This window comes from Serratia sp. 2C06, assembly GCF_050037615.1.
Classification (GTDB): domain Bacteria; phylum Pseudomonadota; class Gammaproteobacteria; order Enterobacterales; family Enterobacteriaceae; genus Serratia; species Serratia ureilytica.
Genome location: NZ_CP188299.1, coordinates 4,708,597 through 4,763,442, shown reverse-complemented (window position 1 = coordinate 4,763,442; position 54,846 = coordinate 4,708,597). Strand labels below are relative to the sequence as shown.

Genomic DNA, 54,846 nt, shown 5'->3' with positions numbered 1-54,846 from the left:
CCTTGCTGGCAGTGGGGGTTCCTCCGGCGCAGGCGCTGGCGACCAATAAGCTGCAGTCGGTCGGCGGCTCTTTCTCCGCCAGTCTGTACTTCATTCGTCGGCGAGCGGTGAACCTCAACGACCAGAAGCTGACGATTTTTCTGACGCTGATCGGCTCGATCGCCGGTGCGATTCTGGTGCAGCACATGCGCGCCGATTTGCTGCGGCAGATGTTGCCGCTGCTGGTGATCGGCATCGGTCTCTATTTCTTGTTGATGCCGCGACTGGGTGAGGAAGATCGTCAACGCCGCCTCGGCGCCTTGCCGTTCGGGCTGGTAGCCGGCGGTTGCGTCGGGTTTTACGACGGTTTCTTCGGCCCCGGCGCCGGCTCATTCTACGCGCTGGCCTACGTGACGCTGTGCGGTTTCAACCTCGCCAAGTCCACGGCGCACGCCAAAGTGCTGAACTTTACCTCCAACGTCGGCGGGTTGGCGCTGTTCATCATCGGCGGCAAGGTGGTGTGGAGCATCGGTCTGGTGATGCTGGTGGGGCAGGTGTTGGGGGCGCGTTTGGGCGCGCACATGGTGCTGACCCGTGGCCAGAAATTGATTCGGCCGATGATCGTGATCGTCTCGCTGGTGATGAGCCTCAAGCTGCTTTACGACAATCACGGCGCAGAGATTCAGCAGTGGCTGTCCGCCTTCGTGCACGGCTGACGATGAAAATGGGCGCCGTTTATGCGCCCGTATCCCCCCGCCGGTTATCGGGTATAATGGCCTCTTTATTTTTGTGGTTATAGAGTTTTTTATGTCAGACACGCAGACCCGCCATCATTATGAGCAGTTGATCGAGATCTTCAATCGCTGCTTCAGCGATGACTACAACACCCGCCTGGTGAAGGGAGACGACGAACCGATCTACCTGCCGGCCGACGACGAATTGCCGTATCACCGCATCGTGTTCGCCCACGGTTTCTACGCCAGCGGCCTGCACGAAATTTCGCACTGGTGCATCGCCGGTGAAGCGCGCCGTCAATTGGTGGACTTCGGCTATTGGTATTGCCCGGATGGGCGGGACGCGCAGACCCAGAGCGAATTTGAAGCGGTAGAGATCAAACCGCAGGCGCTGGAATGGATGTTCTGCGTGGCGGCCGGTTTCCCGTTCAACGTCAGCTGCGACAACCTGAACGGCGACTGCGAGCCGGATCGCATCGCCTTCCAACGCAAGGTGCGCGCCCGGGTATTGGCGCTGCTGGAGCAGGGAATACCCACAAGGCCTGCGCGCTTTATTCAGGCGTTGCAATCGTTCTACAATACGCCACCGTTGGCGGCCGAGCACTTTCCGTATCCGGAAGATCTCAACTGACGCCACAGCCCGTTATTTAATGAGGAAATTTGATGATCGCAGAATTTGAAGCGCGCATTTTGGCGCTGATTGATGACATGGTAGAGCACGCCAGCGATGATGAACTGTTTGCCGGTGGCTACCTGCGCGGTCATCTGACGCTGGCGGTGGCCGAGGCGGAAGAGCAGGGCGAACACACCGCCGAAGCGCTGAAAGCGCGGGTGGAGGAGAGCCTGCACAAAGCGATCGCCGCCGGGGAACTCTCGCCGCCGGATCAGATCCTGGTGCGCGGCATGTGGGAAAACCTCTATCAGGCTGCAACCCCTGCCGCCTGATCGTCATGCCGGGGCGCGTCGCCGCGCCCCTCAAGGTTGATTAAACCGCACGTCCTTTCAGCAATTTCCGCACCCACATCCGATTCGGATTCAACGCCGCCAGCAGGCGCGCATCACCCGGCAACGGTTCGCCGAACAGCTGCGCCGCCAAAATTTCCGCCGCCAACGGCGCCGAGCACAAGCCGCGCGAGCCTAACCCGCCGATAGCGAACAGACCGGGATAGACCGGCGCATCGGCGACGGTTTCGCCGCGCTGGTTCTGCCGCTGCAAATCCTGATACTGTGCCAGCGTGGCCTGATAGTCCGGCAGCGCGCCGACCATCGGCAGATGATCGCGGGTGGCGCTGCGCACGCCGCAGCGCGCCTGATGAGCGCTGACGTCCACCTGCTGCGGCCAGGACTGCTCCGGTAGACAGCGCAGCAGGCGCTCGCGGTTCTCCTGTTGCTCCTGCTCGCGGTAGTCGGTGGCGATGTCGCCGCGCTGGTAGCTGGCGCCAATGCAGTGGTGGCCGTTGTTGGCATTAACCGGCGTCAGGTAACCGTCGTAACACAATACCTGTTTCAATTGACCGAGGGCCGGCGAGGTCGGGATATGCGACACCTGCCCGCGTACCGAATACAGCGGCAGGGCCTCCGTCGGCGCCAGTTCGGCCAACCGATGGCCGTTGGCCAGGATCACCGTCGCATGGCGCCGGCTGTCGCCGTTGGCGAAATCGATGCGCCAGCCGTTTTCTTCACGCGCCAGCGCCTGCGCATCGTGCCGGTAGTGGCAGACCAAGCCCTGACGCTGCGCCAGCGCGATAGCGCCGCGCGTCAGCTCGGCCGGGCAGAGCCAGCCGCCTAGCGGGTAGGTGATGCCGCCAAAGCCGGTATCGACGCCGCACCGTTCGCTGAGCGTCTCGCGGTCGGCCGCCATCGCCAAGGCCTGCGGCCAGTCGGTTTTCAGCATATTGGCGATCTTGGCGCCGCTCTTTTCGTCATAGGCCAACTGGCTGACGCCGCACCACTGGTGATCAAAGGCGACGCCTTGTTGCAACAGGGCATCGTACTGGCGGCGGGCGAAGGGAAACGCGGCGCTGAAAAAGCTCTCCAGCGCGTCGCCGCTGCCGTTCAGCAAAGGATAAATCGCGCCCTGGCGGTTGCCGGATGCGCCCTCTGCCGCCTGTTCGTCGGCGCAGTACAGCGTGACGGTGGCGCCGCGGCGCAGCAAGGCCAGCGCGGTGAGCGCGCTGGCGACGCCGCCGCCGATCAGGGCGATGTCGGCGGTGTTGTCCGCCGCCGGGCGTCGATACCAGGGCGCCGGATGTGCAGCGGGCTGCGCATCGGCCGGGAGCTCGCCGGCGAGCATCTCACGCTTTTGGCCGAAGCCTTTGCAGCGGTTGACCTGAAAACCGGCCTGTTGCAAGCCGCGGCGCACGAAGCCGGCGGCGGTAAAGGTGGCGAAGCTGCCTCCCGGCCGGGCGAAGCGCGCCATGGCGGCGAACAGTTGATCGGTCCACATGTCGGGGTTTTTTGCCGGCGCGAAACCGTCGAGGAACCAGGCATCCACCTGGTTATTCATGCTGGCGTCAAACTGCGGCAGCAGATCGTTGACGTCGCCGAACCACAGATCGAGCGTAATGCGGCCTTCGGCTAACAGCAGGCGATGGCAACCCGGCAACGGCAGCGGCCACTGGGCGCGCAGCTCGTCGGCATAAGGCGCCAACTCCGGCCAGCGTGCATGCGCCGCCGCCAGGTCAGCCTGCTGGAGGGGGAATTTTTCGAAGCTGATAAAGTGCAGGCGCTGCAGCGTCGCGTCCGGCTCAGCCTGACGGAAGCCGGCGAAGGCCTGCCACAGGGTCAGGAAATTGAGCCCGGTGCCGAATCCGGTTTCCGCCACCACCAACAGCGGGCGCGGGTGAGTGGCGAAACGCTGCGGCAGCCGGTTGCCGTGCAGGAAGACATAGCGGGTTTCTTCCAGCCCATCCTGATTGGAAAAATAGACGTCATCAAACTGTTTCGAAACAGGTGTACCCTGTTCGTTCCAGGTTAGCGTTGCGGTTTGGATGGGGGCGTGGTTCACGGTCAATGGCTCGAAATTCAAGGGATGCCGCGAATTCTAACGGCGCTGGCGCCCCGGCGCAAACTGGACAACAATAAAGCTGAAAAACGCTGATCGGACTTGTTCGGCTTACATCTGTACGCTAAAGTGCGATGCAAAATCCCGTAGGTAAATAGTGGAAGAGGTATTGAATGAAACGTGCAGTGATTACTGGCCTGGGAGTTGTCTCCAGCATTGGTAATAACCAGCAGGAGGTCCTGGCAAGCCTGCAGGAAGGACGTTCTGGGATCACTTTCTCCCAGGAGCTGAAAGATTCCGGCATGCGTAGTCACGTATGGGGGCAAGTTAAGCTCGACACTACCGGCCTGATCGACCGCAAGGCGGTGCGTTTCATGAGCGACGCTTCCATTTATGCCTTCCTGGCGATGCAAGAAGCGATCGCGTCTTCCGGCCTGAAGGAAGAAGAGTATCAAAACAACCCGCGCGTGGGCCTGATCGCCGGTTCCGGCGGCGGTTCTCCGCGCTTCCAGGTGTTCGGCGCCGATGCGATGCGCAGCCCGCGCGGCCTGAAAGCGGTTGGCCCGTACGTGGTGACCAAAGCCATGGCTTCCGGCGTTTCCGCCTGCCTGGCAACGCCGTTCAAAATCCACGGCGTGAACTACTCCATCAGCTCCGCTTGCGCGACCTCCGCGCACTGCATCGGCAACGCGGTTGAGCAAATCCAGCTGGGCAAACAGGACATCGTGTTCGCCGGCGGCGGCGAAGAGCTGTGCTGGGAAATGGCCTGCGAGTTCGACGCGATGGGCGCGCTGTCCACCAAATACAACGACACGCCGGAAAAAGCGTCCCGCACCTATGACGCCGATCGTGACGGTTTCGTCATCGCCGGCGGCGGCGGCATGGTGGTGGTTGAAGAGCTGGAGCACGCGCTGGCGCGCGGCGCGCACATCTATGCGGAAATCGTCGGCTACGGCGCGACTTCCGACGGCGCCGACATGGTTGCCCCTTCGGGTGAAGGCGCAGTGCGCTGCATGAAGATGGCGATGCAGGATCTGGATGCGCCGATCGATTACATCAACGTGCACGGCACCTCTACGCCGGTAGGTGACGTGAAAGAGCTGGGCGCCATTCGCGAAGTGTTCGGTGACAACACCCCGGCTATCTCCTCCACCAAGGCGATGACCGGTCACTCGCTGGGCGCCGCAGGCGTGCAGGAAGCGATCTACAGCCTGCTGATGCTGGAGCACGGCTTTATCGCGCCGAGCATCAACATCGAAACCCTGGATGAGCAGGCGGCCGGCATGAACATCGTGACTCAGCCGACTCAGCGCGAGCTGACCACGGTGATGTCCAACAGCTTCGGCTTCGGCGGCACCAACGCCACCCTGGTGATGCGCAAACTGGCGAAATAATTCCGCCTGAGCTTCATCTCGCCATCAAGCCCGCGTTTTCGCGGGCTTTTTACCGTTCAAAGCCCGCCGGGCGAGCGCTCGGAGTTTTCCCAAATCACATCCCCTGACACATCATTACCTCGCCATTACACGCGTTGGGCATACAATAGCCAGGTAGCGTGATTATCGCTCGGCGTGGCTTTCTAAAGTGATCGAACATTGAGGCAAGAAGTATGAAAAAGTTAATTGCGGTTGGGTTACTGTCGGCCGTGTTGGCCGGATGCGCCACTGATTCTCCCTGCGTTCCGGTCTACGATGACCAGGGGCGTCTGGTGCACACCAACACCTGCATGAAGGGCACCACTCAGGATAACTGGGAAACCGCGGGCGCGATCGCCGGCGGCGCGGCGGCAGTGGCCGGTCTGACCCTCGGCATCATCGCGCTGACCAAGTGATCGGCGCGGAACAGGAATAAGCCCGGCCATTGCGCGCCGATCTCACTGCACTAAAAATGCTTTGAACTGCGGCGTCATCACGGCGCTGAAACCGTCGTCGGTTTTGCTGATCAGGTAGACCGCCAGCCCTTTCTCTTCTGCGAGCTGCAACGCTTTCTCCGGGCCCAGCACCATCAAGCCGGTATCCCAGCCGTCGGCCTCGAGTGCGGTCGGGGCGATCACCGTGGCGGAAACCAGCCGGTGGTTGATCGGCCTGCCGGTGGTCGGATCGATGACATGGGAGTAACGCTGGCCGTTTTGTTCGAAGTAGTTGCGGTAGCTGCCGGCGGTGCTGATGCCGTAACCGTGCAGATCCACCAGCGCCTGCACCGCATTTTCACGGTCGGTCGGCTTTTGGATCGCCACCCGCCAGGGTTTGCCCTGGCCGTTGACGCCGCGTGAAGAGACCGCGCCGCCTACCGACACCAGGTAGTTGGTAATGCCGTGACGGTTCATCAGGCGCACCAGCTCATCGGCACCATAGCCTTCGCCCAGCGTCGAGAGATCGACATACATGCCCGGCAGATCTTTTTGCAGCCACTCCCCGCGATTGTCGCTGATCAGCTTCAGGTGCTGCAGGCCGATGTTCTGCTTCGCCGCGTCGATCTGCGCCTGTTCCGGCACCTTGACCGGATGCTTGTCTGGGCCGAACCCCCACAGGTTCACCAGTGGGCCGACGGTGATGTCCATGGCGCCGCCGGTATCGCGGCCGATGCGTTGGGCCATCAATACGATGTCCGCCATGCCGCGCGGGATAGGCTGCGGCTCGAGGCTGGCGCTGCGGTTAAACCGCGACAGCACCGAATCGGCGCGGTAGGTAGAGATATCGTCGTTGGCCCGTTCGAGCACCGTGTCGATCTGCCGCTGCAGCTCTTGTTTGCCGATCGCGACGTCACCGCTGACCTTAACGCTGTAGAAGGTGCCCATGGTCTTGCCGTCGATATCGATTTGCGGGCGAGAGGCGGGATCGTCACAGGCGGCGAGCAGGGCGCATAAGGCGCTGAGCAACGCCCCTTTAGCGAGCAGGGAAGCCATAACATGTCCTTTGAAAACCGTGAAAGCCGCTACAAATAAAGTAAAGCGCGGCAAATGAAAAGCGGATAAAGGTAAAATAGCATTTTGCTGGCGCTGAAGCCGCGTCTGAGCTAACGTCTGCCCATTCTTTTCGGTGAGGTTCACACTGCCGCTATGAGTTCAACCGCCATTTCTCGGCTTATCCACCCCTTTGTCAAAGATCGCTTCTTGCATGCATTGCTGCTGGCCGGCGTGGTGATGTTCGCTTTTCATCCGCAACCGCTGTCGGCGCTGGGTGGTTTCATCGACGGCCGTACCCTCATCACCCTGTTGGGGCTGATGCTGCTGACCAAAGGGGTGGAGGTCAGCGGCTACTTCGATTTTGTCGGCCGCAAGATTATCAACCGCTTGCACAGCGAACGGCGGCTGGCGCTGTTCCTGGTGTTTTCCGCCGCGCTGCTGTCGTCGTTTCTGACCAACGATGTGGCGCTGTTTATCGTCATTCCGCTCACCATCACGCTAAAAAAGCTGTCGGCGCTGCCGGTTGGCCGCTTGATCATCTTCCAGGCGCTGGCGGTGAACGCCGGTTCGTTGCTGACGCCGATCGGCAACCCGCAAAATATCCTGCTGTGGAGCCGCTCCGGCCTCTCTTTCCTCGGTTTCATCGGCCAGATGGCGCCGTTTGGCGTCGCAATGATGTTGAGCCTGCTGGCGCTGACCTGGTTCAGCTTCCCGGCGCGCGACATCGTGAAAACGCCGAATACCGAGGGGTATCCCTACCAGCGGCCGCTGTTGCTGAGCTGTGTAGGGCTGTATGCGGTTTTCCTGCTGTGTCTCGATTTCGATCTGCCGTTGTACGGGCTGCTGGCGGTGTTCGCCGGTTTCTTGCTGCTGGCGCGCCGAGTGCTGTTGCAGATCGACTGGAGTCTGATTTTCGTGTTCGCCGCCATGTTCATCGATGTCGGCCTGTTTACCCGTTTGCCGCCGCTTCAGCCGGCGTTCGCCGCCATCGCCGGGCTGAGCGAGGGGAGCGTGTATGCGTTGGGCGTCGGGCTGTCGCAGATCGTCAGCAACGTGCCGGCCACCATACTGTTGCTCAACTATGTGCCCTCGAGCGCTCAGTTGGCCTATGCGGTCAACGCCGGCGGCTTCGGGTTGGCGATCGGATCGCTCGCCAACCTGATTGCGCTGCGCATGGCGGGGGAGCGCAAGATCTGGTTGCGCTTCCACTATTATTCGCTGCCGCTGTTGGTATGGGCCGCGTTGCTCGGCTGGGTGATGAGCTAAGCCGGTTGGCCGCTTTGTCGCGCGGCCAGCAGGCAAATGCTGCGGGTCACCTGATAGGATTTCACGAAGGCGCTGACGGGTAAAAACTCGAAGCGCGAGTGGAAGTTATGCGCGCCGGTGAAGTAATTGGGCGTCAGGATGCCACGGCTGGAGAGCGCCGCGCCGTCGGTGCCGCCGCGCATCGGGATCACCTTCGGCGGGATGCCGTGGGCGGCGAGGGCGCCGAAGATCAGATCGATGGCGCGCCGGTCCTCGCCGATGGCGTTGCTGATGTTGCTGTAGATGTCGCTGACGCTGCAGCTGACGTTGGCCCGCGGATAGTTGGCCGCCACCTGGCGCACGGTCTCCTCAAGGCGGGCTTTGCGTGCCTCGAACGCCGCGCGATCGAAGTCGCGAATCGACACCTTCAGCGTCGCCTGATTGGCGTTGGCGGCCAGATCGGTGAACCAGAAATAGCCCTCGCGCCCTTCGGTGTGCTCCGGAGTATCCTGCACATCGAATCGGTTAATGATGTCGTTGGCGATGCGTATCGGGTTGATTAATACGTTTTTCGCCGACATCGGGTGGGCGGTCACCCCCTCGATGCGGATCTCCGCCGCCGCCGCGTTGAAATTCTCGTACACCACTTCACCCAGTTCGCAGCAGTCGATGGTGTAGGCGAAATCGACGGGGAAACGCTGCAGATCCAGCGCCTTGGCGCCGCGCAGGCCGATTTCTTCGTCCGGCACGAACGCCACTACGATATCACCGTGGCGATCGGCCGCGGTCAGGTTGGCCAGCAGCGTCATCACCACGGTGACCGCCGCCTTATTGTCGGCGCCCAGCACGCTGGTGCCGTCGCTGAACAGGATCTCTTCGTTCCGGTAGGGCAGGATCTCCGGATGCTCGGCGGTACGCAGCCAGATGTCCTGCTCGGTGTTCAGGCATAAATCCTCGCCGGTGAAGCGCAGGCGCTGCGGGCGAATCTCGGGCGACAGGCCGACGTCCACGGTGTCGATATGCGTGATGAAGCCGATGCGCGGTGCGCCGGGTTGGGTGCCGGGCTTGCGGGCGGTCACGGTGGCGTGCTCGTCGATTTGAACGTCGGCCAGGCCGAGCCGGCGCAGCTCGTCCGCCAACAGTTGCGCCATCTCATGCTGTCCCGGCGTGCTGGGCAGGGCGGTTGCGGCGGCGTTGCTCTGGCTGGTGACGGCCAGGTAGCGGAAGAAACGTTCGGTAAGCTGTTCGGCAATCGGGCTGGTCATCGGAACTCCTCGCGGTTGGCAATCTACCGGTTTTAAAACGAAATCAGCCGATTGTCCAACGGCGCAATGCGTAAACCGCCAGAATGCGAAGCATCGCGCAGAAACGAAAAATAGCGGTGCAACTAGGAAATAGTCGCAGGTTTCTGCGGCAAAATCGGTGTTAGCTGTGGGCCGGGAAGCGCCCGCATAACACTTATCTGTCCCTCAAGGAGAATTCATGCACACCGGTCACGCTTTGCTCATCACCTTACTGTCCCTGGGCATCTCTCACAGCGCCTGGTCGTCCGCCGATACCGGGCACGCCAACAGCAACGCCAACAGCCGCGAGGTGGCCAGCGCGTTGGGCGGCCTGAATAACAAAACCTACGAGCTGGAACAGGCGCCGAAGATCCGCGTCGCCAGCTTCAATATCGCCGCCGGCAAGGTCAGCGACATGACCGCTATCGCCAAGGCGATTCGCGCGATGAACGTCGACGTGGTGGCGCTGCAGGAGGTGGATAAACTCACCGCCCGCAGCGGGCGGGTCGATCAGGCGGCGGAACTGGCGAAGCTGACCGGCATGCAGGCGGTGTTCGGCCGGGCGATCGATTTCGACGGCGGTGAATACGGCCTGGCGTTTCTCTCGAAGTATCCGCTGCACGACGCCGTGATCTATCCGTTGCCGTCCGGCCAGCGCGAGCAGCGCATCGCCTTCAGCGCCAAGGTCGATGTGCCGGAGTTCCCGACGCCGATCACCCTGTTCAACACCCACCTCGATACCAAGGAAGATCCGACGATGCGTCTGGATCAGGTGCGGGAGCTGAACGATCGCACCATCGAAGTGCGTGGCATCAAACTGCTGTTCGGCGACATGAACGACGTGCCGGGCAGCGTCACCTGGCTGGAGCTAAGCCGCTATTGGAACGACATCATGCCCAATGGGCAAGATGGCCGCAGCTGGCCGGCGGAAAACGCCGAAATCAAGGTGGATTACATCTTTAGCGGCAATGCGCAGCGTTGGCATCTGGACAGCCTGACGGTGCCGAACGCCAGCGGCGATTGGAACGGCGTGCACTGGCCGGCGGTGAGCGATCACCTGCCGCTGGTGGCGGAGATGCGCCTGACCGAGCAATAAGCCGGCCGGCGTCTCTCCGGGGCAGGGCTAAGCCGCGGCGATCCGCGCCAGCCGCTCGACGGCGCTGCGGATCTCGCCCGGCGTCAGGGCCGAAAAACCCAGTAGCCAGCCGTCGCGCTGGGCCTGAACCGTTTGGTATTGCGCCGTTAACCCGGGCGTAAGGACGCCGAGCCGCCGCGCCTGTTGGCTGAGCGCCGCCTCCCGGCCGGGCGGCAGCCAAACGCTGAGCTGCAGGCCGCCGGCGGCGGGAGCGGCCGTGGCGAAGTGGCTCAGCTTTTCGCTCACTTCCGTCAGCAGCACATCGCGCCGGCTGTGGTAGAGCTGGCGCATGTAACGAATATGCGCGGCGAAGTGCCCCTGGCGAATGAACTCGGCGGTCACCGCCTGCATCAATTGCGCGCTGTGGCCGTCATAGACCGTGCGTGCGGTGACGAAGGGGGCGACCAGCGCGGGCGGCACGATCAGGTACGCCAGCCGCAGCGAAGGGAACAACGATTTGGAGAAGGTGCCGAGATAGAGCACCCGGCCATGGCGATCCAGGCCTTGCATCGCCGGAATCGGCAGCCCGTCGTAGTGAAACTCGCTGTCGTAATCGTCCTCAATGATCCAGGCCTGTTGCCGCTCCGCCTGCGCCAGCAACGCTAAGCGGCGTGCCAGGCTGAGGGCCGCGCCGGTCGGGTATTGGTGCGAGGGCGTCAGATAAATCAAACGCGGATCGGGCAAGGAAGGTTCTGCTCGCAGGCCATCGCCGTCTACCGCCACCGGCGTCAGCGTGGCGCCGGCGCTGATAAAGGCGTTTCTCGCCCCGGCGTAACCCGGCTCTTCCATCCAGACGCTGTCGCCGCTGTCCAACAGTAAGGTGGCGATCATTTGCAGCGCCTGCTGCGAACTGGTCAGCACGATAACCTGGCTCGCATCGCAGACTACGCCACGCGTTTGGTTGACGTGGGTGGCAATGGCTTCGCGCAGCGGCAGATAGCCTTGCGGATCGCCGTAGCGCAGCAGGCTTTCCCCCTGCAGGCGCAGGCGTTGAGCGGTCAACTGCTTCCACAGGGCCAGCGGAAACGCGCGCAGGTCCGGCGAGCCGGCTGCGAAGGCCTGAGGATGCTGCGGATCGCGGCAGCCGCCGGTGTGCACGATCTGTTGGCCGCGCAGCGAAAGGCGCGGCATGGCGGTGCGGGTCGCCGGCGGCGGCGATTTGGCGATGCGGATAGCCACAAATGTGCCCTGGCCGACGCGGCGCTGCAAATACCCCTCCGCCTCCAACTGGCCGTAGGCTGCTTCGACGGTCACCCTTGAGAGGTTCAGATCCCCAGCCAGCACTCGGCTGGAGGGCAGCCGTTGCCCAACGCTCAATGCGCCGTGGTGGATGGCCTGCCGCAATGCCGCACACAGACGATCGCGCAGCGTGCCGATGGCCTGGGGCGATTGCTGAAACAGCGTGATCAGCGTGTGCCGCATAATGGGTCTTATCATGAGTAAAAAATGGGTATCAATCATAAGACCAAAATCGGGCACTATTGTCATCTGTCTTGATCAACGGGAGTGAGTGATATGTCGAAAGAATCCTTGGTGCTGGCCTTTCCGCCGGCAGCGCCGGAAGAGAGCCTGGCCTATCTGGCGGCCAAGCTGAGCCGCTATGCGGATGCCTGGGACGTGGCGGAAGATTTGCGCAATGGCGTGGACGGGATGGTGGTGATCGACACCCGTGCGGAGGCGCTGTACGCCGCCGGGCATATCCCCGGCGCGCTCAGCTTGCCGCATCGCCTGATGGATGAAGCCGGCACGGCGCACCTGGATCGCCAAAAGGTGTATGTGACCTACTGCGACGGCATCGGCTGCAACGGTTCCACCAAAGGCGCCTACAAGCTGGCGAAGTTGGGGTTTAGGGTGAAAGAGTTGATTGGCGGGCTGGATTTCTGGCTGCGCGACGGCCATCCGTTGGCCATCGGCGAACTGCCGGGGTCACTGCGCTCCCGGGCGGCCGCAGCGGACTGCGGCTGCGCCTGAGGCGTTAAAACACCAGCGCCAGCACGACGGCCAGCGTCAACAGCAGCAGGATCAGCGCCACGGCGGGCTTGCTCAGCGCTTTTTGCAGCGGCAGAGGCAGGGCGGCGATCAGCGGGTTGAGCAGCGGCTGCGGTTCGACAGGGGGGCTGGCGATCGGCTGCGCCTGGCCGGCTTTCTCCAGACGGCGGGCAAACAGCTGATGAATGGCGTCGCTCATTTGCGGATGCGTCAGCGGCGCGTTGGCGCCGCAGTTGAAGCGCGTCTGGCAATAGTCGTTCATCTGCTGCAGTTCTTGCTCATCCGCCGGCTGTTTGAGCGCCGCCAGCAGGTTGTTCAGCGTTGGCGCGTTCTGCGGGCTGAGCGCCACCTTCACCTGTAAAAACTGGTTCAGCAGCTGGAAGTGGCGCGCCGGCAGCGGATCGTTGGTTTTCACGCCCACCAGATCGAACAGCGTTTGCCAAATTTTAGCCGGCGCTTCACCGGTCGCGGCGCTGAGTTTGGTGACCTGCTGCTGCAGGCTTTGATGCTCTGCGGGCAGCAGCGGGCGATCGCTGGTGGCGGTTTGCTGCGGTTGGGGAATGGTCAGGCCGCCGGTCTGCAACAGATTCAGCACCTGCTGCAGCTGCGGTGGGCTTAGCTGGCTCAACACCGTATGGCCGAACCGTTGACGAATAAAGTCACTGACCGCCTGGCGATTATTGCCCTGCGGCAGCAACTCGGCCAGCTGTTGCAGCAGTTGGCGCCCGGCATGGTTTTGCTGCGCCTGCGTCAGGCGCGTTTGCAGCAGCTGTTCCGCCGGTTGAAAATGGCGCGCCAGCAGTTCGCCGCCTTTGTCGGCGCCGAGATCGTGACGCAGAGACGCCCAGATCTCCGCCGATTTTACCGGGCTGAGCGTCATGATTTTCACGATCAGTTTTTCCAGCGTTGTGCGCTGCGCCGGAGAGAGGGGTTGATCGTCAGTGGCCGCCGTTTTGCCCGGGGAAGGGGGGCGCTCGCCGGCGATTGGGGTGCCCGGCCCACTCAAAGGTTGCATATCACCAGTCCTTCGCTGTGTATCCCCGCAGTGTGCCTGGAGGAGAGAATCGTCATTGTACCCGGCGAAAAGCGCAGGCTTACCCTCTATGATACCTGTAATTCGCCGCCATCAATACCGCCGCTCAGACATTTCTTTACCGACAAAACGTTGCTAATCGCGTCTGCGCCGCTAAGATAACCCCAGATCTGAACATGAGGATGGCATGGTTAAACGGCAGCGGATTGCAAAATGGTTTTTATGCCTGGCTTGCCTGGTGGTGCTGACGTGCATGACCCAGCGCATGGCGGGCCTGCATGCGCTGCAGCAAACGCTGGGGATCCCGGCCGCTACCGCCGTTCAGTCCAGTGATGCCGCCGCCGAAGCGCAGCCGACGCCCTGTGAACTGAGCGCCAAATCATTGCTGGCCGCGCCGCCGGTAATGTTCGAAACCGTGCTGTTCGGGCTGGGTCTGCTGCTGGCGCTGTTGGCGCCGACCATTGCCGCGCGTCTGCGCATTCCTCCTCCTCGCGCCATTTCTCCGCCCACCCTCAGGGTGCACCTTCGATTATGCGTCTTCCGTGAATGAGTTAATCGCCCGTTTTTCGCGGTGAATTAATCATTTATGGAGAATTAACATGTTGAAAATTATCAGGCTGGCCTGCGCTTGCCTGTTTATGCTGTGGCTGCCCGCCTTGCAGGCGGCGGACAGCGGCTGGCTGCAAAATCCGGCCAACGATCATGCCAAGGTGCGGCTGCGCGCCGACACGTCACAGCCGGGAGAGACCCGTCTGCTGCTGTCGGTCGAGCTGCAAAAAGGCTGGAAAACTTACTGGCGTTCCCCGGGCGAAGGCGGCATCGCGCCGGCTATCGTCTGGCAAGGCCACCCACCGCCGGCGACCTGGCACTGGCCGACGCCGCAGCGTTTCGAGGTGGCCGGCATTTCCACCCAGGGCTATCACGATCGGGTCACGCTGCCGATCGTGATGCCAGGCCAGGTGTCCGGCCCGCTGGCGGGCACCCTGACGCTGTCCACCTGCAGCAATGTCTGCATTCTGACCGACTACCCGTTCAGTCTGGATCTGACGGCGCCGAACGATCCGCAGTTTAATCACGACTTCGCGCAGGCGATGGGGCAAGTGCCTATCGCCGCCGGGTTGACGGAGAACGTCAAGGCCGGGTATCGCAGCGGCGAGCTGCAGATTGCCGCCGAACGCGCCGACGGTTGGCAGCGGCCCGCGCTGTTCTTCGATACGCTGGCGGATGCCGATCTCGGCAAGCCGCAGGTTGAAACCGACGGCGATCAGTTGCTGGCGCGAGTCCCGGTGAGCGATGGCTGGGGAGAGGCGGCGCCGGATCTGCGCGGAAAAACGCTGACGCTGGTGATCGACGACGGCGGCATGGCGCAGCAGATTACGCTGCCGATCGGCGAGCCGCTGGCCGCGCCCGCCGGTGCGGCGTTCCCGTTATGGCAGGCGGTATTGATGGCGCTGGCGGGCGGGTTGATCCTCAATCTGATGCCGTGCGTCCTGCCGGTGTTGGGCATCAAGCTCGGTTCCATCCTGCAGGTGGAGCGGCGCGATCGGCGCAGCGTTCGTTTGCAGTTCCTGGCATCGTCGCTGGGCATCGTCGCCTCGTTTATGGCGTTGGCCCTGCTGATGACGCTGCTGCGGCTTGGCAACCACGCGCTCGGCTGGGGCATTCAGTTCCAGAATCCGTGGTTTATCGGCTTTATGGTGCTGGTGACGCTGCTGTTCAGCGCCAACCTGTTCGGCCTGTTCCATCTGCGCCTCTCTTCCGATCTGAACACGTCGCTGGCCACCCATAACGGGCACGGTCTGAGCGGCCATTTCTGGCAGGGCGCGTTCGCCACGCTGCTGGCGACGCCGTGCTCGGCGCCGTTTCTCGGCACGGCGGTGGCCTTCGCGCTGGCGGCGTCGCTGCCGGTGCTGTGGGGCATGTTCATCGCGCTCGGCATCGGCATGAGTCTGCCGTGGTTGCTGATCGCCGCCTGGCCGTCGCTGGCGCTGCGGTTGCCGCGTCCCGGCCGCTGGATGAATACCGTCAAGCTGGCGATGGGGTTGTTGATGCTGGCGTCGTCGCTGTGGTTGCTGAGTCTGCTGAGCAATCATATCGGCGTGCAGGCTACGCTGTGGCTGGGGGGGTTGGCGCTGCTGGCACTGCTGCTGGCGGTGTGGCGCCGGCAGGGGGCACGGTTGGCGGCCAAGCTGGCGGCGGGCACGTTGGTGCTGGCGGGCGCCGTCTTGCTGGCCGGCTCGCTGACCGCCGGTCTGTGGCACCAGCCGTTGCAGGATCGGGTGCAGTGGCAACCGCTGAGCGAACAGGCGATCGCCGAGGCGCTGGCGCAACATAAGCGGGTGTTCGTCGACGTGACCGCCGATTGGTGCGTGACCTGTAAAGCCAACAAATTCAATGTGCTGCTGCGCGATGACGTACAGCGGGCGTTGAGCGCCGATGATGTGGTCGCGCTGCGCGGCGACTGGAGCCGCCCGTCGGCCGACATCAGCGCCTTCCTGCAAAGGCGCGGCAGCGTCGCCGTGCCTTTCAACCAAATCTATGGCCCCGGCAGCCCGGACGGCGTGGTGCTATTCCCGCTGTTGACCCGTGACGCCGTGCTGCAAACGCTTTCCCATGCCAAAGGAACCGAACAATGAAAAAGTTACTGATTTTACTGATGATCATCGCCGCCCCGGTGTGGGCCGCCGAGCCTTTCACCCCGGCGCAAGAAGCGCGTATCAAAGAGATGATCCGCGAAACGCTGGTGTCCAACCCGGACATTCTGGCGCAGGCGGTGGACGCCTGGCAGCAGCAAACCGCAAGCCAGCAAATCAGCCAGGCTATCAAGCAGAATGCCAAAACGCTGTATCAGGATCCGGCCAGCCCGCGCCTCGGCGCCGCCAACGCGAAACTGACGCTGGTGACCTTTACCGACTATAACTGCCCGTACTGCAAGCGGTTTGATCCGATGCTGGAGAAAATCGTCAAGCAATACCCGGATGTGGCACTGGTGGTGAAGCTGTTGCCGTTCAAGGGCGAAAGTTCGGTCAGTTCGGCGCGCGTGGCGCTCACCACCTGGCAGCAGCACCCGGAGCAATTCTGGGCCTTGCATCAGCGGCTGATGGCGAAAAAGGGCTTCCACGACAAGGCCAGCATCGCCGCCGCGCAGGAGAAAACCGGCGTCAAGGCGGTGGCGCCGAGCGAACAGAGCATGACCACGCTGCGCACCAATATGGAATTGGCGGAACAACTGGGCGTACAAGGGACGCCGGCGACGCTGATCGGCGATCGGATGCTGCCGGGGGCGGTGTCCTATGAAGAGCTGGAAACGATGGTGAAGCAGCAGCTGGCGAAGGCCAACCATGGCTAAGCTCAAGCGCTGGGGGCGCGAGTTGCTGCTGCTGGCGCTGATCGCACTGGCGGTGATTACGGTGATGGATTGGCTGAACGCGCCGCAGGCGCCGCCGGCCTTCGATGCCCAGACGCTGACCACGTTGGACGGCGAGCGCGTGTCGTTGGCGCAGCTCAGTCATGAGCGGCCGCTGCTGGTTTACTTCTGGGCCAGCTGGTGCGGCGTCTGCCGCTTCACCACGCCGGACGTCGCCCGTTTGCAGGCGGCGGGCGGCAACGTGCTGACCGTCGCGCTGCGATCGGGCGACGATACCCAGGTGAAACAGTGGCTGGCGCGCAAACGGCTGGCGCTGCCGGTGGTCAACGATCCGGCCGGTACGCTGTCGGCGCAGTGGCAGATTGGCGTGACGCCGACCTTCGTGGTGGTCTCGCAGGGCAAGGTGGTGCAGAGCACCACCGGCTGGACCAGCTACTGGGGGATGAAGCTGCGGCTGTGGTGGGCCGCCGTCTAACCGGCGTTTTTCTCTGCTATCACTTCCTCAATCGCCCGGCTAAGCCGGGCGATACCTTCTTCAATCTGCGGCGGCGAGTTGGCGGCGAAGTTTAGCCGCAGACTGTGCGCGCCCAGCTGTTCCTGGGCATAAAAGCATTCGCCGCGCGCGAAAGTGACGCCGTGCCGCCAGGCCACCGGCATCAGCTCGGTGGTGGTCACCGTCGCGGGCAGCGTCAGCCAGATAAACAAGCCGCCTTGCGGCGTTTCGAAACGGCACCCCGGCGGCAACCGCCGTTGCAACGCGTCGATCATCACTTCCAGATGCAGGCGATAGACGCGCCCGGCGCGCCGCAGCTGCTTGTCGTAACGGCCGACGGTGACAAACGCGTCCAGCGCCCGCTGGATCAGGCTGGAACTGGTGAAGCTGTCAACGTGCTTGCGCCGCGCAAAGCGCTGATAGTGCTCGCTGTCCGCCACCAGATAGCCGATGCGCATGCTGGGCAGCAGCATCTTGGAGAAGGTGCTGACGTAGATCACCGCGCCCGGCTGCGCCAGCGCACGCAGCGACGGCAGCTGTTTGCCCTGGTAACGCAGATCGCCGACGAAATCGTCCTCCAGGATCACCACGCCGGCCCGTTGGGCGATCGCCAGCAGGCGCCGCCGGCGAGCTTCGCTCAGGCAGCGGCCGGTCGGGTTGTGGAAATTGGGGATGGTGTAGATCAATTTGGGGCGGTGGCGTTCCAGCAACTCGGGCAATCGTTCGACCAGCATGCCGTGGCGATCGCCCGGCACGGTGACGATATTGATGCGGTGCTGGCGCAGCAGGCCCAGCGCTTCGGCGTAGGTCGGTTCTTCGACGATCACCGTATCGCCCGGCGCCAGCAGGCTTTGCACCACCAGGCTGATGGCATGCTGCGAGCCGTTGGTGATCAGCACCTGTTCCGCCTGCGTGGGGATGCCCTGCGCGCTGAGAATGCGGCTCAGCGTATCGCGCAGCGGGTAGTAGCCGCAGTATTCGCCGTAGCTGAAGGCCTCTTCCGCATGGCGGCTGAGCACCGACAGCAGCACTTTGCGAAACGCCTCCAGCGGAAACACCTTAGGGCTGCCGACGCCGGCGGCGAAGTTGATCAGCCTCTCCGGCAGCGGGGCGTCGGCATAGCCGTCCAGCCGCGAGGTGAGGGTGGTGAAGCTCTCCAGCGGGAAGGGGGCATCGCTGGTCGGCCGGGCCGGGCGCGTTTGTGCCTGCGGGTGCGCAACATAGGCGCCGCTGCCGCGCTGCTGATGCAAAAAGCCCTTGGCCGCCAGTTCGGCATAGGCGTTATCCACCGTCAAACGGCTGACCGCCAATTCGGCCGCCAGCGTGCGCGTTGAGGGCAGCTTGTCGCCATCCACGAACACGCCGGTGAGGATGGCGCGCCGCAGCGCTTCTTCGATCTGTAAATAGAGCGGAACGTCCTGCTCGCGATCTAACGGAATGTGCATGCGAAATTGGCCCGGTTAGGGAGAGAGCTTTTTACTATACCCCATGTCAACAGGGCTTCAAGCGCAGAAAAGTGGCCTGCATGACAAGGCCGAAAAGTGGCTATAGTGGGAAAATATGGCCGCGTTACACTGTGCGCCTGAGCATTTACGTCGCCATTTTTCCGAGGATCTCATGTCATTACCGTCAGGCGTTTCCGCCCGGCCTTTGCTGCCCGGCGCGCGTCTCTTTCAGGGCAGCCGCCAGGGTTACGTCATCGCCATGATCAGCGCCATGCTGCTGGCCTTTACCGCCATCATCATCCGCGCGCTGACCGATTACTATCACCTGCCGACCTTCGTGCTGGCGTTCTGGCGCGCGGCGCTGGTGGCGCTGGTGCTGTTGCCGCTGCTGTTGGTGGTGAAACCGCAGTGGGCGCGCCTGCGCCGTGAACAGGTCTTGTTCTACGCGCTTTACGGGCTGCTGCTGGCGCTGTTCAACAGCCTGTGGACGCTGTCGGTGGCGCTGAACGGCGCATCGGTGGCGACCATTCTGACCTACTGTTCGGTGGGCTTTACCGTGTTCCTCGGCTGGGTGATGTACAGCGAACGCCTGACGCTGCGCCAACTGCTGGTGATCGCCATCAGCCTGGGCGGTTGTTTCCTGGTCAGCAACGGCGACAGCATGGGCAACCAGCACTTCGATTTGTTGGGGCTGCTGGTGGGGATGCTGTCGGGCATCGGCTATACCCTGTATACCCTCGGCGGGCGGGTGGCCAGCGAACGGGGCTATCCGGTGTGGAACACCATTTTGTACGTTTTCGGTTTTTCGGCGCTGTATCAGCTGGTGTTCAACGCGGCGCTGACGGCGTTCCCGCTGGCGGCGTTCCACGGCATGGCCGGCGATCTGTGGTTCCTGTCGCACGGCGCGCAGGGCATTCAGTGGAGCGGCTGGCTGTTGCTGCTGGCGCTGGCCGCCGGGCCGACGCTGTTGGGCTTCGGGTTGTATAACATCAGCCTGAAAACGCTGCCGCTGGCCGTAGCCAACCTGATCCTGTCGTTGGAGCTGGTTTTCACCGCGGTGATCGCCTATTTCCTGCTGGGGGAAAACATGAATCAGCTGCAGCTGCTGGGCAGCGCGTTGGTCATGGGTGGGGTGCTGCTGTTGAAAAGCAAGACCGCCGAGGCGTGATCGGTTACCATTTCGCCTCGCAAGAGAGGCGGTAATCATGAATAACCCGAGATTGAAACGAGCGCTTATCGCTTGAAGGGCCGTGTTGAGTGAACGACAACACGGCCACAGACATTCCGTTCCGTGGCTTTTATTCCCGTAACAAGAGAATACGCCATGTCCGAAAAACACTGGTCCAACACCGAGCTGCTGCATCAGACGGTGACTAACCCGAATATTATCGTCAAAGGCACCCACAGCTACTACAGCGACTGCTGGGATAACGGTTTCGAACGCTCGGTGGTGCGCTATCTGCACGGCGACGCGGTCAGCCGGCAATGGCAGCCGCTGGGCGAAATAGATCGCCTGCTGATCGGCGACTATGTCTGCATCGCGGCCGAAGCGGTGATCCTGATGGGGGGCAATCACACCCATCGCATCGACTGGTTGAGCCTGTACCCGTTTATGGCAACCATCAAACAGGCGTACCGCCCCAAAGGCGATACCCGGCTGGGTGACGGTTGCTGGATTGGCATGCGGGCGATGTTGATGCCAGGGGTATCGATAGGCGAAGGGGCGATCGTCGCCGCCGGCAGCGTGGTGGCCGGCGACGTTGAACCTTATGCCATCGTCGGCGGCAATCCGGCGAGGTTTATCCGTTGGCGATTCGCGCCGGAAATCATCGCGCGGTTGCTTGCGTTGCGCCTCTATGATTTGTCCGAGGCGGACTTTGCGCAGGTGCAGCCTTTGCTAGCCGATAATGATATTGCGGCCTTAGAGCGGGCGGTATGCAACATTGAGCGTTAGCTAATGAAACACGGGATAATAACGCTGCGCAAGCTCGATTAAGGCCCGAGATAATCGGGCCAAGTGTACCAGAAACACTGCGGCTGTTAATCCTCGTTCCACGACAGCCGTAGTGCCGCATTTATAGAAATGCAATGTATACAATAGCATTACCTGAGAAAGGCCCTGGGTCGACGGTATCATGGGCTGTCAGTTTTGCTTTTAGGCTGATATTTCTTTGTTGGCCGCCAACCAGATAATAATCCACGCCTGTCCATGCAGAGTTGCCATCTAAAAAAAGCGTTGAATAAAATTTCTTGTTGCTTCTTAAATAAATATTCCCCTCGCCCAATGTAGATTGAGAGTAAATTTTTATCGTGCCTGATTGAGTGCATCCGATTGTTCCATAAATCGTTCTCTCCATCCCGGAAATCTCGTCTTGTGAAAGCGTATCAAAATCTATCACTGTAGGAAGATTCACATCACAAGATTGGTTTTGTGGTGGTAATATGCCGCAAACAGAATTAGGCCATAAACTCGCACCGCCGGATATTGCCGGCGTTCGTATATAGAACATCCCAACACAGCTGGCATCTCTGCCATTCACGAGGTAAGGCTGCGAGGTCCATGGAATGCCGAAGGTGTTCTTCCAGGCGATCTCCACTTCTTTTGCTGTTCTATAATTTTCAATCCGAAGACAATTTTTGGAGTCTACACATGAGCCGTGTAGTCCAGGATATCGAGTACTGTATTTTACATCAGGGCCAATAAAACAAGACGTCCACCCATAGCAAGGGTTGAGATCAGAAGGGCTCTCATCCCACGCAACCAGCGATTGAACAACCGTCAGGTTAACAAAAGAGACCGGGAGCATATAGGCGCCAGCTAAAGCTTGCTGAGATAATAAAGAGGCGAAACAAAAAATAAATACTCTAAACATTATAATCCCTCATTTTACATTGATCTTCCTTATTGATTGTTCATCTATAATGTTGCCCATATTGTGACAGGTTTACAGAGGATGTCGTCATCACATTACCATGTGCCTGATTGAACGGCAATAATATGGTCTCTGGCGTTGTTCGATGAGCTTTGGCTAGGTTTATAATATTTTATTTTTTATGATTAAATAAAAAATCATAATTCAGATTTATATAATGGCTCAGTGTGCTTGCGTCACGTTCTCCATAAATACCGATATAAAAAGTTCGTGTAGGGGGCAGATTCAGGGGTAAAATTTGATGGCCTTCGCCAGGTTAAAAACGGTGTCGAGGAGGTAACAGACATCTTTAATGGAGCAATCGCGTACAACAAAGGCTATTGCGAGTTTAGACATGAAAAATCCAGAGTCAAAAGTCTGGCTCTGGATTTTTTCTCTGCTCGACTTATGCAAGCATCCTCAAACGATCGGCATTAGGGAACATATCCCCGCCCGTTTCGTGTTACTCGGCTTTGGCCTCGGTCGCCAGATGGCGGCGTTTGCGCATCAGGCGCAGCAGCGGCGGCAGCGCCAGCACCGCGACCGCCAACACCAGCAGCGTTTGCGCGATGCTGCTGCTCCACAGGATGCCGAATTCACCGTTGCTGATCGACAGCGCGCGACGCAGATTCTGCTCCAGCATCTCACCCAGCACGAAGCCCAGAATCAGCGGCGACATCGGAAAGTGCATTTTCCGCAGAATATAGCCGAACACCCCCAACCCGACCATCAGCAGCAGGTCGAAGGTGGTGCTGTGCACCGCATAAACCCCCACCGCGGAAACCGCGGCGATCGCCGGCACCAGGAACCACAGCGGGATGGTCAGCATGCGGGTGAACAGGCCGACCAGCGGCAGGTTCATGATCAGCAAAATGACGTTGGCGATCAGCAGCGCGGCGATCAGCCCCCAGACGATATCCGGCTGTTCGGTGAACATCGCCGGGCCGGGGGTGATGTTGTACAGCGTCAGCGCGCCCATCATCACCGCCGTGGTGCCGGAACCCGGCACTCCCAGCGTCAGCATCGGAATGAACGAACCGCAGGCCGAGGCGTTGTTGGCCGCTTCCGGCGCCGCTACGCCGCGGATGTCGCCCTTGCCGAAGGTGTCGCTGTTGCCGCTGATTTTCTTTTCGGTCATGTAGGTCAGCGCGCTGGCGATGGTGGCGCCGGCGCCCGGCAGGATGCCGACGAAGAAGCCGATCACCGACGAGCGCAGGGTCGGGCCTGCGCACTGCGCCGCCTCTTTGCGGTTGAACAGCAACCGGCCGGTTTTACGCACCAGCTTTTGCCCGGCGCTGGTGCTTTCCAGCATCAGCAGGATCTCGCTGACCGAGAACAGGCCGATCACCACCACGATAAACTGCACGCCGTCGGAGAGGTGTACGCTGTCAAAGGTAAAGCGGTAAACGCCGGTGTTGGCGTCGACGCCCACCGTCGCCAGCCCCAGGCCGATCAGCGCCGCCAGCAGGGATTTCAGTGGGTTTTGGCTCATCATGCTGCCGAGGCAGGCGATGGCGAACACCATCAGGGCAAAATACTCCGCCGGGCCGAAGGCCAGCGACCAGCGGGCCAGCAGCGGCGCGAACAGAATAATGCCGCCGATGGCGATCATCGAGCCGACGAACGAGCTGACCGCCGAGATGGACAGCGCCACGCCGGCGCGCCCCTGCTGCGCCATCGGGTAGCCGTCCAGCGCGGTCATGATCGCCGCCGCATCGCCCGGCACGTTGAGCAGAATCGACGAGATGCGCCCGCCGTATTCGCAGCCGATATACACCGTCGCCAGCAGGATCAGCGCCGATTCGGCCGGCAGTTTGAGGGCGAACGCCAGCGGCAGCAGGATCGCCACGCCGTTGATCGGCCCCAACCCCGGCAACAGGCCGACGATGGTGCCGACGAAGCAGCCGATCAGGGCGATAATCAGGTTTTGCGGCACCAGCGCCACTTCAAACCCTTGGGTCAAATACATCCAGGTATCCATCATCGCTCCCGTTAGCTCAGCCAGGCGCCGAGCGGCAGTGTGACATCGAGAAGTTGGTCAAAGGCGTAGTACAACGCGGCGCCCATGATGATGCCGGAGATGGCCGCTGCCGGCAGGCTGGCCTGAAACAGCAGGCCGATGCTGAACGTCAGCAGCGCGGTCGCCAGCGGAAAGCCGAGCCATTCAAACCCCCAGGCATACAGCACCAGGGTGATCACCAGCACCAGCAGCCGCTGCATCACCTTGTGGTGCGGCCATTCCACCGCCTGCGGGCGGCGCAGCAACAGCAGCGCCGCGCACAGCGCCATCAGGCTGAGGATCGCCAGCGGGAACGGGCGCGGCCCCAGCGGTTCATAGCTGTATTCGCTCTGGATGCCCCAGCCGATGAACAGCCCGCCGATACACAGCAGCAGCCAAAAGCCGGCAAAAATACGATCGCTCATGGTTTTCCCCTGCGGTTATTTGGCCAGGCCGAACACTTTCGCCTGCTCACGGTATTGGGCAACCTGATTCTTCACGTAGGCGTCCAGCTCTTTGCCGGTCAGGTTGAATTCGAACAGGCCGCGCAGATCGCGCTGCTGCTTGAATTCGTCGGTCGCCATCATTTTCTGGAAGGTGTCGATCCACCACTGATACTCTTCATCGCTGACTTTCGGCCCGACGTAGAAGCCGCGAATGATCGGCCACACCAGGCTGTATCCTTGCTCTTTGGCGGTGGGAATATCGGCCAACTGGCCCGGCAGACGTTGCTCGGCATACACCGCCAGCACGCGGATCTTGTCGCCCTGCAGGTAAGGCACCATTTCGCTCAGATCGCCGGATACCGCCTGGATGTGGTTGCCCAGCAGCGCGGTGACCGGTTCCCCGCCGCCCTCGAACGCCACGTAGCGCATCTTGCGCGGATCCACGCCGACTTCGCGCGCCAGCAGCGCGGTTTTCATCCAGTCCTGGCTGCCGATCGAGGCGCCGGCGCCGAACACCACGCTGTTGGGATCTTTTTGGAAAGCGTCCATCAAGTCTTTCAAGGTTTTGTAAGGCGAGTCGGCGCGCACCGCGATCATGCCGTAGTCGGTACCGACCGCCGCCAGCCATTTCACGTCGTCCACGTTGTAGCGGCCGAACTTGCCCTGAGCCAGGTTGAGCAGCGAACCGCCGGAGAAGGCCACCACGGTGCCGAACTCCGCCGGGCGTTGCGCGACGATGGCGTTGTAGGCCACCGCGCCGACGCCGCCGGGCATATAGGTGACGCGCATCGGTTTATCAATGGCCTTGGTGTCCTGCAGCGATACCTGAATCAGTTTGCAGGTCAGATCGAAGCCGCCGCCGGGTTTGGCCGGCGCAATGCATTCGGTGCGTTTGGGCGCTTCCACGGCAAAGGCCTGAGAGACCGCCAGCAACAGGGCGGCGGCGGTAAAGGTACGGGTCATTATTTTTTTCATTGTGACTTACCCTCGGTATTGTCTGATGGTGAATCCCGCCGAATGCGGTTGCGGAATTGTTAAAACAACAACCTTTCATTTACCTTTCAGTGGCCGGAAAAGTTTCCAGTCTGTGATTAGGGTCTCTTGTCGCGAGCGAACGGCGGGTGCGCTAACATAGAATGGGCGCAGAGAACAGTGCGCAAAACCGGCCAAAACCCTGCGTAATGTCAGGATTGCCGATAGTCGTTCGCGTTAAAATCATCTGTAATAAAATGAATAGAGATGCAGTGATATGTTTTCGTTAGGGAAATTGTTTGGCGGCAGGGACAGCGCCAAGGTATGTGCGATTAAACGGCTGCCAGAGGTCTACGCCGAGATGGCGGGAGAAGCCGGGCAGTGTCGTTTGAAGCGCTTGCGCCCTGAGATTGGCGTATTTGAGTTGCATTTCGTCAACGCCGACGGTGAAAAGTATGCTTGCCAGATGACCGCCTGCGTGACCGGCATCGATCTGGTGTTTGCCGCCAACAACCGCTCCGTGCTGGTTTCTTCGCCGTTTACCGCCGACAAGCTGTGTCCGGTGTTGGATCTTGCTCTCGCCGATAGCCCCATCACGCTGATCTGAGGCGTCACACGAGCGCGCCCCAGTACGCATAATTGTGTGCCAGCTCCCAAAACTGGCGGCGCGGCGCTCTTTTATCCCCTTATTTTCCATGCCATTCTCTGTTATCGACCTGTTAACAGACGCCGCATCGGTGTCTGGTTGTTCAGGTAAATCAATGGAATGGGAACATGCGACTGTTATTGGTTGAAGATCACCCCGAGCTGTCTCACTGGTTGCAAAAGGCGCTGACCGGCGCCGGATTTGCCGTCGACGTCGCGCCGGACGGCGTGGCCGCCGACCACCTGTTGCTTAATGAACGCTATGCGCTGGCGGTGCTGGATGTGGCGTTGCCGCGTCTGAACGGTCTCGATTTGCTGGCGCGCCTGCGCAAGCGCGGGCAGGATCTGCCGGTGCTGTTGCTGACGGCGCGCACCGACGTGACCGACCGGGTGAAAGGCCTGAATCTGGGGGCGGACGACTACCTGACCAAACCGTTCGAACTGGACGAGCTGGAGGCGCGCATTCGGGCGTTGCTGCGCCGCAGCGTCGGCGCCGCGCAGCCGGCGTTGCAATACGGCGCGTTGACCTATCATGACGAAGGTTATTTCCTGCTGGAGAGCAAACCGCTGGCGCTGACGCCGCGCGAGCTGGCGGTGCTGACCGCGCTGATGCACCGGCGCGGCCGCCCGGTGGCCAAGCAGCAGCTGTTTGAGCAGGTGTTTACGCTGTCTGACGAGGCCAATCCGGAGAGCATTGAGCTATACGTACACCGTTTGCGGAAAAAGCTGCAGGGCAGCGACGTGGCGATCGTCACGCTGCGCGGTCTGGGCTACAGCCTGGAACTGTGCAATGCGGTGGTTTAACGCGCCGCGTTCGCTGTTTTATCAACTGCTGCTGTTTTTTGGCCTGCCGCTGCTGGCGCTGGGCGGCATCTCTATCTACACCCACTACTTCAGCGCCATGAGCGCCGCCACCCTGGCCTACGACCGCACGCTGCTGGCGTCGGCGCGCACAGTGGCGGAGCGGCTGGTGGTGCGCGAAGGCAAGCTGGCGGTCGATGTGCCTTATGTGGTGCTCGACAGCTTCGAGCGCAACATGAACGATCAGCTCTATTACGAGGTGATCTCGCCGCAGGGGAAAAGCATCTCGGGCTATGACGATTTGCCGTCGTTGCCGCCCCACATTCCACGCTCCACCCTCTATCCGGCATTGGTGCATTTCTACGATGCGGAATACCTCGGCCGGCCGATCCGCGTGGCGGCGCTGTTTCAACCGGTCAACGAGTCGGGCGTGAGCGGCATGGCGACCATTCTGGTGGCGGAAACCCTGGAATCGCGTCGTTACCTGGCGCGGCAGATGATGATCGCGGCGCTGTTGAGCCAGGGCACGGTGGTGGTGTTGACCCTGATCCTGGCGTTCGCGCTGCTCAAGCGGGTGTTGAAGCCGATGCGTAAACTCTCCGGCATCATGCTGCGGCGCGATCCGGGCGAACTGACGCCTTTGCCGCGGGTTCTTCCCTGGTCGGAGATGCAGCCGCTGCTGGTGGCCTTTAATCGTTACATCGAACGGCTGCGGCTGATGGTGGCGCGTCAGGAACGCTTCAGCGCCGACGCCTCTCACCAGCTGCGCACCCCGCTGGCGGTGCTGAAGACCCAGGTCGGGGTGGCGCTGGCCAGCGATCGGCCGCAGCAGTGGCGCGAAAGTCTGCAGGCGATGAGCGCGACGCTGGATAACACCGTGGCGCTCACCGACCGTCTGCTGCACCTCTCGCGCCTGAAAGCCAGCGAGCACAGCGCCGATCGCAAGCTGCAGCCGGTCAATTTGGCGCAGGTGCTGCGCGACGCCTGTTTCTCTCGCTTGCCGCAGGCGCGCAGCAAACAGATCGATCTCGGTTTCGAGGGTGAAGCGGCGTGTCAGGTCGCGGGGGAGCCGCTGCTGTTGGCCGAGCTGTGCGCCAATCTGCTGGACAACGCGCTGAAATACACGCCGCGCCAGGGCGTGGTGACCGCCCGCCTTACGCGGGACAAGGCTACGGGGGAAGGGGTGCTGGAGATAGAAGACAGCGGCCCGGGCATCGCCTTGCAGGACAAGGCGTTGGCGCTGCAGCCGTTTCATCGTTTGGACAACGTGGGCGATCAGCCGGGCGCCGGTTTGGGATTGGCGTTGGTGAAGGACATCACCGCGTATCACGGCACCCGCCCGGAGCTGTTGAGCTCCGCCGCGCTGGGCGGCCTGTTGGTGCGGGTGCGTTTCAGGTTGCTGGCTTAGGCCTGTTCTTTGCAGGAATCTGCGCCTGCCGCCGGGGCTTTGGCTTTACGCGTCAGCGGCGTGCGCAGCCGCTGCGACAGGATCACGCCCAGCAGGGTGATGCCGCCGCCGATCAGGTGGTAACCGTGCAATTGTTCATGCAGGAACAGTACCGCGATAGCGGCGGTAAACACCGGCGCCAGGTTCATGAAGATCGAGGTGGTGTTGGCGCCCAGGCGCAGGACGCCCTGGATCCACAGGTACGGCGCGATGATCGAGGCCGGAATGCCGGCGAACAGCACCAGCGGCAGGTTATGGCCGTTCAAGCCGACATCCTTCGCCATCAGGAAATTCGGCAGCAGCAACAGCACGCCGAACAGGATCTGCACGTAGAGCGATTGCCAGTTCGGCAGCGCGATGGCCCAGCGTTTGGTCAACACGCCATACAGCGCGTAAGAGGCGGTGGCGAGCAGCATCATCAATTCCCCTTTGCCGATACCGTGCTGCAACAGCGCGCCGGGCTGACCGCCGCTGACCAGCCAGATCAAACCGCAGAAGGAGAGAATGCTGCCGAGCAGCACGCCGACGGTCGGCGCAATGCGCAGCAGTACGATGCTGATCAGGATGGTCAGCAGTGGGATCAGCGACACGATGATGCCCATAAACAGCGCGCTGACGCTGTGCGCCGCGTAATAGGCCAGGCTTTGATACAGCACCATGCCGAGCAAGCCGAGGATCATCAGCTTCCACCAGTTGGCGCGCACCTGCGCCCAGTTGCGAAGCACGCCCGGCAGCACAAACGGCGTCAGGGCGATCAGCGCCAGCAGCCAGCGGTAGAGCGAGATGGCCGCCGGATCGATGGCGGTGGCGGAGAGTTTGCTGACGACGGCGTTAATCGACCAAATCAGCACGGCCAGCAGGGGGAAAAGCATATTCATGACAATTATTCTCAATAGCGTCCAACATGCTGGCTAGTCTACGCGTGTCCGGTTTATCATATATAACGATATTCAGACAAAAATCGGCGTAAATAAGACAAATCACGAGACGAAACCATGCCAGAAATCCGCCATTTCCCCGAGTCGCTGATCCCGGCGCCAAACCCGGTGCAGTTTCGTTGCGAGGAGTTCAACGTCCGCACCGAATTCCAGCCGCACAGCCATACCTGGGGCCAATTGATGTGGGTCAAAGCCGGGGTGATGGTGCTGCGCATCGGCGGGCAGCGCTTTCTGGCGCCGCCGGAGTACGTGCTGTGGACGCCGGCGGGCATCGAACACTCCTGTTACAACCAGCGGCTGGCGCAGTGCCGCATGGTGGACATCGCGCCGGCGCTGTGCGCCGGCATGCCGGCCGATCCTTGCCTGGTCAATGTGACGCCGATCTTTCGCGCCATCGCCGAGGATTTCTATGCGCGTAAACAGTACATTCCGCAGGCGGAGGCGGATTTGCGCCTCTGCCAGGTGCTGATCGACCAACTGCATCTGTCGCCGCGCCAGCAAACCTATCTGCCGTCGTCGGACGACAAGTTTTTGGCGCCGGTGCTGGAAGCGCTGGAACATTGCCCGGCGGACAACACTTCGCTGGCGACGTGGGCGAAGCGGGTATACACCACCGAGCGCACGCTGTCTCGCCGCTGCCAGCAGGATTTGGGCATGCCGTTCAGCGAATGGCGCCAGCGCCTGCGGTTCCTGCACGCCGTGTCGCTGCTCGAACAGGGCAAAACCGTGCAGGACGTGGCGCTGGAGGTCGGTTACAGCTCCGCGTCGGCCTTTATCGTCATGTTCCAGCAGATCGCCGGCACCACCCCTGAGCGCTTTCGCCGTGCCTGATTCAGTGGCACACTATTTCGCAGACAAATAGCCGTAAACCGTCGGAGAACGCAGTGAAAATTCTGGTTGATGAAAATATGCCGTATGCGGCCGAGCTGTTCAGCCGCCTGGGCGACGTGCGGGCGGTGCCGGGGCGTCCGATCCCGCTTGAGGCGCTGGCGGATGCCGACGCGCTGATGGTGCGTTCGGTCACCAAGGTCAATGAAGCCTTGTTGGCCGGCAGCCGCATCGGCTTTGTCGGCACCGCTACCGCCGGCACCGATCACGTCGATGATGCCTGGCTGCAACGGCAGGGCATCGGGTTTTCCGCCGCGCCGGGCTGCAACGCCATCGCGGTGGTCGAGTATGTGTTCTCCGCATTGATGCTGCTGGCCGAGCGCGATGGCTTCCAATTGCGGGATAAAACCGTCGGCATCGTCGGCGTGGGCAACGTCGGTTCGCGTCTGGACGCGCGCCTCAAAGCGCTGGGCGTGCGCACGCTACTGTGCGATCCACCGCGCGCCGATCGCGGCGACGCCGGGGAATTCTGGCCACTGGAGAAGTTGGTGGCCGAGGCCGACGTGCTGACCTTCCATACGCCGCTGAATAAATCCGGCCCGTATCATTCATTGCATCTGGCGGACGCCGATCTGCTGGCGGCGTTGCCGGACAACCGCATTCTGATCAACGCCTGCCGCGGGCCGGTGGTGGATAACGCTGCGTTGCTGCAGGCGCTGGAAAAAGGCAAAAAGCTGAGCACGGTGCTGGACGTGTGGGAACCGGAGCCGGATCTCGCTTTGCCGCTGTTGGCGCGGGTGGATATCGGCACCGCGCACATCGCCGGGTATACGCTGGAAGGCAAGGCGCGCGGCACCACCCAGGTGTTCGAAGCGTTCAGCCGCCATCTGGGGCAGCCGCAACAGGTGGCGCTGGCCTCGCTGCTGCCGGTGCCGGAGTTCAGCCAGATCCGTCTCAACGGCCCGCTGGATGAAGCGCGGTTAAAACGATTGATGCACTTGGTGTATGATGTGCGCCGCGATGATGCGCCGCTGCGCAAAGTCGCCGGGCAACCGGGCGAGTTCGATCGCCTGCGCAAGCACTACCAGGAACGCCGCGAGTGGTCTTCGCTGGCCGTGCAATGCGATGACAGCGCCAGCGCCGAGCTGCTCGGCAAGTTGGGCTTCAGCATCGCGTAGCGCGTAAGGTTGTCTTAAGCCAACGCCGCTACAGTGAGCGGCAAAGATTATCGGGCGGTGGCTGCACTGCCCGTCTGCTTTTATGAATGAAATACTCTGGAGAAAACCCAATGTCTGACGGCTGGAATATCGCGCTGCTCGGCGCCACTGGCGCGGTAGGTGAAGCGTTGCTGGAATTGTTGCAGGAACGCCAGTTCCCGGTGGGTGAGCTCTATCCTCTGGCAAGCGAACGCAGCGCGGGCGCCAATGTGCGCTTCAACGGCAAGTCTCTTCTGGTGCAAAACGCCGAAGAGTTCGATTGGTCGCAGGCGCAACTGGCCTTCTTCGTCGCCGGCAGCGACGCTTCAGCGCGCTATGCCGAAGAGGCCGGCAACATGGGCTGTCTGGTGATCGACACCAGCGGCCTGTTCGCCATGGAACCGGATGTGCCGCTGGTGGTGCCTGGCGTTAACCCGCAGGTGCTGGCGGATTACCGCAACCGCAACATCGTCGCGGTGGCCGACAGCATGGTCAGCCAACTGCTGACGGCGATCAAACCGCTGACCGAACAGGCGGGGCTGTCGCGCCTGCACGTCACGACGCTGATGTCGGTATCCTCGCGTGGCAAGGCGGCGGTGGACGATCTGGCCGGCCAGAGCGCGCGGCTGTTGAACGGCATCCCGGCCGAAGAAGGCGTTTTCACAAAACAGCTGGCGTTTAATATGCTGCCGCTTGTCGCCGACGAGCAGGGCAGCGTGCGCGAAGAGCGCCTGATCGTCGATCAGGTGCGCAAGGTGCTGCAGGACGAAGGGTTGCCGATTTCGGTGAGCTGTATCCAGTCGCCGGTGTTTTATGGCCACGCCCAGGTCGTGCACCTGGAAGCGCTGCGCCCGCTGTCCGCCGAAGAGGCGCGCAGCGAGCTTGAAGAGGTCGAGGACGTTCAACTGAGTGAAGAGGATGATTACCCGACTCAGGTCACCGAAGCTTCCGGCAGCGATGCGCTCAGCATCGGGTGTCTGCGCAACGATTACGGCATCCCCGAGCTGTTGCAGTTCTGGACGGTGGCGGACAACGTCCGCTTCGGCGGCGCGTTGATGGCGATCGAAACCGCCGAGCGTCTGGTGCAGGAGCAGATGTACTGATGTCTGAGGTGGTCTCGCCCGCTCAGCCGACGCTGAAGGTAGCGCTGGGCATCGAATATGACGGCAGCCGTTACTACGGCTGGCAGCGGCAGCAAGAAGTGGCCAGCGTGCAGGAACGGCTGGAGCAGGCGCTGAGCAAGGTGGCGGATGCGCCGATCAACGTGCTGTGCGCCGGGCGCACCGACGCCGGGGTGCACGCCACCGGGCAGGTGGTGCACTTCGAAACCACCGCGCGCCGCAAGGACGCCGCCTGGACGATGGGCGTCAACACCCATTTGCCGCCGGACATCGCGGTGCGCTGGGTGAGCCCCGTCGCCGATGATTTTCACGCGCGTTTCAGCGCCACCGCGCGCCGTTACCGCTATATTATTTTCAACCATCGCTACCGGCCGGCGGTGTTGCAACAGGGGGTGACGCATTTTTATCACCCGCTGGACGCGGACCGCATGCATCGGGCGGCGCAGGCATTGCTGGGCGAGAACGACTTTACCTCGTTTCGCGCGGTGCAATGCCAGTCGCGCACCCCGTGGCGCTGCGTAAAACACGTTAAGGTTACGCGCTACGGCGAATATATTGTGGTAGATATCAAGGCGAATGCCTTCGTGCATCACATGGTTCGCAACATCGTCGGCAGCCTGATGGAGATCGGCTGCGGCAATCAGGATGAGAACTGGATGGCCGAGCTGCTGGCGCTGAAGGATCGCAATCTGGCGGCGGCGACGGCGCGAGCCGAGGGGCTGTATCTGGTTTCCGTGGACTATCCCGACCACTTTGGCATCCCGCGGCCGCCGATGGGGCCGCTGTTTTTACCCGACGATTAAACGCCGGCACGCCTGAAAGCGTCGCTCCCTTGTGCTTCTGCCGGGTGATTGAAACGCCCGGTATCAATGAGAGAATTTATGGACATCATCAAGTTTATTATTGATTTCATTCTGCATATTGATGTGCACCTGGCCGAACTGGTCGCACAATACGGCATGTGGGTCTACGCTATTCTGTTCCTGATCCTGTTTTGCGAGACCGGTTTGGTGGTGACGCCGTTCCTGCCGGGGGATTCTTTGCTGTTCGTCGCCGGCGCGCTGGCGGCTTTGCCGACCAACGATCTGAACGTGCACACCATGGTGGCGTTGATGGCCGTGGCGGCGATCATCGGCGATGCGGTGAACTACACTATCGGGCGGTTGTTCGGCGAGAAGCTGTTCAGCAACCCGAATTCGAAAATCTTCCGCCGCAGCTACCTGGATAAAACGCATCAGTTTTATGAGAAGCACGGCGGGAAAACGATTATTCTGGCGCGATTCGTGCCGATCGTGCGTACTTTTGCGCCGTTCGTCGCCGGCATGGGGCATATGTCCTATCGCCACTTCGCCGCCTACAACGTGATTGGCGCACTGGTTTGGGTGCTGCTCTTCACTTATGCTGGCTATCTGTTCGGCGATCTGCCGGTGGTGCAGGAGAACCTGAAGCTGTTGATCGTCGGGATCATCATCGTTTCGATTCTGCCGGGCGTGATTGAAATTTGGCGCCACAAGCGCGCCGCCGCCCGCCAGCAAAAACAATAAAAACATCGCTCAACCTGTCGGTTCGACCAGTTTTTTGTCCACAGCGTCGGGCCGATATGGTTTAATGAGCGACATTATGGTCTGTTCCTGCGAACAACCCTGAAGCCGATGCCTCGGTCGCGCGCTTGCCGCGCGGCGAACGGGCATTTTTTCATTGGGGGTGTTTTCAGGGGGATTGTTAAAGCATGAACAGCGGACTGGCGTGTGCCAGGTTCAAACAGAAAGGTCATCGATGAGCTGGATTGAACGAATTCTTAACAAGAGCAATATCACACAAACCCGTAAGGCGAGCATTCCTGAAGGGGTCTGGACCAAATGCGACAGCTGCGGCCAGGTTCTCTACCGCGCCGAGCTGGAGCGTAATCTGGAAGTGTGTCCGAAGTGCGACCACCATATGCGTATGAGCGCGCGCGCGCGTCTGCATACCCTGCTGGATGAAGGCAGCGAAGTGGAGCTGGGCAGCGATCTGGAGCCGAAAGACGTTCTGAAATTCAAGGATTCCAAGCGCTATAAAGATCGTCTGGTCGCCGCACAGAAAGCGACCGGCGAGAAAGATGCGCTGGTGGTGATGAAGGGCACGCTGTACGGCATGCCGATCGTCGCGGCGTCCTTTGAATTCGCCTTCATCGGCGGTTCGATGTCTTCCGTGGTTGGCGCGCGTTTCGTGCGTGCGGTTGAGCAGGCGCTGGAGGACAACTGTCCGCTGGTGTGCTTCTCCGCCAGCGGCGGCGCGCGCATGCAGGAGGCGCTGATGTCGCTGATGCAGATGGCGAAAACCAGCGCGGCGTTGGCCAAAATGCAGGAGCGCGGCTTGCCGTACATCTCCGTGCTGACCGACCCGACCATGGGCGGCGTCTCCGCCAGCCTGGCGATGCTGGGCGACATCAACATCGCCGAGCCGAAAGCGCTGATCGGCTTTGCCGGCCCGCGCGTGATCGAGCAGACCGTGCGCGAGAAACTGCCGCCGGGCTTCCAGCGCAGCGAGTTCCTGATCGAAAAAGGCGCGATCGATATGATCGTTCGCCGCCCGGAAATGCGCCAAACGCTGGCGAGCATTCTGTCCAAGCTGACCAACCAGCCGCAGCCGCATTTCGATGAGGCCGCGCCGGTCATTGAGCCGGAGCAGCAGGCCGACGCCTGAGGCAAAGACGGATCCCGCCCGGGTTCAGCCGCCACTTTGTGGCTAAGTGACGGCTGATGCCCGTTCCCTGCCGGCCGCGGCCTATGACGTTGCGGTTTGCAGGTGGGCGGCAGTGACGAAGCGCATCGCCTTTACCGCGGTGAGGGTGGTGCCCTGATGGATTAATGAACCCAAGTTCAGTGATGGGACTCATGCAAAACCACCAAATTCCCCAAGCCACGTCGCCATTGAGCTCGTGGCTTTACTATCTGGAACGTCTGCACAGCCAGGCGATCGAACTCGGCCTCGAGCGCGTACAGCGCGTCGCGGCGCACCTGGACTTACTGACCCCCGCTCCCACGGTGTTCACCGTTGCCGGCACTAACGGCAAAGGCACGACCTGTCGCACCCTTGAAGCCATTCTGCTGGCCGCTGGCCTGCGCGTCGGCGTTTACAGCTCACCGCATCTGGTGCGCTACACCGAGCGCGTGCGCATTCAGGGGGAAGAGCTGAGCGAAGCGGAGCACAGCCGCTCGTTTGCCACCATTGAAGCCGACCGCGGCGAAACGTCGTTGACCTATTTCGAATTCGGCACCCTGTCGGCGCTGCAGCTGTTCAAACAGGCGCGGCTGGACGTGGTGATCCTGGAGGTCGGCCTGGGCGGGCGCCTCGACGCCACCAACATCGTCGATCCGAGCGTGGCGGTGATCACCAGCATCGCGCTCGATCACACCGACTGGCTGGGCAACGATCGCGAAAGCATCGGCCGTGAAAAGGCCGGCATTTTCCGCAGCGGCAAGCCGGCGGTAGTGGGCGAACCCGACATGCCGGACAGCATTCGCCAGGTCGCCGAAACGCTGGGCGCGCCGCTGTATCGCCGCGGTGAAGCCTGGAGCTTCAGCGAGCAGGGCGATCGCTGGCAGTGGCAGGGCGGCGACACGCTGCTGACCGATCTGCCGACGCCGAACGTGCCGCTGGCCAACGCCGCTACCGCGCTGGCGGCGCTGAACTGTTCCCCGCTGGAAATCGACGAGCGCGCGATCTTCACCGGGCTGCAGCAGGCGACGCTGCCGGGGCGTTTCCAGATCGTGCGGCGGGAGCCGATGCTGATCCTCGATGTGGCGCACAACCCGCACGCCGCCGGCTATCTCGCCGGGCGTCTGGCCAAGCTGCCGCGCGACGGCGGCAAGGTGCGCGCGGTGGTGGGCATGCTGTCGGACAAGGACATCGCCGGTACGCTGGCCTGCCTGAGCGAGCAGGTGGATGAATGGTACTGCGCACCGCTCGACGGCCCGCGCGGCGCCAGCGTCGAACTGCTGGCGCAACATCTGGCGGAACCGCGACGCTTTAATGATGTCGAAACTGCCTGGCGGCAGGCTATGCAGGATGCTGATAAACAGGATATTGTGATCGTCTGTGGATCGTTCCACACCGTTGCGCAGGTGATGGCGGCGTCAGACGAGATGCGGGGAGTGTGAGTGGCGAGTAAATTTCAGAACCGACTGGTCGGAACCGTGATTCTGGTGGCGCTGGGGGTGATCATCCTACCAGGGTTGCTGGACGGCAAAAAGAAGCATTACGAGGATGAATTCGCGGCCATTCCTTTGGTGCCGAAGGCGGGCGACGTCGAAGAGAACGACGTGTTGCCGCCGGTGACGCAGCCGTTGCCGGCGCAGCCGCCGGAAGGGGCGGGGGCGCTGGTCGAGCAGCAGGCGGCTAACGAAGCGGCGGCGCAACAGGCGGTGCGGCAGAATGCTCAGCAACCGACGCAGGTGGCGCCGCCGCCGGTCGAGACGCGTCCTCAGCCGGTGCAGCAGCAGCCTAAGCCGAAACCGGTGGAAACCAAACCGGTAGAGGTGAAACCGAAACCGGCGCCGCAGCCGAAGCCGGTGGAAGTGAAACCGACGCCTAAGCCGGAGCCGAAACCTGAACCGACGCCGAAGCCTGAGCCGGCACCGCAGCCGAAACCGGCGGAAGAAAAAGCGCCGGCCGGGCAAGCCTATGTCGTGCAGCTCGGGGCGTTGAAAAATGCCGCCAAGGCGAACGAGATTGTCGCTTCGCTGCGTCTTTCGGGCTATCGCGCCTTCACTGTGCCGTCAACGCCGGTGCAAGGGCAGATCACCCGCATCTACGTCGGCCCGGATGCTTCCAAGCAGAAGCTGCAGGCGGCATTGCCGTCGCTGAACTCGATCAGCGGGCTGAGCGGGCAGGTGAAGCCGTACGGTCGTTAAACCCCGCAGGGGCGCAGCAGGATGCGCCCCTGAATTAAGGAGTGGTGGAGAGATCTCGAGAGAAACCGCGCCTTTTACAGGCGAAATCACCTATGTAGGCGCGGCGATTGGGAATTTTTTAATCGCCGCTTTTTATTTGTAACGTGGTAGGAAATCCCCTACGCAAACGTTTTCTTTTTCTGTTAGAATTCGCCGCGAATTGGATGCAGGGGCGATTCATCATTGGAATAGTTCATGGTCTGGATTGATTACGTCATTATAGCGGTGATTGGATTTTCGGCTCTGGTGAGCCTGATCCGAGGGTTTGTTCGCGAAGCATTGTCACTTGTGACATGGGGATGTGCGTTTTTTGTTGCCAGCCATTTCTACTCTTACCTTGCGGTCTATTTCACTCGTTTTGAAGATGAACTGGTGCGAAACGGCATCGCGATCGCGATTTTGTTCATCGCGACCCTGATCGTAGGGGCTATTGTTAACTATGTGATTAGCTCACTGGTAGAGAAAACCGGGCTGTCGGGCACCGACAGGGTGCTGGGCATCTGCTTCGGCGCATTGCGCGGCGTGTTGATCGTTGCGGCGATCCTGTTCTTCCTGGATACCTTTACCGGCTTTTCACAAAGTGCCGACTGGAAACAGTCGCAGCTGATTCCCCAGTTCAGTTACGTCATCAGGTGGTTCTTTGACTACCTGCAGAGCACGTCGAGTTTCTTGCCGACCCAATTGCCGGGGCGGTAGCGCTGATGAGGAAAAGACAACATGTGCGGTATTGTCGGTATCGCCGGTTTTATGCCGGTAAACCAGTCGATTTATGATGCGCTGACGGTGCTTCAGCACCGTGGCCAGGATGCCGCAGGCATCGTCACCATTGACGCCCACAACGGGTTCCGTTTGCGCAAAGCCAACGGCCTGGTGAAGGATGTGTTTGAGGCGCGCCATATGCAACGCTTGCAGGGCAACATGGGCATTGGCCATGTGCGTTACCCGACGGCCGGCAGCTCGAGCGCCTCTGAGGCCCAGCCTTTCTACGTCAACTCGCCGTTCGGCATTACGCTGGCCCACAACGGCAACCTGACCAACGCCCATGAGCTGCGCCAAAAGCTGTTCGAAAGCGGCCGCCGCCATGTCAACACCACCTCCGACTCGGAAATCCTGCTGAACGTGCTGGCCAGCGAGCTGGATCGCTTCCCGCATTATCCGCTGGAGGCCGACAACATCTTTACCGCGGTCGCCGCCATGCATCAGCAACTGCGCGGCGCTTACGCCTGCGTGGCGATGATTATCGGCCACGGCCTGCTGGCGTTCCGCGACCCGTACGGCATTCGTCCGCTGGTGATCGGCAAACGCACGCTGGAAGATGGCCGCAGCGAGTATATGGTGGCTTCCGAGAGCGTGGCGCTGGATACCCTGGGCTTTGAATTCCTGCGCGACGTGGCGCCGGGCGAAGCGGTGTACATCACCACCAAAGGCCAGCTGTTCACCCGCCAGTGCGCAGAGAATCCGAAAACCAATCCGTGCCTGTTCGAATACGTTTATTTCGCGCGCCCGGACTCCTTTATGGACAAGATCTCGGTCTACAGCGCCCGCGTACGCATGGGCCAGAAGCTGGGCGAGAAGATTGCCCGCGAATGGGAAGATCTGGACATCGACGTGGTGATCCCGATTCCGGAAACCTCCTGCGACATCGCATTGGAGATCGCGCGCATTCTCGACAAACCCTACCGCCAGGGCTTTGTGAAGAACCGCTACGTCGGCCGCACCTTCATCATGCCGGGCCAGCAGGCGCGTCGTCAGTCGGTGCGCCGCAAGCTGAACGCCAACCGCGCCGAGTTCCGCGACAAGAACGTGCTGCTGGTGGATGATTCCATCGTGCGCGGCACGACCTCAGAGCAGATCGTCGAGATGGCGCGCGAAGCGGGCGCCAAGCGCGTGTACCTGGCTTCCGCCGCGCCGGAAGTGCGTTTCCCTAACGTCTACGGCATTGACATGCCGAGCGCCAACGAACTGATCGCCCACGGGCGCGAAGTGGATGAAATCCGCCAAATCATCGGCGCCGATGGGCTGATCTTCCAGGACCTCGACGATCTGATCGAAGCGGTGCGTGAAGAAAACCCGGACATCACCCAGTTCGAATGCTCGGTATTCAACGGCATCTACGTGACCAAAGACGTCGATCAAAGCTATCTGGAATACCTGGAGTCGCTGCGCAACGACGACGCCAAGGCGCTGCGGGGACAAACCGAAGCGGAAAATCTGGAACTGCATAACGAAGGCTAACCGCCTGTGTTGATCCATCAGGGGGCATCGCCGCGTCTGCGGCGGTGCGCCTTGCTCCTGTGAACTTGCTTATCCCTCGCCATTGCGGCAAAGTCTGCCTGATCTTATTTTTTACTTTTTACGGCAGAGGCCATTCTTCATGAAACGACTCATCATCGGTATTTCCGGCGCCAGCGGCGCGATCTACGGCGTGCGCCTGTTGCAGGTCTTGCGCGACGTCGCAGAGGTGGAAACCCATCTGGTGATGAGCAACGCTGCAAGGCAGACGCTGGCGCTGGAAACGCCGTACAGTCTGCGTGAAGTGCAGGCGCTGGCCGATGTGGTTCACGATGCGCGCGATATCGCCGCCGCCATCTCTTCCGGTTCCTTCAAAACACTGGGCATGGCGATTTTGCCTTGTTCAGTCAAAACGCTGTCCGGCATCGTCAACAGCTACAGCGACGGACTGCTGACCCGCGCCGCCGACGTGGTGCTGAAAGAACGCCGCCGCCTGGTATTGTGCGTGCGTGAAACGCCGTTGCACCTTGGGCACCTGCGGTTGATGACGCAGGCGGTGGAAATGGGCGCGGTGATCATGCCCCCGGTGCCGGCGTTTTATCACCAGCCGAAAAGCGTGGAAGACATCATCGATCAGACCGTCAATCGGGTGATCGATCAGTTTGATATCGAATTGCCGGCCGATCTGTTCACCCGTTGGCAGGGTGCTGATTAACATTTTCATCCCCAAATTGGTACATTTGTGCAACACCGCACTGAATTAGGGCGGCGCATGCACCATAATGATCCCACTTCATCACGTTCACTGTTTCATGGCGCCGTCCTGTCGCGGCTGCCAGTGGCGCGGCCCCGAGCGGCCGATTTAATTTTGCGGTTATCGTCCCAGGAAACAGTATTGTGAAGGCCGGAGCCGTTCCCTCCGCCCGTAGCACCTAATGTGGCACGATTACTGCAAATTGATTTGGTGGGGAAAAGTAATGCCCGTAGTGGCATCAAAAAAATCAATTTGAGGGTAATTTATGAAAAAGCTGGTTAAGGTTCTTCCTTTAGTCTTGGCTTTGGCGGCCGCAAACAGCGCATTCGCCGCTATCCCATCGACATTGAAGATTGGCACCGATCCGACTTATGCGCCGTTTGAATCCAAAAACGCCAAAGGCGAGCTGGTCGGCTTCGATATCGATTTGGCCAAAGAGCTGTGCAAACGCATAAATACCCAATGCACCTTCGTGGAGAGCGACTTTGACGCGCTGATCCCATCCCTCAAGGCGAAAAAGATCGACGCTATCATCTCTTCGCTGTCCATCACCGAAAAACGCCAGCAGGAAATCGCCTTTACCGACAAGCTGTATGCCGCCAACGCCCGCCTGATCGCGCCGAAGGGGTCTAAGCTGTTGCCTACCGTGGATGCGTTGAAAGGCAAGAGCGTGGGCGTGCTGCAGGGCACGACCCAGGAAGCCTACGCCAACGCCATGTGGCAGCCGAAGGGCGTCACCGTAGTGCCTTATCAGAACCAGGATCTGGTCTACGCCGATCTGGCCTCCGGGCGTATCGACGCCGCCTTCCAGGATGAAGTGGCGGGCAGCGATGGCTTCCTGAAACAGCCGCCGGGCAAAGACTATGCGTTCGCCGGCGAATCGGTGAAGGATGACAAATTCTTCGGCGTCGGCACCGGCATGGGGCTGCGCAAAACCGATACCGAGCTGAAAGCGGCGCTGGACAAAGCCTTCGCCGAGATGCGCAAAGACGGCACCTACGATAAATACGCGAAAAAGTACTTCGACTTCGACGTCTACGGCGGCTAATCCGCTAACCGTTCCATGCTGTGACTGCGGGGCCGGTGCGCCGGCTCCGATGGTTCGGATCCTAGACGACAGGGTGAAGTAGATGCTGCAAGGCTATTCCCAACTGATTTTCGAGGGGGCTCTGGTGACGCTGGAGTTGGCCCTCAGTTCCGTATTGTTGGCGGTGGTGATCGGGTTGATCGGCGCCGGCGGCAAACTCTCCCACAACCCCCTTATTTCCGGCCTGTTCGGCGCTTACACCACGCTGATCCGCGGCGTGCCCGATCTGGTGCTGATGCTGCTGATTTTTTATGGCCTGCAAATCGCCTTGAACAACATCACCACGCTGCTCGGTTTCTCGCAGATCGATATCGACCCGCTCGGCGCCGGCATCATTACCCTCGGCTTTATTTACGGCGCGTACTTTACCGAAACCTTCCGCGGTGCCTACTTGGCGGTGCCGAAAGGGCAGATTGAGGCGGCGACGGCCTACGGCTTCAGCGGCGCGCAGATCTTTCGGCGCATTTTGTTCCCGGCGATGATGCGCTTCGCCTTGCCGGGCATCGGCAACAACTGGCAGGTGATCCTGAAGGCAACGGCGCTGGTGTCTATCCTTGGCCTGAACGACGTGGTGAAAGCCACGCAGTTGGCGGGGAAAGGCACCTATCAGCCGTTCTTCTTCGCCATCGTAGCCGGCGTGGTTTACCTGATTTTCACTACCGTTTCCAACGGCGTGCTGTTGTGGCTTGAACGGCGTTACTCACTGGGCGTCAAGAGGGCCGAGCTATGATCGAGATTTTGCAACAGTATTGGCAGTCGCTGCTGTGGAGCGACGGCTACCGTTTCACCGGCGTGGCGGTCACGCTGTGGCTGCTGATCGCCTCCGTGGTGATGGGCGGGCTGCTGGCGATCCCGATGGCGGTGGCGCGCGTCTCTTCCCTTCGCTGGGTGCGTTTCCCGGTGTGGCTCTACACCTACGTGTTTCGCGGCACGCCGCTGTACGTGCAGTTGCTGGTGTTCTACTCCGGCATGTACAGCCTGGAAATCGTGCGCGGCAGCGAGTTTCTCAACGCGTTTTTCCGCAGCGGGCTCAACTGCACCATCCTGGCGCTGACGCTCAACACCTGCGCATATACCACCGAGATCTTCGCCGGGGCGATCCGCTCGGTGCCGCACGGTGAAATCGAGGCCGCCAACGCTTACGGTTTCTCGCGCTTCAAGATGTATCGCTGCATCATTTTGCCTTCGGCGCTGCGCACCGCGCTGCCGGCCTACAGCAACGAAGTGATCCTGATGCTGCACTCCACCGCGCTGGCGTTTACCGCCACCGTGCCGGACCTGCTGAAGATTGCGCGCGACATCAATGCCGCGACCTATCAGCCGTTTTACGCTTTCGGCATTGCGGCGGTGTTGTACCTGATCATCTCCTACGTGTTAATCAGCCTGTTCCGCAAAGCTGAAAAACGCTGGATGGCACACGTTAGTCACTGATAAATGACGGGAAGAAAAACCATGTCTGAGAATAAATTAGCCGTCACGGAACTGCACAAACGCTATGGCGATCACGAGGTGCTGAAGGGCGTCTCGCTGGCGGCCAACGCCGGGGATGTGATCAGCATCATCGGCTCCTCCGGCTCCGGCAAAAGCACCTTTCTGCGCTGCATCAACTTCCTCGAGAAGCCGAGCGAAGGCTCGATCAGCCTGAACAACGAAGATATTCGCATGGTGCGCGACAAGGACGGCCAGCTGAAGGTATTCGACAAGAAGCAGCTGCAGCTGCTGCGCACCCGCCTGACCATGGTGTTCCAGCATTTTAACCTGTGGAGCCATATGACGGTGCTGGAGAACGTGATGGAGGCGCCGGTGCAGGTGCTGGGGCTGAGCAAGGCCGACGCGCACGAGCGCGCGGTGCGCTACCTGGATAAAGTGGGCATCGACGAGCGGGCGCGCGGCAAGTACCCGGTGCACCTGTCGGGCGGCCAGCAGCAGCGCGTCTCCATTGCCCGCGCATTGGCGATGGAGCCGGAAGTGCTGCTGTTTGACGAACCGACGTCGGCGCTGGATCCCGAGTTGGTGGGCGAGGTGCTGCGCATCATGCAGAAGCTGGCGGAGGAGGGAAAAACCATGGTGGTGGTGACGCACGAAATGGAATTTGCGCGCCACGTTTCGAACCACGTGATCTTCCTGCACAAAGGGTTGATCGAAGAGCAGGGCCCGCCGGCCGAGCTGTTCGGCAATCCCAAAAGCCCGCGCCTGCAGCAGTTCCTGTCCGGCGCGTTGAAGTAACCTCAGATCAGCGGGCTTCGGCCCGCTGATTGACAACGTCATCCAATGCCTGTTCCAGCTCCAGATAACGGAAGTGGAAACCGGCCTCTTCCAGGCGCTTCGGCACCGCCCGCTGGCCGCCGAGCACCAGCACCGCCGCTTCCCCCATCAACAGCCGCATGACGAACGCCGGCACCCGCAGAAACGCCGGGCGATCGAGCACGTTGGCCAATTGGGCGGCGAATTGCTCGTTGTGCACCGGGTAGGGAGCGACCATGTTGAACGGGCCGCTCAGGGTGGCGTGATCCAGCAGATAAATAATGCCGTTGACCATGTCTTCGAGGTGGATCCACGGCAGGTATTGGCGACCGTCGCCGATCGGGCCGCCGAGCCCGAAGCGGAACGGCGGCAGCATTTTGGCCAGCGCGCCGCCCTGTGGCGCCAGCACCACGCCGGTGCGCAGCAGGCAGACGCGGGTGGCGTCGCTTTGCGCCTGCAGCGCCAGCGCTTCCCAGCGTTGACACAGCTGGTGGGTGAATTCGTCGTGCGGCGGCTCCTCTTCGGTCACCACCGCCTGCCCCTGATCGCCGTAGTAGCCGACGGCAGAACCGGAAATCAGCACGCCGGGGGGCGTGCTGCCGGCCTTGATCAGCTTCGCCAAGCGTTCGGTCAGATCCCAGCGGCTGCGGCACAGCCGCTCTTTCTGCTGCGCGCTCCAGCGCTTGTCGGCGATAGGTTCGCCGGCCAGGTTGATCACCGCGTCGAATTCATCCAGCGATTGCCGGTCGTCCAGCGTTCGCCAATAGCTCGGCCGGTCGCCCAGCCGGGCTCGGGCTCGCCGTTCGTCTCGGGTCAGCACCGTAATGTGGTGAGAAAGCGCCAGCAGTCTTGCCGTCAGGCTGCTGCCTATCAATCCCGTTGCGCCGGTGATCAGGATCCGCATGGTCGACCTCCCTGAATTAGTCCCGGCGGTAGCTCATGGTCATGGAAACCGAGTCGGCGTAGCGCAGGGCCAGAAGTTTATCTATCTCCACTTCAGCATAGGTCACCCAGGCGTGTTCTTTTACGATATCGAGCACATCCTGCGTTAATTTTTCCAGCAACGCGAAACGGTTATCTTCCACATGGCGGATGATCGCTTTGGTGATGGTGCGGTAGTTGAGCGCATCGGCGATATCTTCGCTGTTGCGCGCCTTGTCCGCCGGGTAGTGGATCACCACGTTGATCAGGACGTCCTGTCGGTTGTTGATTTCCTCTTCCTTGATACCGATGAACGTGCGCAGCCGCAGATTTTTAATGCGAATAACGGCGTCGGGTTGACTGAAAGACATCAGAGATTCTCCATAGGTCTGATTATTAGCGTTCAGAATACACGGAAAGTAGGGAAATGATAACGCAGGGACAATGTGACTCCCCGGCCGACGGGGAGTCGGGGGGCACTTAGGCTTGTTCGGCCAGTTTGTAGGCGCGCTCGGTCGCCGGGCGATTGCTGATGCGCTCGAACCAGTTGCGCACCGCCGGGTAATCCGCCAGATCGATGCGCTGGCGCGGATGCGACACGACCCACGGGTAGGTGGCGATATCGGCGATGCTGTAGTTATCGCCGCCCAGGTACGGGTGTTTTTGCAGTTCAGCTTCCAGCACGCCGTACAGCCGCTTGGTCTCCAGATGGTAACGCTCGATGGCGTAAGGCACCGGCTGCGGCGCGTAGTGGTTAAAGTGGTGATTCTGCCCGAGCATCGGCCCGAATCCGGCCACCTGCCAGAACAGCCACTGCAGGGTAGCGGCGCGTTCGCGCAGGCCCTTGCTCAGCAGCTTGCCGGTCTTCTCCGCCAGATACAGCAGGATTTCCCCGGATTCGAACAGGCTGATCGGCGCGCCGCCGTCCACCGGTTGCTGATCGACGATCGCCGGGATTTTGTTGTTGGGAGAAATGCTCAGAAAGTCCGGCTTGAACTGCTCGCCGGCGCTGATGTTTACGCGATGGATACGGTAGGGTAAGCCGACCTCTTCCAAAAACAAGGTGATCTTGTGACCATTGGGAGTAGGCGCGTAATACAGGTCAATCATGTTGCCTCCTGCGGTAAGGTGATCTGTAATTCATTACACGTTGCTGCGGTCTTCGCCGCGCACAAAGGTATATCAGAGATCCAACAATAGCAGCTAAGGATAGCAGGCTATGTGGGATTCGTCCGATGCTATCTGCGCAGTTGGATCACAATTCTCCACCGGGGCGGGCGGCGGTTTGCCGCACGGCGCCGGCGCGGTAAAATGGCGCTTATTTCCCTCTATAGGACAAGGTTATGAAGCTGATGTTCGCCTCGGATATCCACGGTTCGCTGCCGGCTACCGAACGCGTGCTGGAATTGTTCGCACAACACGGCGCCGACTGGTTGATTCTTCTGGGTGATTTGCTGAATCACGGCCCGCGCAACGCGCTGCCCGCCGGGTATCAGCCCGCTCAGGTTGCCGAACGATTGAATCGCTATAGCGACAAGATCATCGCCGTTCGCGGCAATTGCGACAGCGAGGTCGATCAGATGCTGCTGACGTTTCCCATCGAGGCGCCCTGGCAACAGGTTTTACTGCAAAAAAGACGATTGTTTTTGACCCACGGTCACCTTTATCATCCCTCGGCACTGCCGCCGTTATCCTGCGGTGACGTCTTGGCCTATGGCCATACGCATCTGCCGCAGGCGGAGCGGCAGGGTGAGATCTATTGCTTCAATCCGGGCTCGGTCAGCATCCCGAAAGGGGGCTTTCCCGCCAGCTACGGCATGTTGGAAAGCGGCACTTTGCGCGTGCTGACGCTCGACGACGGCAAGGTCGTCGCGGAGGTGGCGTTAACACGCTAAACGCACTAATTTATACACACACAATAAAAATCTTTGAAAAACACTCATTGATTAACCAGCGCGCGGGATTGCATCGCGCCAAAATAGAAGGTTTTAGAGGATGGCGGAACAGGGTCAGGCTGCAGATACCGAGTGGGTTGATATCGTCGACGAGCAAAACGAGGTGATTGCTCAATCCAGTCGTCAACAGATGCGGGCGGAGCGGCTGCGTCATCGTGCTACCTATATTGTGGTGCATGATGGGATGGGAAAAATTCTGGTGCAGCGTCGCACCGAGATCAAGGACTTCTACCCGGGCTGGCTGGACGCGACGGCGGGCGGCGTAGTGCAAAGCGGTGAAAACGTGCTGGATTCGGCGCGCCGCGAGGCGGAAGAGGAGCTGGGCATCGCCGGCGTGCCTTTCGCCGAGCACGGTCTGTTCTACTTCGAGGAAGAGCAGTGCCGGGTGTGGGGGGCGCTGTTCAGCTGCGTATCGCACGGGCCGTTCGCGCTGCAGGAAGAAGAAGTGGCCGAGGTGTGCTGGCTGACGCCGGAAGAGATCACCGCCCGCTGCGACGAGTTTACCCCGGATTCGCTGAAGGCGCTGTCGCTGTGGCTGACGCGCAACAATGAACAGGATTACGGCAAGCCGCTCGACAATCACTGAGCCGCCTGCGCATGGAAAAGCCGGTCATCGACCGGCTTTTTTTACGGGCGGATTCAGCAGCTGTCGCGGCGGCACAGCGTGGCGGGCAGGGAGCCTGGCGGCTGCGAGGGATGCTCGTTCAGCCGCGCCAACAGCGCCTGGCCGGCCTGAATGCCGATGTCGCGATGCGGAATGGTCATGGTGGTCAGCGGCGGCTGGCACACCCGGCTGAACTCGCTGTTGCCGAAGCCCACCACCGCCAGATTATCCGGCACCTTGATGCGCCGCCGCTGGCATTCATACAGCACGCCGCCCGCCAGTTCGTCCGACGCGCACACCAGCGCGTCCAGCTCCGGCCAGGCCAGCAAAAATTCCGGCAGCTGCTGCGCGCCGGTGCTGAAGCTGGCGGGCTGCGCGGCGTTGATGACCCGATGCGGCGACATATGGTTGCGCAGCAGCGCCTTGTGCCAGCCCTGCAGGTGCTGCTGGAAAATCCACTGCTCCTGATTGGCGCACAGCAGCCCGATATTCTGGTAACCGCTGGCGATCACCGTTTGCGTCAGCTGATACATGGCCGCCACGTAATCGATGCCGATGCTCATGTCGATCGGATCGGCGCGTACGGCGCCGATCTCCACCACCGGAATGTTGGCGGCGATCAACGCGTTGCGGGCATTTTGCGAATGCTCGACGCTGAGCAGCACCGCCGCCGCCAGGTTGTAAGAGAGCAGCGTCTCCAGCAGTTTCTCCTCGCGTTCCAGGTGGTGCTGCGACTCCGCCAGCATGATGTGATAGCCGGCGGGCTGCAGCACTTTCTGCAGGCCGGCGAACATTTCGGCGCAGCCGGATTCGGACAGGCTGGGCACCACCATGGCGATGGTGTAGGACGAGGCCGAGGCCAGCGAGCTGGCGGCCAGGTTGGGCAGATAGCCCAGCTCGTTTACCGCCGCGTCTATCTTCTCGCGCAGTTTGTCCGAAACCTGTTCCGGCGTGCGCAGCGCGCGCGACACCGTCATGGTGCCGACGCCCGCCAGCTGCGCTACGTCAGCCAACGTCACTCTGCCTGTGCTGCGGCGTTTTTTACCGATCGACATGCCTAATCCCGACTGAAATGCGCGCGCGGCGCATAAAGATTGTGATGGTGGGAAGCCGACGGCGCGGCTTCGACGATCCCAGTATGCGGCACATTCTACCCCGTAACCCGGAAGAGCGAGAAAAAATTGTGGTTAACGCCGCGCCGCGGCATGGCGTTTTGATAGCGCTATCACAGTTCTGCATGATAGCGCTTTGGTAGCGCTATCTTTGTGATGCCAATCACTGTGCAGCCGAGAGGGGTTGATTAAAGTTTTACCGTCGTCGGTGAATTAATCACCGGCCGAAACCATCAACGCTTGGGAGGGTAACGTGCTGAAAGAATGGCTGACCGCCGATCATATACAGCTGTGCGAATGGGTGGAGGACTGGCGCCAGGCGGTAACGCTGAGCGCGCAACCGCTGCTGCAACGCGGCGTGATTACGCCGAATTACCTGACGGCCATCTTTCATCAGCAGGAGCAGCTTGGCCCCTACTTCGTCCTGGCGCCGGGCATCGCGATGCCGCACGCGCGGCCGGAGCAGGGCGCCAACGCGCTGGGGCTGTCGCTGTTGAAGATCCACCAGGGCGTGAATTTTCATTCTGCGGATAACGATCCGGTTCAGGTGGTGGTGATGCTTTCCGCACCCGACGGCAACAGTCACATTGAAATGATTTCGCAGTTGGCGGAATTATTTTCCGATAACACGGCGATGGAGGCGTTATTTCACGCCACAGACAAACGGCAAATTGAGGATATTATCGCCCGCTATTAACGTTTAATCACCAGGAACATTATTAATGCCCATAACGTCGGGAATATTCCCGGCGGCGCTACCCTACACGCTAAATTCAACAGGTGGATATCATGAAAATCATGGCGATTTGCGGTTCAGGTCTCGGCAGCAGCTTTATGGTGGAAATGAACATTAAAAAGGTGCTGAAAAAGATGGGGGTGGAGGCCGAGGTCGAACACTCCGATCTGTCGTCCGCCACTCCCGGCGCCGCCGACGTGTTCGTGATGGCGAAAGACATCGCCGACAGCGCCAGCGTACCGGCCGAGCAGTTGGTGGTGATCAGCAACATCATCGACATTAATGAGCTGGAAGCCAAGCTGCGCGCTTACTTCGAAGCCCACTCAATCATCTGAATAAAACGATTGGCGAGGTGGATATGTTTATCCAGGAAACGCTTAAGTTTGTGGTGGATATATTAAAGGTGCCTTCGGTACTGGTCGGGCTTATTGCGCTGATCGGTTTGCTGGCGCAAAAGAAATCGTTTTCCGACGTGGTGAAAGGCACGGTAAAAACCATTCTCGGCTTTATCGTTTTGGGCGGCGGCGCCACGGTATTGGTCGGATCGCTCAATCCGCTGGGCGGCATGTTCGAACACGCGTTTAATATTCAGGGCATCATTCCGAATAACGAAGCCATCGTCTCCATCGCGCTGGAGAAATACGGCGCTTCCACCGCGCTGATCATGGCGTTCGGCATGGTGGCGAATATCGTGGTGGCGCGTTTTACCCGATTGAAATACATCTTCCTCACCGGCCACCACACCTTCTACATGGCCTGCATGATCGGCATCATCCTGACGGTGGCGGGCTTCGAGGGCGTACAGTTGGTGTTCACCGGCGCGCTGACCCTGGGGTTGGTGATGGCGTTCTTCCCGGCGATCGCCCAGCGCTATATGCGCCGCATCACCGGCAACGACGATATCGCCTTCGGCCACTTCGGCACCCTGGGCTATGTGCTGTCCGGTTGGATCGGCTCGAAAGTGGGGAAAAACTCGCGCTCGACCGAAGAGATGAACCTGCCGAAAAACCTCAGTTTTCTGCGCGACAGCTCCATTTCGATCTCGATGACCATGATCGTCATCTACCTGATCCTGGCGATCTGCGCCGGGCGGGCCTATGTGGAAAGCGAGCTCAGCGGCGGCCAGAACTACCTGGTGTATTCGATTATCCAGGCCATCACCTTCGCCGCCGGGGTATTCATTATCCTGCAGGGCGTGCGCTTGATTCTGGCGGAGATCGTGCCGGCGTTCACCGGCTTCTCGGAAAAACTGGTGCCTAACGCGCGGCCGGCGCTGGATTGCCCGGTGGTTTACCCCTATGCCCCCAACGCGGTGCTGATCGGCTTCCTGTTCAGCTTCCTCGGCGGGTTGGCCGGGCTGTTCCTGCTGGGGCAACTGAAGATGGTGCTGATCCTGCCCGGCGTAGTGCCGCATTTCTTCACCGGCGCTACCGCCGGGGTGTTCGGCAACGCCACCGGCGGGCGGCGCGGCGCGATGCTGGGCGCTTTCGCCAACGGTCTGCTGATCACCTTCCTGCCGGTGCTGCTGCTGCCGGTGCTGGGGGCGCTGGGCTTTGCCAACACCACCTTCTCCGACGCCGACTTCGGCGCGATCGGCATCCTGCTGGGCAACATGGCGCGCTTTATGTCGAAAGAGATGATCATGCTGGCGATTGTCGCCGTGTTTGCGCTGCTGGTGGCGCATAACTTCCTGGGAAAACGCAAAGGCGCGCCGGCCGCTGACCGCGTCGAGAAATAATGAGGGCAGAGTGATGAACGACACAACGAGCGAAACGGAAATTGAAGAGCTGCGCGCCCTGGCGCGCGCCATCCGCCTGGAAACATTGAAGGCGTTGACCGGGCTGGGGTTCGGCCACTACGGCGGCTGCATGTCGGTGGTCGAGACGCTGGCGGTATTGTACGGCGGCGTGATGCGCATCGATCCGGCGGATCCGGACTGGCCGGAGCGCGATGACTTCGTGCTGTCGAAGGGGCACGCCGGCCCGGCGCTGTACAGCACGCTGGCGATCAAGGGCTACTTCCCGCTGGCGGAGTTGCAAACCCTCAATCAGAACGGCACGCGCCTGCCGAGCCATCCGGACCGGCTGCGCACGCGCGGCGTGGACGCCACTACCGGCTCGCTGGGGCAGGGCGTGTCGATCGCCGCCGGCATGGCGCTGTCCCATCGGCTGGCGGGACGCCGCAATCGGGTGTTCAGCATCCTCGGCGACGGTGAACTGAACGAAGGGCAGTGCTGGGAGGCGTTCCAGTTTATCGCCCACCACAATCTGAACAACCTGACGCTGTTTATCGATTACAACAAACAGCAGCTGGACGGCGCGCTGGACGAGGTGATCCAACCGTTCGATCTGGCCGCCAAGTTCCGCGCTTTCGGCTTTGAGGTGCAGACCATCAAGGGCGACGACATTGCGGCGCTGCTGGCGGCGGTGAGGCCGGCGCGCGGCGGAGAACAGCGGCCGCTGGCGATCGTGCTCGACAGCATCAAGGGACAGGGGGTGACCTATTTGGAAAACCTGTCGAACTCACACCACCTGCGCCTGACGCCGGACGTGCAGCAGGAGATTGAAAAAGCCATCGCCGAACTGGAGGCCGCCCATGTTTAACGTAGTGACGCAGTTGGAAAACGACGCCGTCGAAATGCGCAAAGTCTATGCCGGCGCGGTGCGGCGGCAGATTGAAGCGGGCGCGCCGATCATCGCGCTGGAGGCGGATCTGATGAGCTCCATGGCGATGGACGGCGTGCATAAGGATCACCCGCAGCACGTGATTAACTGCGGCATCATGGAGGCTAACGTGATCGGCGTCGCCGCCGGGCTGTCGCTGACCGGCCGGGTGCCGTTCGTGCACACCTTTACCGCCTTCGCCAGCCGCCGCTGTTTCGATCAGCTGTTCATGTCGCTGGATTATCAGCGCAACAACGTCAAGGTGATCGCTTCCGACGCCGGGGTGAGCGCCTGCCACAACGGCGGCACCCACATGTCGTTCGAGGATATGGGCATCGTGCGCGGGCTGGCGCACTCGGTGGTGCTGGAAGTGACTGACGCCACCATGTTCGCCGACATTCTGCGCCAGCTGATGGATCTGCGCGGCTTCTACTGGGTGCGCACCATCCGCAAGCAGGCGACGCGCATCTACCAGGACGGCTCGCGCTTTACCATCGGCAAGGGCAACCTGCTGCGCGACGGCGACGATATCACGTTGATCGCCAACGGCATCATGGTGGCGGAGGCGCTGAAGGCGGCGGAGATGCTGGCGCGGCAGGGCGTCAGCGCGGCGGTGATCGATATGTTCACCCTCAAGCCTATTGACCGTGAACTGATCAAAACCTACGCGGCCAAGACCGGACGCATCGTCACCTGTGAAAACCACAGCATTCATAACGGGCTGGGGTCGGCGGTGGCGGAGGTATTGGCGGAGGAATGCCCGACGCCGATGCGGCGCGTGGGGGTGAAGGAGCGTTACGGCCAGGTGGGCACCCAGGCGTTTTTACAGCAGGAGTACGGCCTGACCGCCGAGCACATTCTGGAGGCTGCCGGGCAGTTGCTGCAAAAGTAGTTTTTGAGTCAATAACAACTGCTGTAACGAATGAGGCTCAGTGCTCTGGAGAAAGCATATACCTTCCGACCCGGAATTTGAGTCATGACTCACGTATTATTAACTGATAAGCCCCTTAGGGGGCTTTTTGTTTTCGGTGAATATAGGTGGCCAATGCTTGGGTAAAAAGAGATAATAAAAATAGATCAATAAATACAATGAGTTATATTCATGGAGTGAATAGTGATAACAGCAAGAGGCTCATTCAGAAGGCTGACGCTAGGCGAGATCACGCTATCCCGCTCTCTCTATACCCTCATCATGATGATGTTGCTCAGTGGTTGTATGCTTGAAAAGCAACGTTTTTACACTGCGGATATTACGCTACGGGGAAATGATCTCTGTTTCTCTTTGCCGCAGACCTACCAAACACAGAGTGGCAGGGTCAGTCTGGTCAGTATCGCTATTGAACAACGGTTGGGTAGCCAAACGCATGAACTCTGGCGCAGGGCCATTCTACCGCCAAAACCCGCTGAGACGATCACGCCCGGCCAGTGTATCCCATACTCGTTCAAAGCATTTGAGAGCAATATGCCATACACCGTAGCAATCAGTACCGTGGATCCTCAGGATGCGGATTCCAAACGTTTCTGGCAGCGCAGTTTCTCGCTGAAAATCAGTGACGGCCAGATTTCGCAGGTTATTACCAGCGCGGAGTAATAAAGCCAAAGAGGGATGAATGAAATGACAAGAACGGCAATGTGTGTGAAGCGAAGTGATAGGCATAACGCTTGAGAGAGTGCCGTTGGGTTTCTGCACCATAAATTACATTCGGCCCTCAAGGAGGAGATTATGGCCGTGGTTCCATTACTGCCGCCAGGCGGTTTTACTGTTCTTGCCAGAAACTTGCGCGAGGCGCGCAGGCAGGGGCAACCGCGCAACATGGCGTTGCCTGGTACTTACTATTGGTTCTACCATCAGGTAAAAAATCGGGGCCCCTGGGATTACAAACAGCAAAATCGCGCCTTGGCTAACTTTGGTAATTTCAATTATGGTGCAACCGGTACCGCGGCTGGAATTCCCGCAGATATTTTGTTGATGGGCGCTGGATTTGCTCAGTCACGTGCAGGAACATCGCGGTTAGAATGGAGTCATTGGTATCAACGCCCGCCGTATGGTGATGACCCTCGGGATCAATATTGGATCAAACAAGGAATTGATTATGCAACTCGGCATGGTTACTAAATGGGCTCATCGGCTATTGACGACGGTTTTGTTGGTTATTGTCGTTGGCTTTGCGGGGTATTGGTATGCCACCCGCGATACTTATGACGATAAGCTCTACAGCAAAAAGCAGTTGACCGACGAGATTTGGCTCTATGTCACCGAGTACCAGAATGCGGGGGCCACCGACACGGATGTGTATCGTTACTATTTGAACGGAAGCCTGGATGGCGACCCTATCAACGTGCTGAGTCAAAGCGCGCCAATTTTGACGGCGGATCGGGCTGATGCAACTATCCGCGGCGAGGGCAACCGCGTCACCATCAATTTTTCCGGGAAGGTGTATTCCTTTACGAATTCGGCATTTTTCTATGCCACGAACAGCCAAATCCCCATCATGCCTACCATTGATTTTTCTGCACGGGGCGTCAGCGCCTGGCGATGATGGTGGGTGCTGCGGATTTGGCGGGTATTGTCTAAAACAGCATCATCACCAAGAATATCAGGCATAAAAAAGCCAGTCAGGATTACCTGACTGGCTTTTTTTAACGGTTTATTACGCCTTGGCGGCGGCAGCGTCAGCCTGGGAAGACTGGATCGCCGTCAGCGCGACGGTGTAGACGATATCGTCAACCAGTGCGCCGCGCGACAGGTCGTTCACCGGCTTGCGCATGCCTTGCAGCATCGGCCCGATGGAGACCAGGTCAGCGGAACGCTGTACCGCTTTGTAGGTGGTGTTGCCGGTGTTCAGATCCGGGAAGATGAACACGGTCGCCTGGCCGGCTACCGGTGAGTTCGGCGCCTTGGACTTGGCAACGTCGGCCATGATGGCGGCGTCGTACTGCAGCGGGCCGTCGATGATCAGGTCCGGGCGTTTTTCCTGCGCCAGACGGGTCGCTTCGCGCACTTTCTCGACGTCGCTGCCCGCACCGGAGTTGCCGGTGGAGTAGGAGATCATCGCTACGCGCGGCTCGATGCCGAAGGCCGCGGCGGAATCCGCAGACTGGATGGCGATCTCAGACAGCTGCTCGGCGGTCGGATCCGGGTTGATCGCGCAGTCGCCGTAGACCAGTACCTGGTCAGGCAGCAGCATGAAGAACACGGAGGACACCAGCGAGCTGCCCGGCGCGGTTTTGATCAGCTGCAACGGCGGACGGATGGTGTTGGCGGTGGTGTGAACCGCGCCGGAGACCAGACCGTCGACTTCGCCTTGTTCCAGCATCAGGGTGCCGAGCACCACGTTGTCTTCCAGCTGCTCGCGCGCGACCACTTCGGTCATGCCTTTGCTCTTGCGCAGCTCAACCAGACGCGGCACGTAGTTTTCACGTACGGCGACCGGATCGACGATTTCGATGCCTTTGCCCAGCTCAACGCCTTGCGCTGCCGCGACGCGCTGGATCTCGTCCGGGTTGCCGAGCAACACGCATTCCGCGATGCCGCGTTCGGCGCAGATGGCTGCCGCTTTCACGGTGCGCGGCTCGTCGCCTTCCGGCAGCACGATGCGTTTGCCGGCTTTACGCGCCAGCTCGGTCAGCTCGTAACGGAACGCCGGTGGAGACAGACGGCGTGAACGTTCGGAGGTGGCGGTCAGCGAG

The 54,846-nt window shown here is 60.7% G+C and carries 58 protein-coding genes (2 of these 58 cut by a window edge); 42 read left to right on the top strand and 16 right to left on the bottom strand.

Features of this window, described 5'->3' with window-relative positions:
• The 3 genes from ACP3TA_RS23230 to ACP3TA_RS23220 all read left to right on the top strand — a co-directional run.
• A protein-coding gene (locus ACP3TA_RS23230; protein ID WP_047025284.1) for a sulfite exporter TauE/SafE family protein crosses the window boundary here: on the top strand, positions 1-695 show its 3' portion. 112 nt of this gene lie to the left of the window's left edge; 695 of the gene's 807 nt are visible here — the last part of the coding sequence; the start codon falls outside the window, past its left edge; the stop codon is at positions 693-695.
• A 91-nt stretch (positions 696-786) separates the two neighbouring features.
• Complete coding sequence (locus tag ACP3TA_RS23225; protein WP_033651970.1) at positions 787-1,344, top strand: elongation factor P hydroxylase; 558 nt, start codon at positions 787-789, stop codon at positions 1,342-1,344.
• A 32-nt stretch (positions 1,345-1,376) separates the two neighbouring features.
• On the top strand, positions 1,377-1,658 hold the full coding sequence (locus tag ACP3TA_RS23220; protein WP_016926855.1) for a YfcL family protein: 282 nt from the start codon (positions 1,377-1,379) through the stop codon (positions 1,656-1,658).
• 40 nt (positions 1,659-1,698) lie between these two features.
• Here ACP3TA_RS23220 and mnmC read toward each other — a convergent pair whose 3' ends face one another.
• Positions 1,699-3,720 carry a bifunctional tRNA (5-methylaminomethyl-2-thiouridine)(34)-methyltransferase MnmD/FAD-dependent 5-carboxymethylaminomethyl-2-thiouridine(34) oxidoreductase MnmC gene (gene mnmC, locus ACP3TA_RS23215; RefSeq protein WP_206196223.1) on the bottom strand — a complete coding sequence of 674 codons (2,022 nt, stop codon included), beginning with the start codon at positions 3,718-3,720 and terminating at the stop codon, positions 1,699-1,701.
• A 170-nt stretch (positions 3,721-3,890) separates the two neighbouring features.
• Here mnmC and fabB point away from each other — a divergent pair, with 170 nt between their 5' ends.
• Positions 3,891-5,111: a beta-ketoacyl-ACP synthase I gene (gene fabB / locus ACP3TA_RS23210; protein ID WP_016926857.1), complete on the top strand. Its 1,221-nt coding sequence runs from the start codon at positions 3,891-3,893 to the stop codon at positions 5,109-5,111.
• A gap of 212 nt (positions 5,112-5,323) precedes the next feature.
• A complete protein-coding gene (locus ACP3TA_RS23205; protein ID WP_004936201.1) occupies positions 5,324-5,545 on the top strand; it encodes a hypothetical protein in 222 nt (73 codons plus the stop codon).
• A gap of 42 nt (positions 5,546-5,587) precedes the next feature.
• Here the strand turns inward: ACP3TA_RS23205 and apbE are convergent, their stop codons facing one another.
• Entirely contained in the window at positions 5,588-6,619 is a 1,032-nt protein-coding gene (apbE, locus tag ACP3TA_RS23200) for an FAD:protein FMN transferase ApbE (protein ID WP_047025285.1), read from the bottom strand.
• Between the two features lie 153 nt (positions 6,620-6,772).
• On the opposite strand from apbE, the gene ACP3TA_RS23195 reads away from it, so the two are divergent.
• Positions 6,773-7,885 (top strand): SLC13 family permease, encoded by a 1,113-nt coding sequence (locus ACP3TA_RS23195; protein ID WP_197665939.1) that lies wholly within the window; start codon positions 6,773-6,775, stop codon positions 7,883-7,885.
• Here ACP3TA_RS23195 and pepT read toward each other — a convergent pair.
• Positions 7,882-9,129 carry a peptidase T gene (gene pepT, locus ACP3TA_RS23190; RefSeq protein WP_046687563.1) on the bottom strand — a complete coding sequence of 416 codons (1,248 nt, stop codon included), beginning with the start codon at positions 9,127-9,129 and terminating at the stop codon, positions 7,882-7,884. The two genes, ACP3TA_RS23195 and pepT, sit on opposite strands and share 4 nt — an antisense overlap.
• A 217-nt stretch (positions 9,130-9,346) precedes the next feature.
• Between pepT and ACP3TA_RS23185 the strand changes: the two genes are divergently transcribed.
• Positions 9,347-10,243, top strand: coding sequence for an endonuclease/exonuclease/phosphatase family protein (locus tag ACP3TA_RS23185; protein WP_170852918.1), 897 nt, complete (start codon positions 9,347-9,349; stop codon positions 10,241-10,243).
• 27 nt (positions 10,244-10,270) lie between these two features.
• Here the strand turns inward: ACP3TA_RS23185 and ACP3TA_RS23180 are convergent, their stop codons facing one another.
• Positions 10,271-11,704, bottom strand: a complete 1,434-nt coding sequence (locus ACP3TA_RS23180) for a PLP-dependent aminotransferase family protein (RefSeq protein ID WP_170852917.1) — start codon at positions 11,702-11,704, stop codon at positions 10,271-10,273.
• A gap of 93 nt (positions 11,705-11,797) precedes the next feature.
• Here ACP3TA_RS23180 and ACP3TA_RS23175 point away from each other — a divergent pair, with 93 nt between their 5' ends.
• Entirely contained in the window at positions 11,798-12,253 is a 456-nt protein-coding gene (locus ACP3TA_RS23175; protein WP_033643902.1) for a rhodanese-like domain-containing protein, read from the top strand.
• 4 nt (positions 12,254-12,257) lie between these two features.
• On the opposite strand, the gene flk is transcribed toward ACP3TA_RS23175, so the two are convergent.
• Positions 12,258-13,286: a flagella biosynthesis regulator Flk gene (gene flk / locus ACP3TA_RS23170; protein ID WP_089197272.1), complete on the bottom strand. Its 1,029-nt coding sequence runs from the start codon at positions 13,284-13,286 to the stop codon at positions 12,258-12,260.
• Positions 13,287-13,491: 205 nt separating this feature from the next.
• Between flk and ACP3TA_RS23165 the strand changes: the two genes are divergently transcribed.
• From ACP3TA_RS23165 to ACP3TA_RS23150, 4 genes are read left to right on the top strand one after another with little or no spacing between them, the layout of a single operon-like run.
• Positions 13,492-13,854 (top strand): hypothetical protein, encoded by a 363-nt coding sequence (locus tag ACP3TA_RS23165; protein ID WP_033639760.1) that lies wholly within the window; start codon positions 13,492-13,494, stop codon positions 13,852-13,854.
• Between the two features lie 49 nt (positions 13,855-13,903).
• Positions 13,904-15,940: a protein-disulfide reductase DsbD family protein gene (locus tag ACP3TA_RS23160; RefSeq protein WP_206196222.1), complete on the top strand. Its 2,037-nt coding sequence runs from the start codon at positions 13,904-13,906 to the stop codon at positions 15,938-15,940.
• Positions 15,937-16,653 carry a DsbA family protein gene (locus ACP3TA_RS23155; RefSeq protein ID WP_099782568.1) on the top strand — a complete coding sequence of 239 codons (717 nt, stop codon included), beginning with the start codon at positions 15,937-15,939 and terminating at the stop codon, positions 16,651-16,653. The genes ACP3TA_RS23160 and ACP3TA_RS23155 overlap by 4 nt, the downstream gene beginning before the upstream one ends.
• Positions 16,646-17,146 carry a protein disulfide oxidoreductase gene (locus tag ACP3TA_RS23150; RefSeq protein WP_147880753.1) on the top strand — a complete coding sequence of 167 codons (501 nt, stop codon included), beginning with the start codon at positions 16,646-16,648 and terminating at the stop codon, positions 17,144-17,146. The genes ACP3TA_RS23155 and ACP3TA_RS23150 overlap by 8 nt, the downstream gene beginning before the upstream one ends.
• Here ACP3TA_RS23150 and ACP3TA_RS23145 read toward each other — a convergent pair.
• Entirely contained in the window at positions 17,143-18,609 is a 1,467-nt protein-coding gene (locus ACP3TA_RS23145; protein ID WP_206196221.1) for a PLP-dependent aminotransferase family protein, read from the bottom strand. The two genes, ACP3TA_RS23150 and ACP3TA_RS23145, sit on opposite strands and share 4 nt — an antisense overlap.
• 172 nt (positions 18,610-18,781) lie before the next feature.
• Between ACP3TA_RS23145 and ACP3TA_RS23140 the strand changes: the two genes are divergently transcribed.
• Both ACP3TA_RS23140 and ACP3TA_RS23135 read left to right on the top strand, forming a co-directional pair.
• Entirely contained in the window at positions 18,782-19,777 is a 996-nt protein-coding gene (locus ACP3TA_RS23140; RefSeq protein WP_187307476.1) for a DMT family transporter, read from the top strand.
• 156 nt (positions 19,778-19,933) lie between these two features.
• On the top strand, positions 19,934-20,563 hold the full coding sequence (locus ACP3TA_RS23135) for a CatB-related O-acetyltransferase (protein ID WP_198809152.1): 630 nt from the start codon (positions 19,934-19,936) through the stop codon (positions 20,561-20,563).
• Positions 20,564-20,684: 121 nt separating this feature from the next.
• Here ACP3TA_RS23135 and ACP3TA_RS23130 read toward each other — a convergent pair whose 3' ends face one another.
• From ACP3TA_RS23130 to ACP3TA_RS23115, 4 genes are all read right to left on the bottom strand, one after another.
• Positions 20,685-21,482 (bottom strand): hypothetical protein, encoded by a 798-nt coding sequence (locus ACP3TA_RS23130; RefSeq protein ID WP_142075822.1) that lies wholly within the window; start codon positions 21,480-21,482, stop codon positions 20,685-20,687.
• 502 nt (positions 21,483-21,984) lie between these two features.
• On the bottom strand, positions 21,985-23,502 hold the full coding sequence (locus ACP3TA_RS23125) for a tripartite tricarboxylate transporter permease (protein WP_004936157.1): 1,518 nt from the start codon (positions 23,500-23,502) through the stop codon (positions 21,985-21,987).
• 11 nt (positions 23,503-23,513) lie between these two features.
• A complete protein-coding gene (locus tag ACP3TA_RS23120) occupies positions 23,514-23,945 on the bottom strand; it encodes a tripartite tricarboxylate transporter TctB family protein (protein ID WP_060660429.1) in 432 nt (143 codons plus the stop codon).
• Between the two features lie 15 nt (positions 23,946-23,960).
• A complete protein-coding gene (locus ACP3TA_RS23115; RefSeq protein ID WP_033643890.1) occupies positions 23,961-24,941 on the bottom strand; it encodes a Bug family tripartite tricarboxylate transporter substrate binding protein in 981 nt (326 codons plus the stop codon).
• A 274-nt stretch (positions 24,942-25,215) separates the two neighbouring features.
• Here ACP3TA_RS23115 and ACP3TA_RS23110 point away from each other — a divergent pair, with 274 nt between their 5' ends.
• The 3 genes from ACP3TA_RS23110 to ACP3TA_RS23100 all read left to right on the top strand — a co-directional run bounded on the left by ACP3TA_RS23110 (position 25,216) and on the right by ACP3TA_RS23100 (position 27,792).
• On the top strand, positions 25,216-25,545 hold the full coding sequence (locus tag ACP3TA_RS23110; RefSeq protein WP_033643889.1) for a hypothetical protein: 330 nt from the start codon (positions 25,216-25,218) through the stop codon (positions 25,543-25,545).
• Positions 25,546-25,712: 167 nt separating this feature from the next.
• Complete coding sequence (gene tctD / locus ACP3TA_RS23105; RefSeq protein WP_033643888.1) at positions 25,713-26,387, top strand: transcriptional regulator TctD; 675 nt, start codon at positions 25,713-25,715, stop codon at positions 26,385-26,387.
• Positions 26,374-27,792, top strand: a complete 1,419-nt coding sequence (locus ACP3TA_RS23100) for a sensor histidine kinase (RefSeq protein WP_033651954.1) — start codon at positions 26,374-26,376, stop codon at positions 27,790-27,792. Before tctD ends, ACP3TA_RS23100 begins: the two co-directional genes overlap by 14 nt.
• Here the strand turns inward: ACP3TA_RS23100 and ACP3TA_RS23095 are convergent.
• The gene (locus ACP3TA_RS23095; protein ID WP_046687555.1) at positions 27,789-28,709 is read right to left on the bottom strand and encodes a DMT family transporter; all 921 of its coding nucleotides are present in this window, start codon (positions 28,707-28,709) and stop codon (positions 27,789-27,791) included. The two genes, ACP3TA_RS23100 and ACP3TA_RS23095, sit on opposite strands and share 4 nt — an antisense overlap.
• Positions 28,710-28,826: 117 nt before the next feature.
• Between ACP3TA_RS23095 and ACP3TA_RS23090 the strand changes: the two genes are divergently transcribed.
• From ACP3TA_RS23090 to hisP, 15 genes are all read left to right on the top strand, one after another.
• On the top strand, positions 28,827-29,600 hold the full coding sequence (locus tag ACP3TA_RS23090) for an AraC family transcriptional regulator (protein WP_033643885.1): 774 nt from the start codon (positions 28,827-28,829) through the stop codon (positions 29,598-29,600).
• A 53-nt stretch (positions 29,601-29,653) separates the two neighbouring features.
• The gene (gene pdxB, locus ACP3TA_RS23085) at positions 29,654-30,775 is read left to right on the top strand and encodes a 4-phosphoerythronate dehydrogenase PdxB (RefSeq protein ID WP_033643884.1); all 1,122 of its coding nucleotides are present in this window, start codon (positions 29,654-29,656) and stop codon (positions 30,773-30,775) included.
• Between the two features lie 110 nt (positions 30,776-30,885).
• Positions 30,886-31,896 (top strand): aspartate-semialdehyde dehydrogenase, encoded by a 1,011-nt coding sequence (locus ACP3TA_RS23080; protein WP_033643883.1) that lies wholly within the window; start codon positions 30,886-30,888, stop codon positions 31,894-31,896.
• Complete coding sequence (gene truA / locus ACP3TA_RS23075) at positions 31,896-32,717, top strand: tRNA pseudouridine(38-40) synthase TruA (RefSeq protein ID WP_033651950.1); 822 nt, start codon at positions 31,896-31,898, stop codon at positions 32,715-32,717. The genes ACP3TA_RS23080 and truA overlap by 1 nt, the downstream gene beginning before the upstream one ends.
• Positions 32,718-32,795: 78 nt before the next feature.
• Complete coding sequence (locus ACP3TA_RS23070; protein ID WP_004936130.1) at positions 32,796-33,458, top strand: DedA family protein; 663 nt, start codon at positions 32,796-32,798, stop codon at positions 33,456-33,458.
• A gap of 232 nt (positions 33,459-33,690) precedes the next feature.
• The gene (gene accD, locus ACP3TA_RS23065) at positions 33,691-34,599 is read left to right on the top strand and encodes an acetyl-CoA carboxylase, carboxyltransferase subunit beta (RefSeq protein ID WP_033643880.1); all 909 of its coding nucleotides are present in this window, start codon (positions 33,691-33,693) and stop codon (positions 34,597-34,599) included.
• Positions 34,600-34,790: 191 nt separating this feature from the next.
• The gene (folC, locus tag ACP3TA_RS23060; protein ID WP_060660430.1) at positions 34,791-36,056 is read left to right on the top strand and encodes a bifunctional tetrahydrofolate synthase/dihydrofolate synthase; all 1,266 of its coding nucleotides are present in this window, start codon (positions 34,791-34,793) and stop codon (positions 36,054-36,056) included.
• Positions 36,057-36,809 carry a cell division protein DedD gene (gene dedD / locus ACP3TA_RS23055; RefSeq protein ID WP_033643878.1) on the top strand — a complete coding sequence of 251 codons (753 nt, stop codon included), beginning with the start codon at positions 36,057-36,059 and terminating at the stop codon, positions 36,807-36,809.
• A 234-nt stretch (positions 36,810-37,043) separates the two neighbouring features.
• On the top strand, positions 37,044-37,544 hold the full coding sequence (gene cvpA, locus ACP3TA_RS23050; protein WP_004936119.1) for a colicin V production protein: 501 nt from the start codon (positions 37,044-37,046) through the stop codon (positions 37,542-37,544).
• Between the two features lie 21 nt (positions 37,545-37,565).
• Positions 37,566-39,083: an amidophosphoribosyltransferase gene (gene purF / locus ACP3TA_RS23045; RefSeq protein WP_033632500.1), complete on the top strand. Its 1,518-nt coding sequence runs from the start codon at positions 37,566-37,568 to the stop codon at positions 39,081-39,083.
• A gap of 139 nt (positions 39,084-39,222) precedes the next feature.
• Entirely contained in the window at positions 39,223-39,795 is a 573-nt protein-coding gene (locus ACP3TA_RS23040) for a UbiX family flavin prenyltransferase (RefSeq protein WP_033643877.1), read from the top strand.
• A 304-nt stretch (positions 39,796-40,099) separates the two neighbouring features.
• Positions 40,100-40,882: a histidine ABC transporter substrate-binding protein HisJ gene (gene hisJ, locus ACP3TA_RS23035; protein ID WP_033643876.1), complete on the top strand. Its 783-nt coding sequence runs from the start codon at positions 40,100-40,102 to the stop codon at positions 40,880-40,882.
• Positions 40,883-40,964: 82 nt separating this feature from the next.
• Positions 40,965-41,651, top strand: coding sequence for a histidine ABC transporter permease HisQ (locus ACP3TA_RS23030; protein WP_033635345.1), 687 nt, complete (start codon positions 40,965-40,967; stop codon positions 41,649-41,651).
• The gene (locus tag ACP3TA_RS23025; RefSeq protein WP_033643875.1) at positions 41,648-42,352 is read left to right on the top strand and encodes an ABC transporter permease; all 705 of its coding nucleotides are present in this window, start codon (positions 41,648-41,650) and stop codon (positions 42,350-42,352) included. Before ACP3TA_RS23030 ends, ACP3TA_RS23025 begins: the two co-directional genes overlap by 4 nt.
• A gap of 21 nt (positions 42,353-42,373) precedes the next feature.
• A complete protein-coding gene (hisP, locus tag ACP3TA_RS23020; protein WP_004936098.1) occupies positions 42,374-43,147 on the top strand; it encodes a histidine ABC transporter ATP-binding protein HisP in 774 nt (257 codons plus the stop codon).
• Positions 43,148-43,154: 7 nt separating this feature from the next.
• Here hisP and ACP3TA_RS23015 read toward each other — a convergent pair whose 3' ends face one another.
• The 3 genes from ACP3TA_RS23015 to yfcG all read right to left on the bottom strand — a co-directional run bounded on the left by ACP3TA_RS23015 (position 43,155) and on the right by yfcG (position 45,196).
• A complete protein-coding gene (locus ACP3TA_RS23015; protein ID WP_033643873.1) occupies positions 43,155-44,069 on the bottom strand; it encodes a TIGR01777 family oxidoreductase in 915 nt (304 codons plus the stop codon).
• 16 nt (positions 44,070-44,085) lie between these two features.
• Positions 44,086-44,457: a dihydroneopterin triphosphate 2'-epimerase gene (folX, locus tag ACP3TA_RS23010; protein ID WP_025303682.1), complete on the bottom strand. Its 372-nt coding sequence runs from the start codon at positions 44,455-44,457 to the stop codon at positions 44,086-44,088.
• Between the two features lie 109 nt (positions 44,458-44,566).
• On the bottom strand, positions 44,567-45,196 hold the full coding sequence (gene yfcG / locus ACP3TA_RS23005; RefSeq protein WP_016926886.1) for a GSH-dependent disulfide bond oxidoreductase: 630 nt from the start codon (positions 45,194-45,196) through the stop codon (positions 44,567-44,569).
• Between the two features lie 233 nt (positions 45,197-45,429).
• Here yfcG and yfcE point away from each other — a divergent pair, with 233 nt between their 5' ends.
• Together yfcE and yfcD are read left to right on the top strand one after the other, a co-directional pair.
• Positions 45,430-45,981 (top strand): phosphodiesterase, encoded by a 552-nt coding sequence (gene yfcE / locus ACP3TA_RS23000; protein WP_033643871.1) that lies wholly within the window; start codon positions 45,430-45,432, stop codon positions 45,979-45,981.
• Positions 45,982-46,081: 100 nt separating this feature from the next.
• The gene (gene yfcD, locus ACP3TA_RS22995) at positions 46,082-46,627 is read left to right on the top strand and encodes an NUDIX hydrolase YfcD (protein ID WP_004936086.1); all 546 of its coding nucleotides are present in this window, start codon (positions 46,082-46,084) and stop codon (positions 46,625-46,627) included.
• A gap of 53 nt (positions 46,628-46,680) precedes the next feature.
• Here yfcD and ACP3TA_RS22990 read toward each other — a convergent pair whose 3' ends face one another.
• Positions 46,681-47,700, bottom strand: coding sequence for a LacI family DNA-binding transcriptional regulator (locus ACP3TA_RS22990; protein WP_102948114.1), 1,020 nt, complete (start codon positions 47,698-47,700; stop codon positions 46,681-46,683).
• A 310-nt stretch (positions 47,701-48,010) separates the two neighbouring features.
• Between ACP3TA_RS22990 and ACP3TA_RS22985 the strand changes: the two genes are divergently transcribed.
• The 8 genes from ACP3TA_RS22985 (at position 48,011) to ACP3TA_RS22950 (ending at position 53,696) form a co-directional block, all read left to right on the top strand.
• On the top strand, positions 48,011-48,454 hold the full coding sequence (locus tag ACP3TA_RS22985; RefSeq protein ID WP_069100271.1) for a PTS sugar transporter subunit IIA: 444 nt from the start codon (positions 48,011-48,013) through the stop codon (positions 48,452-48,454).
• A 92-nt stretch (positions 48,455-48,546) separates the two neighbouring features.
• Entirely contained in the window at positions 48,547-48,828 is a 282-nt protein-coding gene (locus ACP3TA_RS22980) for a PTS sugar transporter subunit IIB (RefSeq protein WP_025303676.1), read from the top strand.
• 23 nt (positions 48,829-48,851) lie between these two features.
• Positions 48,852-50,231, top strand: a complete 1,380-nt coding sequence (locus ACP3TA_RS22975; protein WP_004936074.1) for a PTS ascorbate transporter subunit IIC — start codon at positions 48,852-48,854, stop codon at positions 50,229-50,231.
• 13 nt (positions 50,232-50,244) lie between these two features.
• Positions 50,245-51,096, top strand: coding sequence for a transketolase (locus ACP3TA_RS22970; protein WP_033643868.1), 852 nt, complete (start codon positions 50,245-50,247; stop codon positions 51,094-51,096).
• Entirely contained in the window at positions 51,089-52,048 is a 960-nt protein-coding gene (locus tag ACP3TA_RS22965) for a transketolase family protein (protein WP_042785104.1), read from the top strand. The genes ACP3TA_RS22970 and ACP3TA_RS22965 overlap by 8 nt, the downstream gene beginning before the upstream one ends.
• Positions 52,049-52,270: 222 nt before the next feature.
• Complete coding sequence (locus tag ACP3TA_RS22960) at positions 52,271-52,747, top strand: putative T6SS immunity periplasmic lipoprotein (RefSeq protein ID WP_227711482.1); 477 nt, start codon at positions 52,271-52,273, stop codon at positions 52,745-52,747.
• Positions 52,748-52,879: 132 nt separating this feature from the next.
• A complete protein-coding gene (locus ACP3TA_RS22955) occupies positions 52,880-53,272 on the top strand; it encodes a polymorphic toxin type 44 domain-containing protein (protein WP_071997811.1) in 393 nt (130 codons plus the stop codon).
• Complete coding sequence (locus ACP3TA_RS22950; RefSeq protein ID WP_046687549.1) at positions 53,250-53,696, top strand: hypothetical protein; 447 nt, start codon at positions 53,250-53,252, stop codon at positions 53,694-53,696. The genes ACP3TA_RS22955 and ACP3TA_RS22950 overlap by 23 nt, the downstream gene beginning before the upstream one ends.
• 111 nt (positions 53,697-53,807) lie before the next feature.
• On the opposite strand, the gene pta is transcribed toward ACP3TA_RS22950, so the two are convergent.
• Positions 53,808-54,846 carry the final stretch of a phosphate acetyltransferase gene (gene pta, locus ACP3TA_RS22945; RefSeq protein ID WP_123895526.1) on the bottom strand. Its footprint extends 1,121 nt past the window's final position, so 1,039 of the gene's 2,160 nt are visible here — the last part of the coding sequence; its start codon lies off the right edge, out of view; it ends in the stop codon at positions 53,808-53,810.

Bases quoted from the DNA above. Each gene is read 5' to 3' on its own strand.
- purF (WP_033632500.1), top strand. From the start codon at position 37,566: ATGTGCGGTATTGTCGGTATCGCCGGTTTTATGCCGGTAAACCAGTCG.
- ACP3TA_RS23095 (WP_046687555.1), bottom strand. From the start codon at position 28,709: ATGAATATGCTTTTCCCCCTGCTGGCCGTGCTGATTTGGTCGATTAAC.
- flk (WP_089197272.1), bottom strand. From the start codon at position 13,286: ATGCAACCTTTGAGTGGGCCGGGCACCCCAATCGCCGGCGAGCGCCCC.
- ACP3TA_RS23165 (WP_033639760.1), top strand. From the start codon at position 13,492: ATGGTTAAACGGCAGCGGATTGCAAAATGGTTTTTATGCCTGGCTTGC.
- folX (WP_025303682.1), bottom strand. From the start codon at position 44,457: ATGTCTTTCAGTCAACCCGACGCCGTTATTCGCATTAAAAATCTGCGG.
- ACP3TA_RS23090 (WP_033643885.1), top strand. From the start codon at position 28,827: ATGCCAGAAATCCGCCATTTCCCCGAGTCGCTGATCCCGGCGCCAAAC.
- ACP3TA_RS22990 (WP_102948114.1), bottom strand. From the start codon at position 47,700: ATGTCGATCGGTAAAAAACGCCGCAGCACAGGCAGAGTGACGTTGGCT.
- ACP3TA_RS22950 (WP_046687549.1), top strand. From the start codon at position 53,250: ATGCAACTCGGCATGGTTACTAAATGGGCTCATCGGCTATTGACGACG.
- ACP3TA_RS23175 (WP_033643902.1), top strand. From the start codon at position 11,798: ATGTCGAAAGAATCCTTGGTGCTGGCCTTTCCGCCGGCAGCGCCGGAA.
- ACP3TA_RS23030 (WP_033635345.1), top strand. From the start codon at position 40,965: ATGCTGCAAGGCTATTCCCAACTGATTTTCGAGGGGGCTCTGGTGACG.
- ACP3TA_RS23040 (WP_033643877.1), top strand. From the start codon at position 39,223: ATGAAACGACTCATCATCGGTATTTCCGGCGCCAGCGGCGCGATCTAC.
- ACP3TA_RS23130 (WP_142075822.1), bottom strand. From the start codon at position 21,482: ATGTTTAGAGTATTTATTTTTTGTTTCGCCTCTTTATTATCTCAGCAA.
- ACP3TA_RS23135 (WP_198809152.1), top strand. From the start codon at position 19,934: ATGTCCGAAAAACACTGGTCCAACACCGAGCTGCTGCATCAGACGGTG.
- apbE (WP_047025285.1), bottom strand. From the start codon at position 6,619: ATGGCTTCCCTGCTCGCTAAAGGGGCGTTGCTCAGCGCCTTATGCGCC.
- hisJ (WP_033643876.1), top strand. From the start codon at position 40,100: ATGAAAAAGCTGGTTAAGGTTCTTCCTTTAGTCTTGGCTTTGGCGGCC.
- hisP (WP_004936098.1), top strand. From the start codon at position 42,374: ATGTCTGAGAATAAATTAGCCGTCACGGAACTGCACAAACGCTATGGC.
- ACP3TA_RS23180 (WP_170852917.1), bottom strand. From the start codon at position 11,704: ATGCGGCACACGCTGATCACGCTGTTTCAGCAATCGCCCCAGGCCATC.
- yfcD (WP_004936086.1), top strand. From the start codon at position 46,082: ATGGCGGAACAGGGTCAGGCTGCAGATACCGAGTGGGTTGATATCGTC.
- ACP3TA_RS22965 (WP_042785104.1), top strand. From the start codon at position 51,089: ATGTTTAACGTAGTGACGCAGTTGGAAAACGACGCCGTCGAAATGCGC.
- fabB (WP_016926857.1), top strand. From the start codon at position 3,891: ATGAAACGTGCAGTGATTACTGGCCTGGGAGTTGTCTCCAGCATTGGT.
- cvpA (WP_004936119.1), top strand. From the start codon at position 37,044: ATGGTCTGGATTGATTACGTCATTATAGCGGTGATTGGATTTTCGGCT.
- ACP3TA_RS23220 (WP_016926855.1), top strand. From the start codon at position 1,377: ATGATCGCAGAATTTGAAGCGCGCATTTTGGCGCTGATTGATGACATG.
- ACP3TA_RS23140 (WP_187307476.1), top strand. From the start codon at position 18,782: ATGTCATTACCGTCAGGCGTTTCCGCCCGGCCTTTGCTGCCCGGCGCG.
- ACP3TA_RS23145 (WP_206196221.1), bottom strand. From the start codon at position 18,609: ATGCACATTCCGTTAGATCGCGAGCAGGACGTTCCGCTCTATTTACAG.
- ACP3TA_RS22970 (WP_033643868.1), top strand. From the start codon at position 50,245: ATGAACGACACAACGAGCGAAACGGAAATTGAAGAGCTGCGCGCCCTG.
- ACP3TA_RS23115 (WP_033643890.1), bottom strand. From the start codon at position 24,941: ATGAAAAAAATAATGACCCGTACCTTTACCGCCGCCGCCCTGTTGCTG.
- ACP3TA_RS23100 (WP_033651954.1), top strand. From the start codon at position 26,374: ATGCGGTGGTTTAACGCGCCGCGTTCGCTGTTTTATCAACTGCTGCTG.
- ACP3TA_RS23225 (WP_033651970.1), top strand. From the start codon at position 787: ATGTCAGACACGCAGACCCGCCATCATTATGAGCAGTTGATCGAGATC.
- ACP3TA_RS23125 (WP_004936157.1), bottom strand. From the start codon at position 23,502: ATGGATACCTGGATGTATTTGACCCAAGGGTTTGAAGTGGCGCTGGTG.
- ACP3TA_RS23070 (WP_004936130.1), top strand. From the start codon at position 32,796: ATGGACATCATCAAGTTTATTATTGATTTCATTCTGCATATTGATGTG.
- ACP3TA_RS23195 (WP_197665939.1), top strand. From the start codon at position 6,773: ATGAGTTCAACCGCCATTTCTCGGCTTATCCACCCCTTTGTCAAAGAT.
- yfcG (WP_016926886.1), bottom strand. From the start codon at position 45,196: ATGATTGACCTGTATTACGCGCCTACTCCCAATGGTCACAAGATCACC.
- ACP3TA_RS22955 (WP_071997811.1), top strand. From the start codon at position 52,880: ATGGCCGTGGTTCCATTACTGCCGCCAGGCGGTTTTACTGTTCTTGCC.
- ACP3TA_RS22975 (WP_004936074.1), top strand. From the start codon at position 48,852: ATGTTTATCCAGGAAACGCTTAAGTTTGTGGTGGATATATTAAAGGTG.
- ACP3TA_RS22980 (WP_025303676.1), top strand. From the start codon at position 48,547: ATGAAAATCATGGCGATTTGCGGTTCAGGTCTCGGCAGCAGCTTTATG.
- ACP3TA_RS23160 (WP_206196222.1), top strand. From the start codon at position 13,904: ATGTTGAAAATTATCAGGCTGGCCTGCGCTTGCCTGTTTATGCTGTGG.
- ACP3TA_RS23025 (WP_033643875.1), top strand. From the start codon at position 41,648: ATGATCGAGATTTTGCAACAGTATTGGCAGTCGCTGCTGTGGAGCGAC.
- ACP3TA_RS23080 (WP_033643883.1), top strand. From the start codon at position 30,886: ATGTCTGACGGCTGGAATATCGCGCTGCTCGGCGCCACTGGCGCGGTA.
- ACP3TA_RS23110 (WP_033643889.1), top strand. From the start codon at position 25,216: ATGTTTTCGTTAGGGAAATTGTTTGGCGGCAGGGACAGCGCCAAGGTA.
- ACP3TA_RS23120 (WP_060660429.1), bottom strand. From the start codon at position 23,945: ATGAGCGATCGTATTTTTGCCGGCTTTTGGCTGCTGCTGTGTATCGGC.
- accD (WP_033643880.1), top strand. From the start codon at position 33,691: ATGAGCTGGATTGAACGAATTCTTAACAAGAGCAATATCACACAAACC.
- yfcE (WP_033643871.1), top strand. From the start codon at position 45,430: ATGAAGCTGATGTTCGCCTCGGATATCCACGGTTCGCTGCCGGCTACC.
- pepT (WP_046687563.1), bottom strand. From the start codon at position 9,129: ATGACCAGCCCGATTGCCGAACAGCTTACCGAACGTTTCTTCCGCTAC.
- tctD (WP_033643888.1), top strand. From the start codon at position 25,713: ATGCGACTGTTATTGGTTGAAGATCACCCCGAGCTGTCTCACTGGTTG.
- ACP3TA_RS23150 (WP_147880753.1), top strand. From the start codon at position 16,646: ATGGCTAAGCTCAAGCGCTGGGGGCGCGAGTTGCTGCTGCTGGCGCTG.
- folC (WP_060660430.1), top strand. From the start codon at position 34,791: ATGCAAAACCACCAAATTCCCCAAGCCACGTCGCCATTGAGCTCGTGG.
- truA (WP_033651950.1), top strand. From the start codon at position 31,896: ATGTCTGAGGTGGTCTCGCCCGCTCAGCCGACGCTGAAGGTAGCGCTG.
- ACP3TA_RS23155 (WP_099782568.1), top strand. From the start codon at position 15,937: ATGAAAAAGTTACTGATTTTACTGATGATCATCGCCGCCCCGGTGTGG.
- ACP3TA_RS23015 (WP_033643873.1), bottom strand. From the start codon at position 44,069: ATGCGGATCCTGATCACCGGCGCAACGGGATTGATAGGCAGCAGCCTG.
- ACP3TA_RS23185 (WP_170852918.1), top strand. From the start codon at position 9,347: ATGCACACCGGTCACGCTTTGCTCATCACCTTACTGTCCCTGGGCATC.
- ACP3TA_RS23205 (WP_004936201.1), top strand. From the start codon at position 5,324: ATGAAAAAGTTAATTGCGGTTGGGTTACTGTCGGCCGTGTTGGCCGGA.